We start from the raw sequence: 55813 nt of genomic DNA, 5'->3' as shown, positions 1-55813 counted from the left end.
TCACGCAGGCGCTTTCGGCCCACAAGCTGTTCCACAAGGATCAGAACTACGTGGTGGCGAATGACGAGGTGGTGCTGATCGACGAATTCACCGGCCGGATGATGAAGGGCCGCCGCCTTTCCGATGGCCTGCATCAGGCGATCGAGGCGAAGGAAAACGTCACGATCCAGCCCGAGAACGTCACTCTCGCCTCGGTGACCTTCCAGAACTATTTCCGCCTCTATTCGAAGCTTGCGGGCATGACCGGCACGGCTGTGACCGAAGCGGAGGAGTTCGGCGACATCTACAGCCTCGGCGTGGTGGAAGTGCCGACCAACCGCCCGATTGCGCGGAAAGACGAGCATGACCGCGTCTACCGCACCGCGCGCGAGAAATATGCCGCGGTGATCGAGGCGATCCAGGAGGCCAATGCCAAGGGCCAGCCGACGCTCGTGGGCACAACCTCGATCGAGAAATCGGAGATGCTCTCCGAGATGCTGAAGAAGGCGGGCATCGCGCATAACGTGCTCAACGCGCGCCAGCATGAGAAGGAAGCGCTGATCGTTGCCGAAGCGGGCAAACTCGGCGCCGTCACGATCGCCACTAACATGGCAGGCCGCGGCACCGATATTCAACTCGGCGGCAATATCGAGATGCAGGTGTTGCAAGAGCTTGCCGCGACGCCAGAGGCCAACCCCGATGCGGTGCGCGCCCGCATCGAGTCGGAGCATGCGAGCGAGAAGGAAAAGGTGCTGGCCGCGGGCGGCCTCTTCGTTCTGGGCACCGAGCGGCACGAAAGCCGCCGCATCGACAACCAGCTCCGCGGTCGCTCCGGCCGTCAGGGGGATCCGGGGCGCTCGCTGTTCTTCCTCTCGCTCGAAGACGATCTGATGCGGATCTTTGGCTCCGACAAGCTTGAGGGCGTGCTCTCGAAGCTCGGCATGAAGGAAGGCGAGGCGATCATCCACCCCTGGGTGAACAAATCGCTCGAACGCGCGCAGGCGAAAGTCGAGGGCCGCAACTTCGACATGCGCAAGCAGCTTCTGAAATTCGACGATGTGATGAACGACCAGCGCAAGGCGATCTTCAGCCAGCGCCGCGACATCATGGAAACCGACGAGATCGGCGAGATCGCGCGCGACATGCGCCTGCAGGTGATCGAGGATCTGATCGACGATTACGCGCCCCCCAAATCCTATGTCGATCAATGGGATATCGAGGGGATGCACGCGGGGATCGCGGAGCAGCTCGCGCTGGATCTGCCGATCACGCAATGGGCGGCGGAAGAAGGGGTGGATCAGGAAGTGCTGGGCGAGCGGATCATCGCGGCCTCCGACGCGCTGATGGAGCAGAAAACCGAGGGCTTCGGCGCCGAAACGATGCGGCTGATCGAGAAACAGATTCTGCTGCAGACGATCGACGCAAAATGGCGCGAGCATCTGGTGACGCTCGAACATCTGCGCTCGGTGGTGGGCTTCCGCGGCTATGCGCAGCGTGACCCGCTTTCCGAATACAAGACCGAGGCGTTCCAGCTTTTCGAGGCGATGCTCGACAGCCTGCGGTTCGAGGTGACGAAGCGGCTCGGCCAGATTCGTCCGATCAGCGAGGAGGAGCGGCAGGCGTTGCTCGCCGAGCAGGTTCGGCAGATGGCGCAGGCAGAGGCGGAAGTGGCTCCGACCCCGGCCGCCGCGTCGGCGGAGCCGCCGCAGGCTCTGGCCGCGGCGGTCCCGGGTTTTGACGAATCGGATCCTGCCACCTGGGGCAATCCGGCGCGCAACGACCCCTGCCCCTGCGGCTCGGGCGAGAAATTCAAACATTGCCACGGCCGTCTGGCCTGAGCGGGGACAGAGATCCAAGTTGTGAGGGCGGCGCAGGGCAACCTGCGCCGTTCTTCGTTTGACTGGAATGGTTGGGAATTCACGAATACGGCACGAATGGGGAAACAATGCCCCGGTTCGGCCCAACCCTCGCCCTGATTGCCCACCATTCTGGGGGCAGCGGAAAGGGGAATCGGCCATGAAAGCGCTCCACAAGATCATCATTGTCGGCACCACTTTCGTTCTGGCGGCGGCAACCGGGCATGTGATGCAGAATTCCGCGCGCTACGGGCTCGACGCGGCGCCACAACCATCGGTCGGGCCTGGTGTTCCGGCATTGCCGGAAACGCCCGCCGTGGCACGGACGCTCCCGCCCGGAGCCGCGGCGGAGGAACGCATTCCCGATTTGCCGATGCCGGCGGCGGGGCCGCGGCTCGACGCTCTGCTCGATCTGGCCCGGGGGCTGCCACCTGCGCAGGAACCCGCCAGTCCCGGTTTTTCGCAGGACGAGAAACCAAATGCCTGCGCGAGGCCCGCATTGCGTGCCGCACCCGCGGCCTCGGCCGGCGTGGAACTGAGCCTCAGCGCTCCCTGCATACCCGGTGCTTTGGTGACGATCCGCCACGAGGGCTTGCGGCTGCCGGTCCGGCTGTCGGAGACCGGACACTGGAGCGGCATCGTGCCCGCGATGACGACCAAGGCCCGCTTTGCGGTCGAACTGCCGAACGAGCCTGGTCCCGAGGCGACGCTCGCCGTGCCCGATCTCGCCACGGTGAACCGGGTGGCAATCCTGAGCATGGCATCCGACCGGATGACGTTGCACGGGCTTGAATACGGCTCCCAGCCGGGGGGGGCGGGCGATGTGTCCGCGCAGGTGCCGCGCGCGCCCGAGACGGCCTATGGCGGCTGGATGGCGGTATTCGAGGATCGGGAGTTTTCGATGCGAACCGAGATCTACACCGCGCCCGCTGGCATGTCGGACATTCGCATGACGCTTGAAACCGAAGTCACCCCGGGCAATTGCGGGCGCGATCTGGCGGCGGCGGGGAGCCGGGTTTTGCGCGGGCTGAGCGAGCCGGAGGCCTGGATCGACCTTTCGATGCCCGATTGCGATGATGTCACCGGGCTCGTGGTGATGCCGCTGCCGGATTTTCCGGTCGATGTGGCGGCGCGCTGAGGCTCAGAGCAGCCCCTCGGCGCGGAAGCTGAGCTCCCGCCCCTTGCCGATCACCAGATGGTCATGCAGCACCAGCCCGAGCGCTGTGGCGGCCTTGGAGATCTGGCCGGTCATGGCGATATCGGCGCTTGAGGGTGTCGGGTCGCCCGAGGGGTGATTGTGCACCAAAATGAGTGCGGAGGCGTCGAGTTCGAGCGCGCGCTTCACCACCTCGCGCGGATAGACCGGCACATGATCCACCGTGCCCCGCGCCTGTTCCTCATCGGCGATCAGCACATTCTTGCGGTCGAGGTAGAGCACCCGGAACTGCTCGGTGCTGCGATGCGCCATCGCCGCGTGACAATAGTCGATCAGCGCCTGCCACGAGGACAGCACCGGACGCTGCATCACCCGCGACCTGGCAAGCCGTTGCGCGGCGGCCTCGACGATCTTCAACTCTTGCACCACCGCATCTCCCACGCCGGGAACCTCGGTCAGCCGTGCGGCGGGGGCGGAGAGCACCTGCCCGAAAGTGCCGAACCCATCGAGCAGGCGGCGGGCGAGCGGTTTGACATCCTGCCGGGGCAGGGCGCGAAACAGGATCAGTTCCAAAAGTTCATAATCGGGCATGGCCGCGGCGCCGCCCTCCATGAAGCGCGCGCGCAGCCGCTTGCGGTGATCGGCGATATAGGAGGGGAGTTTTTCCGGGCCAAGCGCCACCACCGGCGCCTCGTCGAGGTCGCCGAAGAGCGGCAGCGACCGCTCGTCAGGGTTGGAGCCGCGCGGTGTCATCCGCACAGTCTGCGCGCGCATGGTAAATGAAAAGTTAACGGCGCCGGCGGCCGTCAACGAAAGGGCGCCCGAAGGCGCCCTGTCATCCTTTCATCCCGTCCCAGAAGCCCTTGACCTTCTTGAAGAAGGAGGCCCCCTCGGGATTGTTTTCGGCCTGAATGCGCTCGAATTCGGCGAGCAGTTCCTTTTGCCGGACGGTGAGGTTGACCGGCGTCTCCACCGCGAGCTCGATCACCATGTCGCCCTGCGCGCCGCCGCGCAAGGCGGGCATGCCCTTGCTGCGCAACCGCATCTGCCGGCCGGACTGGCTGCCCACCGGGATCTTCACTTTGGATCGGCCGCCGTCGATCGTCGGCACCTCGACCTCGCCACCAAGCGCAGCCAGCACCATGCTCACCGGCACGCGGCAAAAGAGGTTCACCCCCTCGCGCTGGAAGAGCGCGTGCTCGCGCACCTCGATGAAGATGTAAAGATCCCCCGCCGGGCCGCCGCGCAGCCCCGCCTCGCCTTCACCGGCCAGCCGGATCCGGGTGCCGGTTTCCACCCCCGCGGGGATGTTGACCGAGAGCGTGCGTTCCTTTTCGATCCGGCCCGCGCCGTGGCAGACCTTGCAGGGGTTTTTGACCACCTGACCTTGCCCGCCGCAGGTGGGACAGGTGCGCTCGACAGTGAAAAAGCCGTTTTGTGCCCGCACCTTGCCCAGCCCCGAACAGGTCGGGCAGGTTTGCGGCTCGGCCCCGCCCTCGGCGCCGGTGCCATTGCACGAGGTGCAGGGCGCCGAGCCCGGAACGGTGATCGTTTTCTGCGCGCCCTTGTAGGCCTCTTCGAGCGTCACGCGCATGTTGTAGCGCAGATCCGAGCCGCGGGTCGCGCGTGAGCGCCCGCCGCCGCCGGGGCCGCCGCGCCCGCCCATGAAATCGCCGAACAGGTCTTCGAACACATCCGAGAAGGCCGAGGCGAAATCGCCCTGACCGCCCGCCCCATAAGGCCCCCGCGGACCACCGCCCATGCCGCCCTCGAAGGCCGCATGGCCAAAGCGGTCATAGGCCGCCTTCTTGTCGGCGTCCTTCAGCACGTCATAGGCCTCGTTCGCTTCCTTGAACTGGGCCTCGGCGTTCGGGTTGTCCTTGTTGCGGTCGGGGTGAAGTTCTTTCGCCTTGGCGCGATAGGCCTTCTTGATCTCTTCGGCCGAGGCGCCCTTGGCGACGCCCAGAACCTCGTAGAAATCACGTTTTGCCATTGCAGAACCCCGCTGTGAGAACAAGGAAGCGAGCCCCGCTAGGGGGCCCGCTCCTCAGGTTCCGGCGCTTACTTGCGCTTGTTGTCACCCATGTCCTCGAAATCGGCATCGACGATGTCATCGTCCACCGAGCGCGGGCCATCTTCTTCCGGTTCCGCGCCACCTTCCGCCGCGGCCTGCGCCTTGTAGATCGCCTCGCCGAGCTTCATCGCCGCATCGGTCAGGTTCTGCACCGCGCCTTTGATCTTGCCGGGCTCGTCGGTTTTCAGCGCCTCTTCAAGCGCATTGCAGGCCAGTTCGATCATCTCGACGGTCGAACCGTCGACCTTGTCGCCATGCTCTTCGAGCGACTTGCGGGTCGAGTGCAGCAGGCTTTCGCCCTGGTTGCGGGTCTCCACCAGCTCCTTGCGGGTCTTGTCGGCTTCGGCATTCGCCTCGGCGTCCTTGATCATCTTCTCGATGTCGTCATCCGAGAGACCGCCCGAGGCCTGAATGGTGATCTGCTGCGATTTGCCGGTGCCCTTGTCCTTCGCCGAAACGGAGACGATGCCGTTCGCGTCGATGTCGAAGGTCACCTCGATCTGCGGCACGCCGCGCGGCGCCGGCGGGATGTTCTCGAGGTTGAACATGCCGAGCATCTTGTTGTCCGCGGCCATCTCGCGCTCGCCCTGGAATACCCGGATCGTCACCGCGTTCTGGTTGTCTTCGGCGGTCGAGAAGACTTGGCTTTTCTTCGTCGGGATCGTCGTGTTGCGGTCGATCAGCCGGGTGAAGACACCGCCCAGCGTCTCGATGCCGAGCGACAGCGGGGTGACGTCGAGCAGCACCACGTCTTTCACGTCGCCTTGCAGCACGCCCGCCTGAATGGCGGCGCCAAGCGCGACGACCTCATCCGGGTTCACGCCCTTGTGCGGCTCCTTGCCGAAGAACTTGGTCACTTCTTCGACCACGCGCGGCATCCGGGTCATCCCGCCCACGAGCACGACCTCGTCGATCTCGTCTTTCGAGACGCCGGCGTCTTTCAGCGCGGCGGCGCAGGGTTTGAGCGAGGCCTTGATCAGGTCTTCCACGAGGCTTTCGAGTTTCGCACGGGTGAGTTTCATCACCATATGCAGCGGCGTGCCCGATTTCGCATCCATCGAGATGAAGGGCTGGTTGATTTCGGTCTGGCTCGAGGACGACAGCTCGATTTTCGCTTTTTCAGCGGCTTCCTTCAGCCGTTGCAGCGCCATCTTGTCTTTCGTCAGATCGACGCCGTGCTCTTTTTTGAACTCGTCGGCGAGGTAATGGACGATGCGCATGTCGAAGTCTTCCCCGCCGAGGAAGGTATCCCCGTTGGTGGATTTCACTTCAAACAGGCCATCGTCGATCTCGAGGATCGTGATGTCGAAGGTGCCGCCGCCGAGGTCATAAACGGCGATGGTCTTGGTGTCCTTTTTGTCGAGCCCATAGGCCAGCGCGGCCGCGGTCGGCTCGTTGATGATGCGCAGCACTTCAAGGCCGGCGATCTTGCCCGCATCTTTGGTGGCTTGGCGTTGCGCGTCGTTGAAATAGGCGGGGACGGTGATCACGGCTTGCGTGACGGTCTCGCCCAGATAGCTCTCGGCGGTTTCCTTCATCTTTTGCAGGATCACGGCCGAGACCTGCGCGGGCGAATATTTCTCGCCATGCACTTCGACCCAGGCATCGCCATTGCCACCGTCAACGATGGAATAGGGGACGAGCTTCTTGTCTTTTTGCACTTCCGCATCGGTGGTGCGGCGGCCGATCAGCCGTTTGACGGCGAAGATCGTGTTGGTCGGGTTGGTCACCGCCTGGCGTTTGGCGGGCTGGCCCACCAGACGTTCGCTGTCCGTGTAAGCGACGATGGAGGGCGTCGTGCGCGCCCCTTCGGAGTTCTCGATCACGCGGGGCTGCGAGCCGTCCATGATGGCAACGCAGGAGTTCGTGGTCCCGAGGTCGATCCCGATGACTTTGGCCATTTCAATACCTCTTCTTTCGGCGACAGGTGAGGGCGGGTCCCATCAGGCCCCCGGCCCCAATCCCAAGGTTTCAGTTTGGCCCGGCCCGGGTGGCCCGTTCCGGCTTCAGGCGTATATAAGGAGGGGAAAATAGCCCTGCAAGAACCCTCGCTACGGGAGTTTGCGACAAATGACACAAATCGGCTGTGCATCTGCTACTCCCGCCCCGCAACGCCCGCAGCCGCAACAGATCCGCGGTTTTCGGTATTATCCGGGCTGGCTCACGCCCGCCGAACAGGCGGCACTGGTGGCGGATCTGCGCGCGGTGGTGGCCGCGGCGCCTCTCTTTTCGCCGATGACCCCCACCGGGAAGCCGATGTCGGTGCAGATGACCTCTGCGGGGCGGTTTGGCTGGGTCTCCGACCGGCGCGGTTACCGCTACAGCGAGACCCATCCGGGCGGCAGGGGCTGGCCCGCGATCCCCGAGAGCGTGCTGGCGATCTGGCGCGCCGTCTCCGGCTCTGCGCGTGAACCCGAGTGCTGCCTGATCAACCATTACAGCGCGGGCGCGCGGATGGGCCTGCATCAGGACCGTGACGAGGCGGATTTTGCCGCGCCCGTCGTCTCGATCTCGCTGGGCGATGACGGGCTCTTCCGCATCGGCAACGCGACGCGGGGCGGCAAGACGCAAAGCCTCTGGCTGCGCTCGGGCGATGTGCTCGTCATGGGGGGCGCGGCGCGGCTTCTGTATCACGGGATCGACCGGATCGCGCCGGGCACCTCGCTGCTGCTGGCCCAAGGCGGGCGCCTCAACGTGACGTTGCGGGTGGTCACCTGAACGGCGCTTGCAACCTTTGCGGGTAAAATAATGCGCCCAAACCCCCTGATTGCGGGGGGATCGTGAACTCAATGCTTTCCAAAAGCCCTGTTTTCCTGTATGCGCGCCCCCATCTGCGACGTGAGGCCCAAACCCCCGGGCACATGCGAAGGATAGGGGGCGGCGGCAATGGGGCCGCCATATGCCGGGAGACATGGGACGGGCCCATGCGTGCTCCCAGACAGGATACGCGATGTTCAACATTACGAAAAAATCCATCCAGTGGGGCGACGAAACGCTCACGCTGGAAACGGGCAAGGTTGCCCGTCAGGCCGATGGCTCGGTGATCGCCACTCTGGGCGAAACCTCGGTCATGGCCAACGTCACTTTCGCGAAAGAAGCGAAGCCGGGGCAGGATTTCTTCCCGCTGACCGTGCACTATCAGGAAAAATACTACGCCGCCGGCAAGATCCCCGGCGGGTTCTTCAAACGTGAAGCCCGTCCTTCGGAAAAGGAAACGCTGGTTTCGCGTCTGATCGACCGTCCCTGCCGCCCGCTCTTCGTGCCGGGCTTCAAGAACGAAGTGCTCGTCATGGCGACGGTGCTCTCGTGTGACCTCGTCAACGACCCCGACATCGTGGCGATGATCGCCGCCTCGGCGGCGCTCACGATCTCGGGCGTGCCCTTCATGGGCCCGATCGGCGCGGCGCGTGTGGGCTTTGTCGATGGCGGCTATGTGCTGAACCCGGCCATGGACGACATGACCAAGCTGCGCGACAACCCCGAGCAGCGCCTCGACCTTGTCATCGCCGGCACGAAAGACGCCGTGATGATGGTGGAATCGGAAGCCTATGAGCTCTCCGAAGAAGAGATGCTCGGCGCCGTCAAATTCGGCCATGAGCAGATGCAGCCGGTGATCGACCTGATCATCTCGCTCGCCGAAGACGCGGCGAAAGAGCCCTTCGACTTCAGCCCGCCCGATTACTCGGAACTTTACGCCAAGGTGAAAGCCGCAGGCGAGACCGAGATGCGCGCGGCCTTCGCGATCAAGGACAAGCAAGACCGCACCAATGCCATCGCGGCGACGGTCGAGCTGATCAAGTCCAAGATGACCGAGGAAGACCTGGCCGACATCAACTTCGGCTCGGCGATCAAAAAGCTCGAATCGGGCATCCTGCGCGGCGACATCATCAGCGGTGGCGCCCGGATCGACGGTCGCGACACCCGCACCGTGCGCCCGATCGTTTCGGAAGTGGGGATCTTGCCGCGCACGCATGGCTCGGCGCTGTTCACTCGCGGCGAGACGCAGGGCCTCGTGGTCACCACGCTCGGCACCGGCGATGACGAACAGATCATCGACGCGCTGAACGGCAACTTCCGCTCGAACTTCCTTTTGCACTACAACTTCCCGCCCTATTCGGTTGGCGAAGTGGGTCGTGTGGGCTCGCCCGGCCGTCGTGAAATCGGCCACGGCAAGCTTGCCTGGCGCGCGCTGCAAGCGGTTCTGCCCGCGGCGACCGACTTCCCCTACACGATCCGCGTTGTCTCGGAGATCACCGAATCGAACGGGTCGTCCTCGATGGCGACGGTCTGCGGCTCGTCGCTCTCGATGATGGATGCGGGCGTGCCGCTGAAAGCCCCGGTGGCTGGCGTGGCGATGGGCCTGATCCTCGAAGACGATGGCAAATGGGCCGTGCTGACCGACATCCTCGGCGACGAGGATCACCTCGGCGACATGGACTTCAAGGTTGCGGGCACCGAAAACGGCATCACCTCGCTGCAGATGGACATCAAGGTCGCGGGCATCACCCCGGCGATCATGGAGCAGGCGCTGGCGCAGGCGAAAGATGGCCGGATGCACATCCTCGGTGAAATGGCGAAAGCCCTTTCGGCGGGCCGGACCGAGTTCTCGGCCCATGCCCCGCGCATCGAGACGATGCAGATCCCGACCGACAAGATCCGCGAAGTGATCGGCTCGGGCGGCAAGGTGATCCGCGAGATCGTCGAGGTTTCGGGCGCCAAGGTCGACATCAACGACGACGGCATCATCAAGATCGCCTCGGCCAATGGCGACGCCATCAAGAAGGCCTATGACATGATCTATTCGATCGTGGCGGAGCCGGAAGAAGGCAAGGTCTACCGCGGCAAGGTCGTGAAGCTCGTCGATTTCGGCGCCTTCGTGAACTTCTTCGGCAAGCGCGACGGGCTGGTGCATGTGAGCCAGATCGCTGGCAAGCGCCTGAACCATCCGAACGAGGCGCTGAAAGAAGGTCAGGAAGTCTGGGTGAAACTGCTCGGCTTCGACGATCGCGGCAAGGTCCGGCTCGGCATGAAGATGGTCGATCAGGAAACCGGCGCCGAGATCGCGGTCGAGAAGAAGGAAGAGCCCGCCGAGGGTTGATCTCTTTTCGGATCGTCAAAAACCTGCAGCCCCCGCCCGTGCGGGGGCTGTTGCGTTCCGGCTCAGCGACCGTAGATGGTTTGCCGTGCGATCTCGTGGGCGTTCAGGCGGGACTGGCCGATATCGTCCCAGTCCCGGTTGCTCATGCTTTGCAGCTCGTCGAGCAGCGTCAGATATTTGCGGTGCAATTCCCAAGCCTCACGCCATTGCGCGATCTTGCGGGCGAAAGAGTCCATGCTCGGCAGGCGTGGCAGGGACAAGGTGGTTGCGAAGGTCATCGGAGCCTCATGAAGTTGAAGTTTTCCTCCCGATACCGCTAACGTAGCTTGTTTCCCGACCTTTCACCAACGCCGATGCGGAAAAGCCGCGATGCGAAACACGCATGACTGGTAAATTTTACTAACCACTTTGTCGGTTTCCGCGATGCCCGGGTCGGGCGTGAAGGCTTGTTTCCCGCGCGCGCCCCTGTCACCCTGCGACAAAAGGGAGAGCGCCATGATCGAGAAACGGGACTTTTACATTAATGGCCATTGGGTCGCACCGGCGATGCCGCGCGATCATTTCGTGATCGACCCGTCGACCGAGGAGCCCTGCGCGATCATCTCGCTTGGTGACGAGGCCGATACCGATGCGGCAGTGGCGGCGGCGCTGGCCGCGGGGCCGGGCTGGGTGGCGACGCCGCCCGCCGAACGGCTGGCCGCAGTCGAACGGCTCCTTGAGATCTACCTTGCCCGAAGCGAGGAGATGGCGCGGGCGATGAGCCTCGAGATGGGCGCGCCCATCGACTTTGCCCGCGAGTCTCAGGTCGGTGCCGGAAGCTGGCATATTGCGAATTTCATCAAGGCGGCAAAGGATTTCCAGTGGATCCATCCGCTCGGAGACGGCACGCCGGGCGCGATGATCGCTTATGAGCCGGTGGGCGTCGTCGGCCTGATCACGCCGTGGAACTGGCCGATGAATCAGGTGACGCTGAAAGTCGTTCCGGCGCTCCTTGCCGGTTGCACGATGGTGCTCAAGCCCTCCGAGGAAGCGCCGCTTTCTTCGCTCCTTTTCGCGGAGATGATGCATGAGGCGGGCGTGCCCGCGGGCGTTTTCAACCTGGTGAACGGCGATGGTGCGGGCGTGGGCACGCAGCTTTCCACCCATGACGAGGTGGAAATGATCTCTTTCACCGGTTCGACCCGTGCTGGCAAGGCGATCTCGAAAGCCGCGGCGGAAACGCTCAAGCGCGTCTGCCTGGAACTCGGCGGCAAGGGGGCGAACCTTGTGTTCGCCGATGCCGATGAGAAGGCGGTGGCGCGCGGGGTGCGGCACTGCCTGAACAATTCGGGGCAGAGCTGCAATGCGCCGACCCGGATGCTGGTCGAGCGCCCGCTTTACGAACGCGCGGTGGAGATTGCCGCCCGGGTCGCGGGTGAGACTCGTGTCGGCTCCGCGCACGAGCCGGGCCGCCATATCGGCCCGGTGGTGAACGCGGCGCAGTTCGAGAAGATCCAGGGCCTGATCGAAACCGGCATCAAGGAGGGCGCGCGGCTCGTGGCCGGGGGACTTGGCCGCCCCGAAGGGCTCAACAAAGGCTTCTTCGTGCGCCCGACGGTGTTTGCCGATTGCACCCCGGAGATGGCGGTGATGAACGAGGAAATCTTTGGCCCCGTGCTTTCGATCATGCCGTTCGACACCGAGGCGGAAGCGGTCGAGATTGCCAATGCCACGCCCTACGGGCTGACCAATTATGTGCAGTCGCAAGATGGCGCCCGCCGCAACCGGCTAGCGCGGATCTTGCGCTCGGGCATGGTGGAGATGAACGGAGAGAGCCGTGGCGCGGGCGCGCCTTTTGGGGGCGTGCGCGCCTCGGGGCGGGCGCGCGAAGGCGGGCGCTGGGGGATCGAGGAATTCTGCGAGGTGAAATCGATCTCCGGCTGGGCCGAGTAGGCCAAAAGCAAAACGCCTGCCCCGAGGGGCAGGCGTTCCGTCCGATCCGGATAAGATCAGCGGCGCAGGCCGAGGCGCTCGATCAGCGACTGGTAGCGGGCAACGTCTTTCTTTTTCAGATAGTCGAGGAGCTTGCGGCGCTGGGCCACCATCATCAGAAGGCCACGACGCGAGTGGTTGTCCTTCTTGTGCTCCTTGAAGTGCTCGGTCAGCGTCGCGATACGCGAGCTGAGGATCGCCACCTGGACTTCCGGCGAGCCGGTGTCGCCTTCTTTGGTGGCGTATTCCTTGATGAGGCGGTTCTTGTCTTCGACGGTGATCGACATCGGGGTCTCCTTGGTTAAGGGTTATGGCGCAGGCCGGGATGTCGTCCAGCAAGGCCCGTGGAGGCTCCGCCGAATCCGGCGGATGGCGGCGTTTAGCGGAATTGGCGGCAAAAAGAAAGGGCCGATGCGGCGGTCGGGTTCAGAGCGCGGCGAGTTCCGCGGGCGTGATCAGCAAAACGTCGTCGGTGGTAAGCGCGCCCGCGTCAATCACCTCTGCCAGCCGCACACCATTGAGCGTGATCCAGAGGTTGCCCTCGGTCTCGGAGGGTTCGAGCGTCAGCTCCGGCGCCGTGGCGCTTTCCGGGTCGTAGACGACGACGATCTGATCGAGGCTCTGATCGTAATCCGCGATCGTCGCCGGGGCCGCGGGGTCGATCCAGTCGCCCAGCACGAAGAGATCGTCTTCCTCGCCCCCGCTGGTCCAATCCCCCGATCCCGTCATCAGCTTATCTGCCCCCGCGCCGCCGTTGAGATAATCCGTTCCATCCGCATCCATGTTACCGATTTCGCCCGACGGCACCACTCCGTTGCGCAGATCGTCGCCCTTGCCGTAAGCCGCGCGTCGCGGTCGGGATCGCCGCCTGGCGTGCCGACGCATACGATCCCCCTGCGCCGCGAGAGGGAGAATCATGCGCGGCATCCCCGCTCGAACCCGGCGTTTTCAGCCCCCGGTCGGCGCAGACAGCGGGATAACCCGGGTGCTCGGCCGGGGTGGGCGCCGCATCGTCAAGTGTGGTTCCCGGGCGCCGCATCCCAGAGCAGGAGCGGTGCGGCATAGCCGAGATAGAGCGGATGGCGCGGGGCGCCCGCAGCCGTCAGGCCAAGACAATGCAGATCGCGCCCCGAGGCGCGCAAGAGCGCTTCGACATCGGCGCCGCGGCCCAGATGCGCGCCATGCGTGCCCCAGGCGCAGATGATCCGGTCTGCCGGAGCGCCCGCCCAGTCGAGGCTTTGCCGGATCGCGGCATCGTTTTCGGAGCCCACCGGGTCTGCCTGCGCGCGCATCTCCTTCGGGTCGGTGGCACGCCAGGCGAAGATATTGGTCACCCGGAAGGCGCCAAAGCCCAGCGCCCGGGCGCGGCGTTCGCAGCGCTCCACTGTCGGGTCGTTCTGCATCTCGGTCGCGGTCGACGGGTTGAGCATGATGAACAGCGCGCGCGGCAGGGATGCATCCCAGACCCGAGTGAGCAGATAGCGATAGTGCTCGCATTCGGAATAGACTGCGATCGAGGGCGCATCGCCCTTGATATGGGCGCGGGTGATCACGCCTCACCCCGGTTGAAGACGCGGTCGGGGTGGACTTCGCCGCCCATGTAGCGACCAACCGCGATGGCGAGGCCGCGATGGCTCACCCAGACCTCGGTGCCAAAATCGATGCCCGAACAGATCACCTGCCCCGGATTGCCGTGCGACAGCCGCACCGCGCCCTCAAGGGTTGCCTTCACCTCCGGCAGATCGTCGAGCCCCATCTCGAGCGGCAGGAGTTTTTCCTCAAGCTCCGGGGTACGGGCAAGCGCGTCGATCTCTTCAAGGCGCAACCCCTTTTCTGCCTCGAACGGGCCCGACCAGATCCGGCGCAGCCAGGCAACATGGCCAAGGCAGCCAAGCGCGCGGCCCAGATCGCGGGCAATCGCGCGCACATAGCCGCCCTTGCCGCAAACCATTTCCAGCTCGACCGTATCGGCATCGGGACGCGCGATCACCTCAAGGCTCTCGACCCAGAGCGGGCGCGCGGCAAGATCCATCTCTACCCCCTCGCGGGCAAGGTCATAGGCGCGCTCGCCCTCGACCTTCACCGCCGAAACCTGTGGCGGCACTTGCAGGATGTCTCCGCGAAAAGCGCCAAGCGCGGCCTCGATCTCGCCGTCCGTCGGGCGTTTGCCGGAGGTTTCGAGCACCGCGCCCTCGGCATCATCCGTTGCGGTCGCGGCCCCAAAGCGCACGAGAAAACGGTAGCATTTCATCGCATCGGTGATGAAGGGAACGGTCTTCGTCGCCTCGCCGAGCGCAATCGCCAGCACCCCGGTTGCTGCGGGATCGAGCGTGCCGGCATGGCCCGCCTTTTTCGCGTCGAGTGCCCAGCGGACCTTGCCGACGACCGCCGTGGAGGTTACGCCCGCCGGTTTGTCAACGACGATCCAGCCGGAAATATCGCGTCCCTTCTTGCGGCCCATGAGATGCTCCCTTTTCGCAGGCCCGCCTGCTAGCGCCTTGTGGGGCGCGGGTCAATCGTGCGCGACAAGCCCGACAATCGGCCCCATCGGCAGCCCGAAATCGGCCCGCCCCTGCGCGGGCACGGTGAGCCGAGAAATCGAGCCGTCAAGATAGAGCGCATTGGGAGTGTGCAGCACATCGCGGAAGAAGCGCGCGAAAGTGTGGAAATTCACCGCCCGGTCGGAGATCACGAACGAGGCTTTTTGCCCGTCGGCCGAGACACCGACACCGTTGCGGATGTAGCTGCTGTCACTCTCGGGCAAGAAACGGGGATGCAGCGCGCCGTCGATCACCAGCATCGGTCCCGATTGCGTGGCGTAACGGCAGGCGAGCGGATGGGCGGCAAAAGTGCGGCTTTCGATCACCGCGAAACGGTCGGAGACGCAAAAAACACCATTCGGCACCATCCCGAAGTTCCCCGGCCCCTCCTTGGTGACGATGCCGTGCAACTCCTCCCCATTCTCGACATAAAGCCCCGCCGGTGTCCGGTCGGGGGAATACATGCCCGCATTCATCGCGAAAACGAGCCGCTCGCCCGCGCCGAGAGTGGCCTTCACCCGCTCGAAAGTGCCGATGATCGCGCCGCTGCCATCCTTCAGCCAGAGCCGCAGATCCTGCCCGGCCTGTACCGTGCAGACGGAGAAGGGGGTGTCTTCGAAAGTGATGGTCTCGCAGGGCGCGCCCGCCAGCGCTACCCGCGGCACGATGAGCGCAAGCGCCGCAAAAAGCCTAGCCCAGATCGGCTTCATCGTCGTCATCGTCCCGCGCGGCAATGTCGCGCTGCACGGTTTCATCCGAGAAGATCCGCCGCGTCTCGTCGAGCCGGTCGAAGGTCTCGTCAAGGCGGAACCGCAGATCGGGGGCATATTTCAGCGTCATCGCCTTGGCGACATGGTGGCGCAGCTCGCCCGAATGGCGGCGCAGCGCGGCCAGCATCGCCTCGCCGCTTTCGCCGCCGAGCGTGCCGCCCAAGGGCGCCACGAAAACGGTCGCCACTTTCAGATCGGGGGAGGGGCGCACTTCGCCCACCGTGATCGAGATCCGGTTGAGGTCGGGGTCATGCACCTCGCCGCGCATCAGCACGTCGGATAGCGTGCGGCGAATGAGTTCGCCGACGCGGAGTTGCCGTTGCGAGGGGCCCTCGCCAGAAGAGAAGCGGTTCTTTGCCATGCTTCGCACATAGAGCCTTCGTCCCTTTCCCGCAACGGCTTTGCCAATCACGCCTGCGCGGGCTAAGGAAAGCAAAACCGATGGAGGGTGCGATGAGCGATGTGCCGGGCGTGGTAATCACCGGAATTTCGGGCCGGATGGGGCAGATGCTGGCCCATACCGTGGCGGGCTCCGGCAAGGCGCGGCTGGTGGGGGCGGTCGAGCGCGCCGGGCACTCATGGGTCGGTCAGGATCTGGGCGTGGCGATGGGCGGCGCGGCCACTGGCGTGATCGTCACCGATGATCCGCTTGAGGCTTTTGCCAAAGCGCAGGCAGTGATCGACTTCACCGCGCCCGCCGCCACGCTCGAATTTGCCAAGCTCGCGGCGCAGGCGCGTGCGGTGCATGTGATCGGCACGACCGGGTTCGAGCCCGAGCAGATTGCCGCGCTGGAGCCCGCGTCGCGCCATTCGGTGCAGATCCGCGCGGGCAACATGAGCCTCGGCGTCAACCTGCTCACCAAGCTCGTGCAAACCGTGGCGCAGGCACTCGATGCCGACTGGGATATCGAAGTGGTCGAGGCGCATCACAATCGCAAGGTCGATGCGCCTTCCGGCACCGCGCTGATGCTGGGCAAGGCCGCCGCCGAAGGGCGCGGCATCGCGCTTGAGGGGCATAGCGAATCGGGCCGCCAAGGCATCACCGGGGCGCGGGCAGAGGGCGCGATCGGCTTTTCCTCGATCCGCGGCGGCGACATCGTGGGCGAGCATGACGTGATCTTTGCCACGGCCGGCGAGCGCCTCGTTCTGCGCCACATCGCAACGGACCGGGCCATTTTCGCGCGCGGCGCGCTCAAAGCCGCGCTCTGGGGGCTCGATCAGAAACCCGGCCAATATGACATGATCGACGTGCTCGGCCTTTAAGGCCGGGCCTGCCTTTCATCTTGCCTGAAATATCCCACGGGGGTCCGGGGGTGTGAAACCCCCGGCGCGCGTCACGGGCGCCGCGCTCAGAAATCGATCGCGATGCCCTTCTTCTCCCAGTCGCCATAGCGCACGGGTTCGGGCCCGTCGCGGCCGCCAAGCTCGGGTGGCAGCTCAAGCGCCTTGGCAGCCTTGCGCCGTTCCTCGGCCTCGGCGAGCGCACGGATTGCGGCAGGCGGCAGGTCTTTGCGGGTCTCCTCGCGCATCTCAGGCTCCGGCTTTGCGTTTCGGGTCGAGCCTGTTATAGGCCGCGCCAACCCTCCAAACAAGCAAGGACGCTCCCATGACCAGCATCGACCCGGCCCGGCGGGCGGCAGCGGCGCTTCTTGTCGGCGTGCTGGAAGAGCGGCTGACGCTTGCCGAACAGGCGGGCGAGATCGCGCTTCTGCCCCCCGCAGAGCGGGCGCGGGCGCAACGGCTGGCGCTTGCCACCCTGCGCGCGCTCCCGCGCGCCGATGCGATGCTGAAGCCCCATCTGCGCAAGCGCCCCCCGCCCGATCTGCAAGCGCTGTTGCGCCTTGGCACGGTGGAGATCTGCGCGCTCGGCCATGCGCCGCATGGCGTGGTCGATGCGCTCGTCACGCTCACTCATTCGGGCGGGCCGCGCGCCGAGGGCTTTGCCGGGCTGGTGAATGCAGTGCTGCGCAAGGTTGCAGCCGATGTGCCGCGCTGGGCGCGGCTCGACCCGCCTGCGCTTCCGGGCTGGCTGCGCGGGCGGTTGATGTCGGCCTATGGCAAGGCGGCGGTGATGCGGATGGAGGCGGCGCATCTGGCGGGCGCGCCGGTCGATCTCAGCGTGAAATCCGACCCTGTGGACTGGGCGGAAAAACTTGGTGCCACGCTTCTGCCCACAGGGTCTTTGCGCCTTGCCGAGGCCGGGCAGATCACCGAGCTTCCGGGCTATGAGAGCGGCGACTGGTGGGTGCAGGATGCCGCCGCGGCGCTGCCCGCAAAGCTCCTTGCGCCGCGCCCCGGGGCGCGCGTGCTCGATCTCTGCGCCGCGCCGGGCGGCAAGACGCTGCAACTCGCCGCGATGGGGGCCGAAGTCACGGCGCTCGACATCTCCGCCCCCCGGCTCGACCGGTTGCACGAAAACCTCGCCCGCTGCGGGCTGGGCGCCAGAACCATCGTCGCCGATGCGCTCGACTGGGAACCCGAAGCGCCCTTCGATGCGATCCTGCTCGATGCACCCTGTTCGGCCACGGGGACGATCCGCCGCCATCCCGACCTGCCCTTTATCAAGGATGCCAAGGGGATCAAGGATCTCGTCGCGTTGCAGGCGCAGCTTCTCGACCGTGCGCTCGGCTGGCTCAGGCCCGGCGGGCGGCTCGTCTATGCCACCTGCTCGCTTTTGCCCGAGGAGGGCGAGGCGCAGATCGCCGCGGCGTTGCATCGTCACGGCGGGCTGCAGGTCTTTCCGGTGGCTCAGGAGGGCATCGCCCGCGACTGGATCACGCCCGGGGGGGCGCTTCGGCTGCGGCCCGATTTCTGGCCGGAGCTGGGGGGCATGGACGGGTTCTTTCTCGCCACGCTCGCGCCCGCGTCCTGAGCCGTGCCAATCAGGCGATGACAGGGAAACGGGCCCGGATTATGGTGCGGGCAAGCTCTGCACGAAGCAGCATGGCGAAGGGGCAATGACAGGCAGGGACATATCTTCGCGCAAGGGGCGGTTTGGCGCCTCCCTCGACCGGCTTGCCGCGCTTCGAGCGGCGCGCGCCCGCCCCGCCACCGGATTCGTTCACCAGCCCGAGCCGCGCACGATCGGGTCTTTCGCGCGGGGTCGGCAGCTGATTGCGGGCAATTTCCTCTTCGCGGGCTTTCTTGTCGAGGGCAAGGATCTCGCGATCTGGGATCTCGCCATGCCCGATCCGAGCTTCGAGGAAGCCCTGCACGGTTGCACCTGGCTTGATGATCTCGCCGCGGTGGGCGACCGTCCCGCGCGCGAGCGCGCCCAAGCCTGGATCTTCGACTGGGTGAAGCGATTCGGCTCCGGGCGTGGCCCGGGCTGGAGCCCTGATCTGACCGGACGGCGGCTGATCCGGATGATCAATCACGCGCTTTTCCTGCTGTCGGGGCGCGACAAGGCTCAGGCGGAAGCGTTCTTCCGCGTGCTGGGCGGGCAGACGCTGTTTCTCGCCCGCCGCTGGCGCTCTGCAAGCCCCGGCCTGCCGCGGTTCGAGGCGCTGACCGGGCTCGTTTATGCGAGCCTCGCGCTCACCGGAATGGAGCGCCATGCCGGGCCTGCCGCGGAAGCTCTCGCCGCCGAATGCGCTGCGCAGATCGATGCCGATGGTGGCATCCCGACGCGCAACCCGGAGGAATTGCTCGAAGTTTTTTCGCTCCTGATCTGGGCGGTCGAGGCGATCGAAGGGGCGGGCCGCAAACCGCTTCCCGCGCATCTCGCGGCGATCTCCCGCATCGCCCCCACACTGCGCGCGCTGCGCCATGCCGACGGCGGGCTCGCGCGCTTCCATGGTGGCGGACGCGGGCTGCCCGGACGGCTCGATGCGGCGCTTGCCGCCTCGGGCGCGCGGGCCGGACCGCCGCAGGGGCTGGTGATGGGCTTTGGCCGCCTTCATGCCGGGCGCTCGACGCTGATCATTGACGCCGCTGCCCCGCCTGCGGGGCCCGCCTCCGCCAATGCCCATGCCTCGACGCTTGCCTTTGAGTTAACCTCCGGGCGCTGGCCGCTGATCGTGAGTTGCGGCTCAGGCGCGATGTTCGGCCCGGATTGGCACCGCGCGGGCCGGGCCACGCCGAGCCACTCCACCTTGGCGATCGAGGGCTATTCCTCCTCCCGTCTCGGCCCGGTGACCCGGCGCGGCGCGGCAATGCGTACCTGGCTTGAGGAAACCCCCTCCGAGGTCTGGATGCGCGCCGAATCCGACCCCGCGCGGCATGCGCTCTTCGGCCATGACGGCTATCTGGCCACGCATGGCCTGACCCATATCCGCGAGCTTGAGCTTGCGCCGGACGGCAACGGGCTCAAAGGCACCGACAGCCTCGGCGCGATGACCTCGTCCGACAAGGCGCGGCTCGAGACGGTGCTTGCGGCGGGCGGCTATCGCGGCATTGCCTATACGATCCGCTTCCACCTTCACCCCGATGTCGATGCTGCGCTCGACATGGGCGGCTGGGCGGTGTCGATGGTGCTCAAATCGGGAGAGATCTGGGTGTTCCGCTTTGACGGACCGGTCGAGCTGAGCCTCGACCCCTCGGTCTATCTCGAAAAGGGTCGCCTGCGACCCCGTGCCACGCAACAGATCGTGCTTTCGGGCCACCTGCATGACCCGATCAGCCAAATTGGCTGGACCTTGGCCAAGGCACAGGATACCCCCGGCGCCAATCGCGACCCCGTGCCGCCCCCACCCGACAGATGATCGAAGGACCGCCACCGTGACCCGACCCGTTCCCCTTACCCGCGCCCTGATTTCGGTTTCCGACAAGACCGGGCTTGTCGATTTTGCCCGGGCGCTGGCCGCGCGGGGGGTGGAGTTGCTCTCGACCGGGGGCACCGCAAAAGCGCTCCGCGAGGCGGGGCTGAGCGTGCGCGACGTGGCCGAGGTGACGGGCTTCCCCGAGATGATGGATGGCCGCGTGAAGACGCTGCACCCGAAAGTGCATGGTGGGCTGCTCGCCCTGCGCGACAACACCGAACACCTGACCGCGATGGAGGTGCATGGAATCGAGGTGATCGACCTCCTTGTCGTCAACCTCTACCCGTTCGAGGCCACTGTCGCGAAAGGCGCGGCCTATGACGATTGCATCGAGAATATCGACATCGGCGGCCCGGCGATGATCCGCGCCGCGTCGAAAAACCACGAATTCGTCGCCACCGTGGTCGATGTGGAAGATTACGCCGCGGTGCTGGAGGAGCTCGACCGCAACGACGGCGCCACCACGCTCGCCTTCCGCCGCAAGCTCGCGCAGATCGCCTATGCCCGCACCGCCGCTTACGATGCTGCCGTCTCAACCTGGATGGCGGGCGCAATTGGCGAAGAAACGCCGCGTCGGCGCGCCTTTGCCGGCACGCTCGCGCAAAGCCTGCGCTATGGCGAGAACCCGCATCAATCGGCGGCCTTCTACCTTGATGGCTCGAATCGCCCCGGCGTTGCCACCGCGACCCAGCATCAGGGCAAGGAGCTGAGCTACAACAACATCAACGATACCGATGCCGCCTTCGAACTGGTGGCGGAATTCGGCACCGGGGCGCCCGCCTGCGCGATCATCAAGCACGCCAACCCCTGCGGCGTGGCGACCGGCGCGAGCCTGACCGAGGCCTATATCCGGGCCTTTGACTGTGACCGCACCTCGGCCTTCGGCGGCATCATCGCGCTGAACCAACTCCTTGATGCCGAAACTGCGGAAGAGATCGTGAAGATCTTCACCGAGGTCGTGATCGCCCCCGCGGCGACGGATGAGGCGAAAGCCGTCTTTGCCGCGAAAAAAAACCTGCGGCTGTTGACCACCGGCGCCCTGCCGGACCCGAAAGCGGCGATCACCACTTTCCGGCAAGTGGCGGGCGGCTTCCTCGTGCAGGGCAAGGACAATGGCGCCATTACGCTCGATGACCTGAAAGTCGTCACCAAGCGCGCCCCCTCCGAACAGGAGCTGAAAGACCTGCTCTTTGCGTGGAAAGTGGCGAAACACGTCAAGTCGAACGCGATCATCTACGTCAAGGACGGCGCCACCGTCGGCGTGGGCGCAGGCCAGATGAGCCGCGTGGACAGCACCCGGATTGCCGCGCGCAAATCCGAGGACATGGCCGAGGCGATGGGCCTTTCCGCGCCGCTCACCAAGGGCTCCGTGGTGGCCTCGGACGCGTTCTTCCCGTTTGCGGACGGGCTGATCACCGCCGCGGAGGCGGGGGCGACGGCTCTCATCCAGCCGGGCGGCTCGATGCGCGATCAGGATGTGATCGACGCGGCGGACGAACGCGGCCTTGCCATGGTGTTCACCGGCATGCGCCATTTCCGGCACTGAGCCCTGATGCGCACGACCGCCTGGACCGCAGCCCTCGTCCTGATGCTCGATCAGGCGTCGAAATATATCGTCGTGCACGGGATGGGGCTCGACCGGGCGGGGGCGATCGACCTGCTGCCGCCCTGGCTCAACCTGCGCATGGCATGGAATCAGGGCATCAACTTTGGCCTGTTCTCGGGCGAGGATGCGATCACGCGCTGGGGGCTCGTGGCGCTCGCGCTCGGGATCGCGCTCTGGGTCTGGCTCTGGATCGGGCGGGGGCGGCATGACGCGCGGGTGACGGTTTCCGCGGGGCTTCTGATCGGCGGTGCACTCGGCAATGTGATCGACCGCATCGCCTATGGGGCCGTCGCCGATTTTCTGAACATGTCGCTGCCGATCTGGCAGAACCCTTATTCCTTCAACATCGCGGATATCGCGATCTTCCTCGGGGCGGCGGGGCTCGTGCTCTTCACCGGAGAAGCGGATACGAAACGCCGCCGCTGAGCTGCCTTTGGGGCGTGACGTGGATGCGACGATAGGCTAAGACGGGCATGAAACTGCAACGGGGTGGCTCATGCGATCGGTGACGGACAAGCTCGGGATTGCGCTGGTATTGGCGCTGGCCTTGGCTGGCTGTGGCCGTTCCGACAAGGCGCCGCAACTGATGCATCTGCGCTCCGATACTCCCGGGCCGGATGAATTCGGCATCCTGCCGACGAAACCGCTTGAGATGCCCGAGGATCTGGCCGCGTTGCCCGCGCCGACGCCGGGCGGCAGCAATCTCACCGATCCGACGCCCGCGGCCGATGCCATTGCGGCGCTGGGCGGCAACCCCGACCGGCTGAACACTGCGGGCGTGCCGGCTGGCGATGGTGCGCTCGTCTCGCGTGCCGGGCGATTTGGCACCGAGACCGGCATCCGCACCGCGCTGGCCGACGAGGATCTCGAGTACCGCCGCAAGAACAACGGCAAGTTCCTTGAGCGGCTCTTTGGCGTGAACACCTATCTGAAGGCCTATGGGCCGATGGCGCTCGATCAGGAAGCGGAGATCGAGCGCTGGCGCCGGGCCGGGCTGCGCACCCCGGCGGCCCCGCCCTCGGGCGCGGCGCAGAAATTGCTGCCCAAGACCGAATGACCCGCCGTCACGGCACTTCAAACCTGCGTCAAGCGTAACGGCGGTGGTTTGACTGCCCTCAGGGTGCCGCTAATCTGACCTGATCGAGGGAGGAGACCCCATGCGCGCAACGCTTGCCGCCGTTGTCATTGCCGCTTCGGCCCCATTCGCCGGGGGGGCCGCCGCCACACCGGTGAGTCATTTCACGCTGCAAAACGGGCTTGAGGCAGTGGTGATCGAGGATCACCGCGCCCCGGTGGTGGTGCAGATGGTCTGGTACAAGGCGGGCTCCGCCGACGAGATCCGCGGCAAGTCGGGCATCGCGCATTACCTCGAACATCTGATGTTCAAGGGCACCGATACGATGGCGGCGGGAGAACTCTCGAAGACGGTGGCGGCGAATGGCGGCTCGGACAATGCCTTCACCTCCTATGATTATACCGCCTATTACCAGCGCATTGCCGCCGACCGGCTGGAGTTGGTGATGAAAATGGAAGCCGACCGGATGCGGCATCTGAAAATCTCTCCCGACGACTGGCAAACCGAGCGCGACGTGATCCTTGAGGAACGGGCGCAGCGTACCGACAGCGATCCGGGCGCGCTTCTGGGCGAGCAGATGCGGGCGGCGCAATATCTCAACAGCCCCTATGGCACGCCGGTGATCGGCTGGCGGCAGGAGATGGAAGAGCTCACCCGCGACGATGCGATCGCCTGGTACAAGCGTTATTACGCACCCAACAATGCGGTGCTCGTGGTGGCGGGCGATGTGACGCTGGAGGAGGTCAAGGCTCTCGCCGAGAGCTATTATGGCCCGCTCGCCCCCTCCGAAGGCATCCCCCCCCGGATCCGCCCGCAGGAACCGCCCCAGCTTGCCGAACGGCGCCTCGTGTTCCACGATCCGCGCATCGCCCAGCCCTATCTCATGCGCACCTATCTTGCCCCCGAGCGCAACCCGGACGACCAGAAATCTGCCGCGGCGCTGACGATTCTCGCCGAGATCCTCGGCGGCAATTCCGCCACTTCGGTGCTCGGGCGCAAGCTTCTTTTCGAGACCGGCGATGCGATCCATGCCTCGGCGGGCTATGACGGCATGTCGATCGACAAGACCACATTCTCGCTCGCGGTGATGCCCGCGAAAGATGTGAGCCTGCCCGAGGTCGAAGTCGCGCTCGACAAGGCGCTGAGCGACTTTCTGGCTGCCGGGGTCGACCCGGCGCAATTCGAGCGGATCCGCACCCGGATCCGCGCCGACCAGATTTATGAGCGGGACAATACCCAGGCGCTGGCGCAGCGCTATGGAGAGGCCCTCGCTTCAGGGTTTTCGATCGAGGATGTGCAGCGCTGGCCCGAGGTGCTGATGCAAGTGACCCCCGAGGATGTGATGGCCGCGGCGCGCGCCGTGCTCGCGCCCGACCATGCGGTGACCGTCTATGCCGAGCCGCAAGCCTTGACCGGGGCAAAGCCGGTCGCTGCCGAGGCTGCCGCGGCGGCCTTGCCCGCACTGGGCGGGGAGGTGACGCAATGAGCCTGATGCACCAGATCCGGATTGCCTGCCTCGGATTCGCCCTCGCCCTTGCCGCCTTGCCCGCGCAGGCGCTCGACATCGAGGAAGTCACGTCGCCCGGCGGCATCACTGCCTGGCTCGTCGAAGCGCATGACATCCCCTTCACGGCGCTCGAAATCCGCTTTCGCGGCGGCGCGAGCCTTGATGCGCCGGGCAAACGCGGTGCCATCAACCTGATGACGGCAACGCTCGAGGAGGGCTCCGCCGAGCTTGACAGTCAGGGCTTTGCCGCCGCGCAGGAGGGGCTGGCAGCAAGCTTCCGCTTCGATGTCGATGACGATGCGCTCTCTGTCTCGGCGCGGATGCTGACGGAAAACCGCGACAAGGGGGTGGCGCTGTTGCGCGGCGCGCTGGTCGAGCCGCATTTCGACCAGGCCTCGATGGACCGGGTGCGCGGGCAAGTGCTCTCGATCATCGCCTCGGATGAACAGGATCCCAACGCCCTTGCGGGCAAGGCTTTGCGCCATCTCGCCTATGGCGATCACCCCTATGGCTCTTCGCTCAATGGCACCATGCAAAGCGTGCAGGGTCTCACCCGCGAAGATCTCTTCGAGGCGAAAGCCCGGGTGATGGCGAAAGACCGGCTGGTGGTCTCTGCGGTGGGGGATATCACGCCCGCCGAACTCGGCCCGATGCTTGATGCGCTTTTGGGCGATCTGCCCGCGACCGGGGCCGAGATGCCGCCGCGCGCGGAGCTGAAGCTGACCGGCGGCACCACAGTCGTGCCCTTTGATACGCCGCAATCCGTGGTCGCTTTCGCCGAGGCGGGGCTGGCCATGGATGACCCGGATTTCTTCGCCGCCTATGTGCTCAACCAGATCCTTGGCGCGGGCGGCTTTTCCTCGCGGCTGATGGAGGAGGTGCGCGAGAAACGTGGCCTAACCTATGGCATTTACACTTACCTCGTGCCGAAGGATCTTTCGGAGACGTGGCAGGGGAGCTTTGCCTCCGCGAATGAAAAGGTTGCCGAGGCGATCGAGATCGTGAAGGCGGAATGGGCGAAAGCGGCGACGGGCGAGGTGACCGACAAGGAATTGGCGGATGCCAAGACCTATCTGACCGGGGCCTATCCGTTGCGCTTCGACGGCAATGGCAATATCGCCGATATCCTCGCCGGGATGCAGCTCAACCACATGCCGGTCGATTATATCAACAGCCGCAATGCCAAGGTGGATGCGGTGACCAAGGAAGACATCGCCCGCGTGGCAGCGCGGCTGCTCAAGCCCGAGGATCTGCGCTTTGTCGTGGTGGGGCAGCCTGCCGGGCTGAAGTAACGCCCGAATCTCTTGGGGCGCCCCCCGGGCTGTGCTATCCCTAGTGGAATGAACGCAGACCCCCGCAATATAAGCGCGAACGAGCGCCCCGTGATCCGGCAACTGGATGAAGCCGCGGCAAACCGCATTGCCGCGGGCGAGGTGGTGGAACGCCCCGCCTCAGCGGTAAAAGAGCTTGTCGAGAACGCGCTCGATGCGGGCGCGCGGCGGATCGACGTGGCCTATGCCGATGCGGGCAAGACCCTCATTCGCATCACCGACGATGGCTGCGGCATGACCGCCGAAGACTTGCCGCTCGCACTTTCGCGCCATGCGACCTCGAAAATCGACGGCAGTGATTTGCTCAATATTCGCAGCTTCGGCTTTCGGGGCGAGGCGCTGCCGAGCCTTGGCGCGGTGGGTCGACTCACGCTCACCTCGCGTGCCGAAGGCTTCGATGCCGCGCAGATCACCGTTGCGGGCGGGCAGCTTGGCCCGGTCAAACCGGCAGCGCTGACCCGTGGCACGGTCGTTGAGCTGCGCGATCTTTTTTACGCCACCCCGGCGCGGCTCAAGTTTCTGCGCTCCGACCGCGCCGAGGCGCAGGCGATTGCCGATGTGGTCAAGCGCCTCGCGATGGCCGCGCCCTATGTGAGCTTCACGCTGCGCGATGTGAGCGCGGAGAGCCGCGAGCTTTTCCGCGCCGATGCCGAACAGGGCGAGCTTTTCGATGCGCTCGCCGCGCGCCTTGGCCGGGTGCTCGGCCGCGCGTTTTCGGATAATGCCGTGCGGCTTAATGCCGAGCGCGAGGGGCTGCGGCTCACCGGCTATGCGGCGCTGCCCACCTATTCGCGCGGGGCTGCCATCGAGCAGTTCCTCTTCGTCAATCACCGCCCGGTGCGTGACAAGATGCTGCTGGGTGCGCTGCGCGCCGCCTATATGGATTTTCTCTCCCGCGACCGGCATCCGGCAGCGGTGCTGTTTCTCGATTGCGAGCCCGAGCGGGTCGACGTGAACGTGCACCCCGCCAAGGCCGAGGTGCGGTTCCGCGAGGCGGGCGTGCCGCGCGGGCTCATCGTCACCGGCATCCGCCATGCGCTGGCCGAGGCCGGCCACCGCGCCTCCTCCACCGTCGCCACGGCAACGCTGGGCGCGATGCAGCCCGAACCCGCGGGACCGCCGCGCCTCTATCAGATGGACCGGCCCAGCTATGGAGCGATCCGCAGCGCTTACGCCGCGCAGATGCCGCTCTCAAGCTTTGACGAGGCGCCGCAGCCCTTCACCGGCGCGCCTGCCGAGCCCTTCACCCCCAGCGCACGGGTCGAGCCCGTTCCGGAGGCCACGCCCGAACTCACCCGCCGTCCCTTGGGCGCGGCGCGTGCGCAACTGCATGAAAATTACATCGTCGCCCAGACCGAGACCGGGATGGTGCTTGTCGACCAGCATGCCGCGCATGAGCGCCTTGTCTATGAGCGGCTGAAAAAGCAGATGGCAGAAAAGGGCGTGGCGGCGCAGGCGCTGCTCATTCCCGAGATCGTCGAATTTTCCCCCTCCGATGCGGCGCGGCTCCTTGAGGCGGCGGCGGATCTTGAGCGCCTCGGCCTCACCATCGAGCCCTTTGGGGGCGCTGCCATTGCCGTGCGCGAGACCCCGGCGATTCTGGGCGAGATTGATGCGGGCGCGCTCTTGCGCGATGTGCTTGATGAGCTTTCCGATCTGGGGGAAAGCCTGAAGCTTCAGGCGCGCATCGAGGCGGTGCTTTCCCGCATGGCCTGCCACGGCTCGATCCGCTCCGGGCGGCAGATGCGCGTGGAAGAGATGAACGCGCTTTTGCGCGAGATGGAGGCGACGCCGCATTCGGGCCAGTGCAACCACGGGCGGCCCACCTATGTGGAACTGAAGCTCTCCGATATCGAGCGGCTGTTCGGGCGCACATGATCGAGATCGGCACGCATCTGATCGACCTTCACGACCCGCTCGTGCAGGGGGCGCTCGCGGTCGCGGCTCTGGTGCTTTTGCTGCTCCTTGCGGTGCTGCGCAGCGCCGCAAGGGCGTCTCGCGCGATGGACCCGCTCACCGGCAACCTGATCGCGCTGACGCAAAGGGTTCAGGCGCTCTCGGACGGCCAGCACCAGCTTGCGGGCGGGCTTCATCATGTGAGCGAGGCGCAGGCGGCGGCGCAAACCAAAATGCTCGCGCTGATGGAGGCGCGGCTCGCCGAGGTGAACCGCGCCATGAGCGAGAGCCTGCATGGTTCAGCCACCCGCACCGCGCGCAGCCTTGGCGCGCTGCAGGAGCGGCTTGAGGCGATTGACAAGGCGCAGGCGAATATCGAGAAGCTCTCGGGCAATGTGCTGGGGCTGCAGGATATTTTGTCCAACAAACAGACCCGCGGCGCGTTTGGCGAGATCCAGCTTCATGACATCGTGAGAAAGGCGCTGCCCTCTGATGCCTTTACCATGCAGGCCACGCTGTCAAACGGGCGGCGCGCCGATTGCCTCATTCATCTGCCCAACCCGCCCGGCCCGATTGTGGTGGACAGCAAATTCCCGCTTGAGGCCTATGAGGCGCTGCGGCGCGCCGAAAACGAGAGCCAGAAGATCGAGGCGCAAAGGATGATGCGGATCGCGGTGCGCAGCCATATCCGCGCCATTGCCGACCGCTACATTCTTGAGGGTGAAACCGCCGATGGCGCGCTGATGTTCCTGCCCTCCGAGGCGGTCTATGCGGAACTTCATGCAAATTTCCCCGAACTTGTACGCGAGGGCTTTGCTGCGAAGGTCTGGATCGTTTCGCCCACCACCTGCATGGCAACGCTGCACACGATGCGCGCGGTGCTCAAAGACGCGCGGATGCGCGCGCAGGCGGGGGCGATCCGGCGCGAACTCGCCGCGCTTTATGCCGATGTCGAGCGGCTGGGGGGGCGTGTGTCCAACCTTGACCGGCATTTTGCCATGGCGGCAAAGGACATCGAAGAGATCCGCATATCCGCCGAAAAGGCCGGAAAGCGCGCGCATCGGCTCGACAATTTCGACTTCGAGGAGCTGGCCTCCGGGGAAGGGCTCACGCCTGCCAATGTCGTGCCGCTGGAGCGCTGAATAGGCTTGCACACGAACACGTGAGCGGCGACACTGACACCGGAGGAGAGCCATAATGTTGCCGATCAGCCCGTCGAAAATTGCCCATATCATCATCCGCGCCCGCAAGTACGACGCCGATTTTCCGGGCGCCGGGCAGGGGCGCGAGCTGCGCGCTTTCATCGAAAATCTCAACGAAGACGAGCAGGCGGCGCTGACCGCGGTGATGTGGATCGGCCGCGAAACCTTTGATTCATCGGAATTCGAGGAAGCCTATGCCACGGCCAAAGCCGAGGCGACGGCGCCGACCGCGGATTACCTCCTTGGCGTGCCGATGCTGGCCGATTACCTCGAAGACGGGCTCAATGCGCTTGGCATCAGCTTTGAGGAAGCCGAGGAAGACATCAACCCTTCAGTGTGAGATCGACGGGGGTCGGGGGGCGCTGCCCCCCTGCTGCAATGCCGCCCCCCGGATGTTTTTGCCAGTCGGCGGCAAAGCCGTTTGGTGGCCCGGATCAGGCCACCAGCCGGTAGCCGCCCGATTCGGTGATCAGGAGCCGCGCGTTCGAGGGATCGGGCTCGATCTTCTGGCGCAGCCGGTAGATATGGGTCTCGAGCGTGTGGGTGGTCACCCCCGCATTATAGCCCCAGACCTCATGCAAGAGCACATCGCGCGCCACCACGCCATCCTGCGCCCGGTAGAGGAACTTCAGGATGTTGGTCTCTTTTTCGGTCAGCCGGATCTTGCGCTCTTTCGCGTCGATCAGCATCTTCATCGCCGGTTTGAACGTATACGGGCCAAGCTGGAACACCGCATCTTCCGATTGTTCATGCGTGCGCAACTGGGCGCGGACGCGGGCGAGCAGCACCGGAAACTTGAACGGCTTGGTGATGTAATCATTCGCGCCCGAATCGAGGCCGAGAATGGTGTCGGCATCGGTGTCGTGCCCGGTCAGCATGATCACCGGGCATTTCACGCCCTGCTTGCGCAGCTTCTTGCACAGCTCGCGCCCATCGGTATCGGGCAGGCCCACATCGAGCATGACGATGTCGTAAAGTGCGGCTTTCGCTTTCTCGACGCCATCGGCGCCGGAGACGGCCTCATAGACCTCGAATTCCTCGGTCGCGGCCAGTTGTTCGGCCAGCGCCTCGCGCAGGTCGTCGTCGTCATCCACCAGAAGGATCTTTTTCAATCCGGCCATTTGTGCCTCCTGCTTCGGTTTGGGCGTTTTCGTGAAGCTGGAGGCGGATCACGCCTGCGGCAAGGGGCGTGAAATCTTTCTCACGCAAGGGTGACGCAGGGCGGGGAAGTGTTTCAATTTGTTACGGGCCTCGCTATCTCTGGAGCCATGAAAACGCCCCTCGCCCTTGGTCCGAGCCCCGCCGAACGTCTCAACCGCGCCCGCGCCGATCTGCGGATGGGGTTGCCTGTCGTGGTCTCCGGCCAGCTCGCCGTGGCGGTCGAGACGCTCTCGGTGGAGCGATTGGCGGCGCTGCGCGGGCTGGGCCCGCTCACGCTCGCGCTCACCGCCTGGCGGGCGGAAACGCTGAAGGCCCGCGTCTATGACAATGATCTCGCCCGCGTGGTGGTGCCCGAGGAGGCCGATCTTGGCTGGCTGCGCGCGCTGGCCGACCCGGCCGGCGATCTGATGACGCCGATGAAAGGGCCGCTTTCCACGCGGCGCGACGGTGAGGCCACCCCCGCCCGTGCCGCGCTCCAGCTTGCCAAAAGCGCGCAGCTTCTGCCCGCGGCACTGCTCGCGCCCCTGCCCAAGACCCTGCCCGAGGGGCTCACCCATCTCGATGCTGAAGAAATCTTGCGGCTGATCTCGGCGGAGACCGCCTTTGCGCCCGTTTCGGCTGCCCGCGTGCCGATGCGTGCGGCAGAGAAGGGGCGGCTGCACATCTTCCGCCCCGACAATGGCAGCGAGGAGCATTACGCGATCGAGATCGGATCGCCCGACCGCGCCGCGCCGGTGCTCGCCCGGCTGCATTCGGCCTGTTTCACCGGCGATGTGCTCGGCTCGCTCAAATGCGATTGCGGGCCCCAGCTTGATGCGGCGCTCCACCAGATGGGCGCGGAGGGGGCGGGGGTGCTTTTGTACCTCAATCAGGAGGGGCGCGGCATCGGGCTGGCCAACAAGATGCGCGCCTATGCGCTGCAAGATCAGGGGTTCGATACGGTCGAGGCGAACCATCGGCTCGGCTTCGAGGATGACGAGCGCGATTTTCGCATCGGTGCGGCGATTCTGAAAAAACTCGGCTTTTCCGCGGTGCGGCTCCTTACCAACAACCCCGCCAAGGTGCGGATGCTCCAATCGCATGGCATCACTGTAGCGGAGCGGGTGCCGCTCAAGGTTGGGAAGAGCGCGCATAATGCCGCCTATCTCGCCACCAAGGCGGCGAAATCGGGGCATCTGCTGTAACCGGGCGCGCGGCAGCGCCTAGCCCTGCGCGTTGTACTCCCGCGCGCCGAAAATGGCCGAACCCACCCGCACATGGGTTGCGCCCGCGGCAATCGCGGCCTCGAAATCCGAACTCATCCCCATCGAGAGGCCGGAGAGTCCGTTGCGCGCCGCCATATCGGCCAGCGCGGCAAAATGGGGGGCGGGGTCTTCCGCCTCGGGGGGGATGCACATCAGCCCGCGCAGCGGCAGATCCATCGCCCGCACCTCGGCAATGAACCGGTCCACCGCTGCAGGCAGCAGACCCGCCTTCTGCGGCTCGGCGCCAGTATTCACCTGCACGAAAAGCTCCGGGCTGGCGCCGCGCATCTGCGCGAGATTGGCCAGTTTGGTGGCGAGCGAGGGCCGGTCGAGCGTGTGGATCGCGTCAAACAGCTCCACCGCCTGCCTGGCCTTGTTGGTTTGCAAGGGTCCGATCATGTGCACGCGCGCGCCAGGATACTCCGCCCGCCAGTCCGGCCATTTGCCTGCCGTTTCCTGCACGTAATTCTCGCCAAAGAGCCGTTGCCCGGCCTCAAGCACCGCCACCACCCGTTCGGGCGGCTGCACCTTCGACACGGCGATCAGCGCAACCGAACCGGGCGCGCGCCCGGCGGCCGCTTCAGCGGCGCTGACCCGCGCCGTGATCTCTGCCAGTCCCATATCGTTCCTCCGTCAGATCCGGGCCAATCCAGCACGGCAGGGCAAAAAAGAAAAGAGCGGGCCAAGGCCCGCTCTTTCCATTCCGGTTCCGAAAGATCAGAACGCGAATTTCACGCCGGCTTCGGCGAAGGTTTCTTCGTCGTAGTCGCGGTGCACAGCGCCGAGCAGCTTGACGCCGCCGCCGAGGTCGTAGGACGCGCCGATACCGAAGGAGGTGTCGCTCTTCGGAGCAGCGGTGTCGTAGTTGTCGATTTGCGCAACGTAGGCGGTCACACCCATGGCGCCGACGGTGTAGGTGCCGTAGATCGAGGTGGTGCTGCCGAGGTCGACGAGAGCCGATTCACCTTCGTTGATGTAGGTCAGGCCGGCCGAGAAGGCGTCGTTGAACGCGTATTTGCCGCCCAGGTACCACACGTCGTTGCCGTCGATGCCAGCGCCGTTCCAGGTCGCGCCAGCGGCAACGGTGATCGGGCCACCTTCGTAGGAGGCAACGAACGAGGTTTCGGTTTTGTCATTGGCAACCGAGCCAGCGACGACGCCATTGAGGTCGTAGTGGTCCGGGTTGATGAACGACGCTTCGAGGGTCACGCCGGAGATCGTGTATTTGCCATAGACGCCGACTTTGTTGCCGTTGCCAGCTTTCGACTCATAGGCGAAGAAGTCCGAACGCGAGTCACCGAAGCCGGTGTCGGTCAGGCCGATTTCGGTCGCGTAGAAGAGACCAGCGGTGTCTTCGTCGAGCGCGGTGGTGATGTTGCCGACTTGAGCGTAGAAGCCTTCATACGACACGAAGAACTGGGCGCGGTTGCCAGCGACCATCGTGTTGCTGTCGTCGTATTGCATGCGCATTTTCGCACCGAATTCCACGCCCATGTCGGAGGTGGTCGAGGCGACGATGTTCAGACGCAGGCGTTGCTCAACCCAGGTGCTGGCGGCGCCGCCCATCGGGTTCACGTCGGCGGAGGTGTAGCCCAGGCCGAAACGGCCGTAGCCCGAGATCGAGATGTCAGCGGCCGCGGCGCCGGCGGTCAGCACGAGCGCGGTCGACGCGATAAGAAGCTTTTTCATTGTTTCCCTCATTTCGCTTTAAGGTCAGCCCCAACTCAGGGGAATCCGAGTTGGGTATGAAGGCTTTTTCTCTCGCCCCGCCTGACATTGCAACGAAAACGGGACCGGCGCGGGCAAAGGCGATCTTCGTGGTGCAGCTTTGCCACAGTGCCCGGAAGGGGTCTTTGCGGCCCGGGGCGGGGGTGGCCGGGCCGGGTGCGCCGCGGGCGGGGAAAAATCTTGTCGCCCCGCGGGGCATCGGCTAGAGACAGGAAAAGCCAAGAGCTCAGCCGACGGGAGCAGTCGATCCGATGAAAAAAGCAACACTACTGCGCACCGCGGCGGTGCTGGGCCTCGCGCTGACGGTGGCGGGCTGCGGCGGCATTTCGAATGGCAAGCTGTTTTCCTGGGGCACCCCGGCCAAACCGATCACCGACCCGGATGACCCGTCCTACACCGGTACGACCAAGGAATCGCGCGGCTCGCGCCTTGGAGACCTGTTCTCGAACGAAGATGATCCGAATGTCCGGCTCGAGGTGAACCGCTATCTCTGGAACGCTTCGCTCGAAGTGCTCGACTTCCTGCCGATCGAGACGGTCGACCCGTTCTCCGGGCTGATCGTGACCGGTTACGGCACGCCGCCGGGCGGCGGGCGCGCCTATCGCGCAACGATTCACGTCAGCGACCCGGCACTCGATGCGCGCTCGCTCAAGGTGTCGCTCGAAAGCCGCGGCGGCACGGTGTCGAGCGAGACGGTGCGGGCCGTGGAGGATGCGATCCTCACCCGCGCGCGGCAGCTTCGGATCCGCGACTCGGGGCTCTGATCTCCTCAGCCGCTCACAACGCTTGCGAAAGCCCCGCTCAGGCGGGGTTTTTTGTCGCCCGGGTGGCTCGTCTCTGGACCTTTGGGGCGGCTGCGGTATAGCAGGGCGCAAGATTTCCGCCAGATTGAAGGACGAGGGGCCGCGATGTCGCGTTACGAGCCGAGCCAGAGCGAGACGAAATGGCAAGCCGCCTGGGATGCAGAAGGCGTGTTCACGGCGCGCCGCGACCCGGCCCGGCCGAAATATTACGTGCTCGAGATGTTCCCCTACCCCTCGGGGCGGATCCACATGGGCCATGTGCGCAACTACACGATGGGCGATGTGGTGGCGCGCTACAAGATGTCGTGCGGGTTTTCGGTGCTGCACCCGATGGGCTGGGACGCCTTCGGCATGCCCGCCGAAAACGCGGCGATGGAGCGCGGCGGCCACCCGAAAGACTGGACTTACGGCAATATCGCCGACATGCGCGCGCAGATGAAGCCTCTGGGCCTTTCCATCGACTGGAGCCGCGAGTTTGCCACCTGCGACCCGGAATATTACGGCCAGCAACAGGCGATGTTCCTCGACATGCTGGAAGCCGGGCTCGTCTACCGCAAGAACGCCGTGGTGAACTGGGACCCGGTCGACATGACGGTGCTGGCGAACGAGCAGGTGGAGAACGGGCGCGGCTGGCGTTCGGGCGCGCTCGTGGAGCGCAAGGAACTCACGCAGTGGTTCTTCAAGATCTCCGATTTCGCGGGCGAGCTGCTCTCGGCGCTCGACGGGCTGAAGGACTGGCCCGAGAAGGTGCGAGTGATGCAGGCGAACTGGATCGGCCAGTCGCGCGGGCTGCAGTTCTCCTTTGAGACCGTTGCGGCCCCCGCAGGCTTCGAGAAAATCGACTGCTACACCACCCGCCCCGATACGCTGATGGGCGCGAGCTTCGTGGGGATTTCGCCCGACCATCCGCTGGCCAAGCTGCTTGAGTCGCAAGACCCGGAGATGGCCGCGTTTCTGGCCAAATGCCGCCAGGGCGGCACCACCGAGGAAGCGATTGAAACGGCCGAGAAGATCGGGCGTGATACCGGCCTCCGCGTGAAGCACCCGCTCGACCCGGATTGGGAGCTTCCGGTCTGGATCGCGAACTTCATCTTGATGGATTACGGCACCGGCGCGATTTTCGGCTGCCCCGCGCATGACCAGCGCGACTTTGAATTTGCCTCCAAATACGGCCTGCCGATCAACCCGGTGTTTGTGGCCGAGGGCGCCGATGAGGCCCCGCTCACCGAGGCCTTCGTGCCGATGAAATCGGAAACCGTGCGCTATATCCGCGGTTTCGCGGGCGAGACGGTGCAGACCGGCGAAGCGGGCGTGGCCTCGGCCATCGCCTTTGCGGAAGACAAGGGCTTTGGTCAGGGCGTCACCAAATACCGGCTGCGCGACTGGGGCCTGTCGCGCCAGCGCTACTGGGGCTGCCCGATTCCGGTGGTGCATTGCGCCGCCTGCGGCGTGGTGCCCGAGAAAAAGGAAAACCTCCCCGTCCGGCTGCCCGATGACGTGGCCTTCGACAAGCCCGGCAACCCGCTCGACCGCCACCCCACATGGCGCGACTGCGCCTGCCCGAGCTGCGGTGGCGCGGCCAAGCGCGAGACCGACACGATGGATACGTTCGTTGATTCGTCGTGGTATTACGCGCGCTTCACCGCGCCCCATGCGAGCACGCCCACGGTGGCGGAAGATGCCGATTACTGGATGAACGTCGATCAATATATCGGCGGCATCGAGCATGCGATTCTGCACCTGCTCTATTCGCGCTTCTTTGCCCGCGCGATGCAGAAAACCGGCCACCTGCCTGCGAAAGCGATCGAACCCTTCAACGCGCTTTTCACGCAGGGCATGGTCACGCATGAGATCTACATGGGCAGCGTTGCCACGGACAACGTGACTGACCCGATGTTCGACAATGGAGAACTCATTCACAGAAACCGCTCGTCCTCGCGGGCCAAATACTATCTTCCCGAGGAGGTCGTGCGGTTCGAATACTCTGGGAAAACTCGGGCTCTGCGGCGGGTTTTCGTAGAGGAAAAAGGGATCGACTTCGGAGACATCTCAGCGCTCAATCAAGCTTGGGAAGACCAGTATTTCCATCACCCCCTCACCGTGAAGGATGAGGAAGACAACAATCTTGAGGTCATCCCCTCGGCGAAAATGTCGAAATCGAAGAAGAACGTGGTCGATCCGATGAATATCATCGCCGATTTCGGCGCCGATACGGCGCGGTTCTTCGTGATGTCGGACAGCCCGCCCGAGCGCGATGTGGAATGGACGGCGGCAGGTGCCGAAGCCACCTCCAAGTTCCTCGCGCGGGTCTGGCGGATTGCCAATGAAATCGCCGAAGGGGCAGGCGGCGCGGGTGGCGCGGAAGATGCCGCGCTTCTGAAAGCCACCCACAAGGCGATTGACGAGGTCACCCGCTCGATCGAGGGCTTTGCCTTCAACAAGGCCGTGGCGGCGCTTTATACGCTCACCAACGCGATGCAGAAATCGGCGGCCTCCAACGCGGTCAAACGCGAGGCGATGGCTTTGATGGCGCAGCTGATGGGGCCGATGGTGCCGCATCTGGCGGAAGACATCTGGGCCGCGCTGGGGGGTGAGGGCTTTGTGGTGCAAGCGGCGTGGCCGAAGGCGGACCCGGCGCTTTTGGTGGAAGATTCGGTGACCCTGCCCATTCAGATCAATGGCAAGCGGCGGGGCGAAGTTACCGTGCCAAAGGACATGCCCGCTTCCGAGGTTGAAAAGATCGTGCTGGCCGACGATGCTGTGCAAAAGGCGCTGGCCGGTGGCCAGCCGAAAAAGCTCATCGTCGTGCCGGGGCGCATCGTCAATGTGGTCATCTGATCGCCGGAACTTCCTGATGCTTGGCAGCGCTCTGGCGCTGGCAGGCTGTGGCTTCACGCCCGCCTATGGGCCCGCGGGAGGCGGCGGCAAGCTTCTGGGCGGGGTTGCCCCCGATGCGCCGCAAACGCGTGACGACTTCGCCTTCGTGCGGCGCATCGCCGAACGGCTCAACCCGCCCGGCACCGTGCGCTACCGGCTTGCCTACAAGATCACCACCGACAGGCTTGGACAGGCGATCACCCCCGATGGCGCCACCACCCGTTATTCGCTGACCGGCCGCGCCGAGTATCGGCTTCATGATGCGGGCAGCGATGCGGTGCTGCTGGCGGGCACCGTGGCGAGTTTCACCTCCTGGTCCGCCTCGGGCACGGTCGTCGCGACCTCTGCTGCCGAGGAAGATGCGCACCGCCGCCTGATGCGGATGCTGGCTGACCAGACCATCACCCGGCTTCTGGCGGGGGCAGGAACACTGCCGCAATGAAGCTCGCCGGTGCGCAGGCGGTCCGCTATTTCGCCAAGCCAGATCCGGCGCGGCTCGGGCTTTTGATCTTTGGCGCCGATGCGATGCGGGTGGCACTGCGCCGTCAGGAAGTGATCGCGGCCCTGATCGGCCCCGAGGGCGAGGGCGAGATGCGCCTCACCCGCCTTTCGGGCGGGGACTTGCGCCGCTCCCCCGGCCTTGTGCTTGATGCGATCAAGGAGATCGGCTTTTTTCCCGGCCCGCGCGTGGTCTTTGTAGAAGAGGCGACCGATGGCACCGCGCCCGCCTTTGCCGCGGCGGTGAAGGCCTGGGCGCCGGGCGATGCGCAGATCATCGCCACGGCAGGCGCGCTCACCGCGAAATCGGCGCTGCGCAAGGTGTTTGAGGGACATGCCAACGCCTATGCGATCGGCATCTACGACGACCCGCCGAGCCGCGAGGAAATCGAGGACATTTTGAAAAAGGCGGGCCTCGCCCATGTGCCTGCCGAAACGATGACCGATATTCTCGCGCTGTCGCGCGCGCTTGATCCGGGCGATTTCCGCCAGACGATCGAAAAGATCGCGCTTTACAAGCATGGCGATGCGACCCCGCTCACGCCCCATGAGGTAACGCTTTGCGCCCCTGCCACGGTCGAGGCGGAGGTTGATGCCGCGCTTGACCTTGTGGCCGAGGGGCGGGTGCCGGAATTCGCGCAGATGATGCGGCGGATCGAAGGGCAGGGGGTGGCGCCGGTGACGCTGGCGATCATGGCGACGCGCCATTTCCGCACGCTGCATATGGCGGCGTCAGATCCGGCAGGCCCGGGCTCCGGCATCGCGAAAATGCGCCCGCCGGTGTTCGGGCCGCGACGTGAACGCTTGCAGGGGCAAGCGCAGAAATGGGGCATGTTCCGGCTCGACGAGGCGCTCAAGGTGCTGATCGAGGCGGATCTCACCTTGCGTTCCTCCTCGCGCGCGCCGCAGATGGCGGTGATCGAGCGTGCGCTGATGCGGCTCGCCAGCATCGCGGCAAAACACTGATGACTCAAGCTCTTGTAATTGGCGCAGGCCCGGCGGGGCTGATGGCGGCGGAGCGGCTCGCGCGCGCGGGCGCGCGGGTGATGATCGCCGAGGCAAAGCCGACGCCCGCGCGCAAGTTCCTGATGGCCGGGAAATCGGGGCTGAACCTGACGAAGGACGAATCACCCGAGGCGTTCCTGAACGCCTACCAGCCGGATTGGATCCGCCCGCATGTGGCAGGTTTCGGCCCCGAGGTGGTGATGCGCTTTGCCCGTGGCCTTGGTGTGACCCTGTTCACCGGCTCGACCGGGCGCGTCTTCCCCGCAGAGATGAAAGCCTCGCCGATGCTGCGCGCCTGGCTCGCGCGGCTCGAGGGGCTCGGCGTCACGCTGCACACCCGCTGGCGCTGGCAGGGCTTTGAGGGGGGCGCTTTCCGCTTTGACGCGCCCGACGGCCGGCAGATCATCACCCCCGAAGTCGCGGTGCTCGCGCTTGGCGGTGCAAGCTGGCCGCGGCTTGGATCGGATGCGGCCTGGCTGCCCTGGCTCGCCGGGAAGGGTGTTGAGATCACACCGTTCCGCCCCGCCAATATGGGGCTGTGCGTGGACTGGTCGGCGCATATGGCGCCCCATCTCGGCCAACCGGTGAAGGGCACGGCGCTGATCGTTCCCGGACAGGGGAGCCGAGGCGAATTCGTGCTCTCGTCCCGCGGCATCGAGGGAGGCGGCGTCTATGCCATTGCCGCGGCCGTTCGCGACGGTGCGCCACTGCACCTCGATCTGCTGCCCGATCTGGACAGCGAGTCGATCGCCCATCGGATCGGTCGCACACCCGCGCGCGAGAGCCTGCCGAACCGGTTGCGCAAGGCGCTCAAGCTTGACCCGGTGAAGCTCGCGTTGCTGAACGAATGGGGGCGGCCGCTGCCCACTGACCCGCTCGCCCTTGCCCGCAAGATCAAGGGGCTCCCTGTTGCCCATCAGGGGCCCCGCCCTCTCGCCGAGGCGATCTCTTCGGCGGGCGGTATCGCGGCGGCCGCGCTCACCGAAGGGCTGGAGCTGAAAGCCCTCCCCGGGGTTTTCGTCGCGGGCGAGATGCTCGATTGGGAGGCGCCGACCGGCGGCTACCTGCTCACCGGCTGCCTTGCCACCGGGGCCGCCGCGGGGGCCGCCGCCGCCGCGCGATTGTTCCCGGCACAATCAGCCGATTGACGCAGGTCACGCCGCATGGCGAACTGGCCCTTCGCGCCAGGGAGACGCCAATGACCGAGAGCCGCCTCATTTCCCCCGTCCTGATCGGCGGGGCCATCATCCTGATGCTCGGATTTGCGATCCGCGCCTCGTTCGGGGTGTTCCAGATCCCGATTGCCGCCGAATTCGGCTGGCCGCGGGCCGAGTTCAGCCTTGCCATTGCGATCCAGAACCTCGCCTGGGGAATCGGCCAGCCGATCTTCGGCGCGCTGGCCGAGCGCTTCGGCGACCGTCGGGCAATCGTGCTCGGTGCCCTGATGTATGCTTTGGGCCTCGTGCTCTCGGCCTTCGCCACCGCGCCCTGGCAACATGACCTGCTCGAGATCCTGGTGGGCTTCGGCATCGCGGGTACCGGCTTTGGCGTGATCCTGGCCGTGGTGGGGCGCGCGGCCTCGGATGCGAACCGCTCGCTCGCGCTTGGCATCGCCACCGCGGCAGGCTCGGCGGGGCAGGTGTTCGGCGCGCCTCTGGCCGAGGCGCTGCTCGCCCAGTTCCCCTGGCAGACGGTGTTCCTGATCTTTGCGGGCGTGATCCTTTGCGCGCTGTTCGCGCTGCCGATGCTGCGCGGCCCGGCGCGCCCCGCCCCCTCCGCGAGCGACGAAAGCATGGGCGACGTGGTCGCCCGAGCGTTGCGCGACCCGTCGTTTCTCCTGATCTTCATGGGGTTTTTCTCCTGCGGCTATCAGCTCGCCTTCATCACCGCGCATTTCCCCGCGATGGTGACCGAGATGTGCGGCGCGGTGCCGCCGGGCTCGATGCTCGCCGCGCTCGGCATCGAGACGCAATCGGCGCTGGGTGCGGCGGCGATCTCGCTCATCGGCCTTGCCAATATCGGGGGGACGATTTTCGCTGGCTGGGCCGGGCGGCGCTGGAGCAAGAAATACCTGCTCGCCACGATCTATCTTCTGCGCACCATCGCCGCCGCGGCTTTCATCCTCGCGCCGATCACGCCGGGCTCAGTGCTTGTGTTTTCGCTGGTGATGGGGGCGCTCTGGCTGGCCACGGTGCCGCTCACCTCGGGGCTTGTGGCGGATCTTTATGGGCTGCGCTATATGGGCACGCTTTATGGCGTTGTGTTCTTCTCGCACCAGCTTGGCGCCTTTCTTGGCGTCTGGCTCGGCGGGCGGCTTTACGACATCGCGGGCAATTACACGCTCGTGTGGTGGGTCGGCGTCGGTGTCGGCGCCTTCTCGGCGCTCGTGCACCTGCCGGTGCGCGAGCGGCCAATGAGCGCTCAGCCCGCCTGAGTCTCGGTTTTCAGGATCGCTTCCAGACCGGCGCGGTAATCGGGGTAGAGGAGTTTGACCCCAAGCTCCGCCTTGATCCGGTCGTTCCGTACCCGCTTGTTCTCGGCATAAAAGCTCGCCGCCATCGGCGTCATCTGCGCCGGATCGAAGCGTTCCTCGGGCGGGCGCGGCAGGCCGAGCAGTTCGGCGGCATAGGCCAGCACATCCTCGGGCGGCGAGGGCGCGTCGTCGCAAACATTGTAGATCCGCCCCGGGCTCGGATCGGCGATCGAGGCGGCGAGCACCTGCGCGATGTCGTCGACATGGATGCGGGAGAACACCTGCCCGGGCTTGACGATCAACCGCGCCGTGCCAGCGCGCACCTTGGCGAAGGGGCCGCGGCCCGGCCCGTAGATCCCCGCGAGCCGGAACACATGGAGCGGCAGGCCGAGGTGCTGCCAATCCGCCTCGGCCGCCACCCGCGTCCGGCCCCGCTCGGTCGAGGGAGTGAGCGGGGTCTCCTCATCGACCCAGCCGCCGCCATGATCCCCATAGACGCCGACGGTGGAAAGATAGCCCACCCATGCCAGATGCTGCGATGCAGCAATGGCGTCTTTCTGCGCAGCGAGAACCGGGTCGCCGATACGATCCGGCGCTACGGAGGTCAGCAGATGCGTCGCCTCCTCAAGCGGCAGCGGACCGCCTGTCCAGACCATCGCTTCCAGCCCTTCGCTGCGCAGCAATTCTGCTTTTTCAACGCTGCGCGTGGTGGCGATGACGCGCCAGCCCTGCGCCAAAAGCAGGCGCCCTAGCGCGCGGGCCGAATATCCATGACCGATCGAGAGCAGCGTTTTCATCTCGTTCCCCTTATGCATTCCCCTAGTCATCACCTCGTCACTTGCGAAGCGCAAGAAGCAGTGGCACCCTGTGGCATGGAACAGATGAAACCACTGAAATCATGGCCTGAAGCCGCGCCGCGTCTGGTGGCGGTTGCCGCTGGCCGCGCCCCCGCCGAGATGGTGATCCGGCAAGGCAAATGGGTCAATGTGCAAAGCCGCGAGGTGCTCGAGGGCTTTGACATCGCGATTGCCGAAGGGCGCTTCGCCGCCATTGCGCCGGATCTTTCGGCCTCAATTGGCCCCGAGACCGTGGTGATCGAGGCCGCGGGCCGCTACATGCTGCCGGGGCTGTGCGATGCGCATATGCATATCGAATCCGGCATGCTCACGCCTGCCGAATTTGCCGCCGCGGTGATCCCGCATGGCACGACCACAATGTTCACCGACCCGCATGAGATCGCCAATGTGCTCGGCCTTGCGGGCGTGCGGATGATGCATGACGAGGCGCAGTTGCAGCCCGTCAATATCTTCACGCAGATGCCCTCCTGCGCGCCCTCCGCGCCGGGGCTCGAGACCACGGGGTTCGAGATCACCCCCGAGGATGTGGCCGAGGCGATGGCCTGGCCCGGCATCATCGGGCTCGGCGAGATGATGAACTTTCCGGGCGTGATCAACGCCGATGCCAAGATGCTCGCCGAGATTGCTGCCGTGCAGAATGCGAGCAAGACCGTGGGCGGGCATTATGCCTCGCCCGATCTTGGCGCACCTTTCCGCGCCTATGCGGCGGGCGGGCCGGCGGATGACCATGAGGGCACCTGCGAGGCCGATGCGGTGGCGCGTGTGCGGCAGGGGATGCGGGCGATGCTGCGGCTCGGCTCGGCCTGGTATGACGTGGAAAGCCAGATCACCGCGGTGACCGAAAAGGGGCTCGATCCGCGCAATTTCATCCTGTGCACCGATGATTGCCATTCCGGCACGCTGGTGCACGAGGGGCATATGAACCGCGCCTATCGTCATGCGGTTGCCTGCGGCTGTGATCCGCTGATTGCCTTGCAGATGTGCACGGTGAACACGGCGGCGCATTTTGGGCTCGAACGCGAGCTTGGCTCGATCGCGCCGGGGCGGCGGGCAGATGTGATCCTGACCTCCGACCTTGCCGCGCTTCCGGTCGAGATTGTCGTCGCGCGCGGTCAGGTGGTGGCCGAGGCGGGCGTGCTGAAAGTGCCTTGCCCCCATTATGACTGGCCCGCGCATGCGCGCGAGACCGTTCATCTGGGCAAGCATCTGACGGCGGAGGATTTTGCCATCCATGCGCCCGAGGGCGCGAATACCGTTACCGCCAAGGTGATCGGCGTGGTGGAGAATCAGGCGCCGACGAAGGCGTTGGTGCGGGAGCTTTCTGTCGCCGATGGCCTCGCCCAGCCCGATGAAGCGCAAGACGTGGCGCAGATCGCGCTGGTCGAGCGGCACCGCGGCACGGGGCAGGTGGTCAATGGCTTCGTCTCGGGCTTTGGCTACAAGGGCCGGATGGCGATCGGCTCCACCGTCGCCCATGACAGCCACCACATGATCGTGGTGGGCACTGACCGCGAGAGCATGGCGGCAGTGGCGAACCGCCTGGGGGAAATGGGTGGCGGGATCTCCGTCTTCAAGGATGGGGCCGAGATCGCCGCCGTGCCACTCCCCATCGCCGGGCTGATGTCGGACGACCCGGCGGCCGAGGTGGCCGCACGGGCCGCAAACATGGTCGCGGCGATGGCAGACTGTGGATGCGCGCTCAACAACGCCTATATGCAACATTCGTTGCTGGCGCTGGTCGTGATCCCGGAGATCCGCATCTCCGATCTCGGCCTTGTCGACGTGACCAAATTCCAACTGACCGAGCTTTTCGAATGACCGATCCGCTGACGATCCAGACCTCTCCGCACACCGACCCGGAATATTTCACCGATGCCGCCGCGGCCGTGGCCCGGCTTGAGGCGCTTTATGCCGAGGCGACGGGGTTCCTGCTCGAAAAGTTCAATGCCGTGCTGGAAACGGGCGCCGCTTCGGCGCGGTATCGCGCCTTTTACCCGGAGGTGCGGCTCACGGTCGGCTCGCACAAAAAGGGGGACAGCCGCCTCAGCTTTGGCCATGTCTCCGAGCCGGGCACCTATTCGGCCACGATCACGCGCCCCGATCTGTTCCGCAACTATCTGACGCAGCAGATTGGCCTTTTGATGCGCAACCATGATGCACCGGTGCGCATCGGCCCCTCGACAACGCCCATTCCGGTGCATTTTGCCGTGGCAGGTCAACCCGGCGTGATGGTGCCGCAGGAAGGCGCTTTGGGCATTTCGCTCCGCGACGTGTTCGACGTGCCCGCGCTCGCCTCGATGAACGACGACATCGTCAACGGCACGGCGGGGCTTCATGCCGACGGCTCAGGCCATCTGGCCCCCTTCACCGCGCAAAGGGTGGATTACTCGCTGGCCCGGCTCGCTCATTACACGGCCACCCAGCCCGAGCATTTCCAAAACCACGTCCTCTTCACCAACTACCAGTTCTATGTCGATGAATTCGAGGTGGTGGCGCGGCGGATGCTCGCCGACCCGGCGCAGGGCTACACGAGCTTCGTGGCGCCGGGCAACCACGAGATCACCGCGCCCGATGCACCGATCCCCGCGCTCGCCAAGTTGCCGCAGATGCCGACCTATCATCTCAAGCGGCCCGACGGGAACGGGATCACGCTCGTCAACATTGGCGTCGGCCCCTCCAATGCGAAAACGGCAACCGATCATATTGCCGTTCTGCGTCCCCATGCGTGGTTGATGGTGGGGCATTGCGCGGGGCTGCGCAATTCGCAAAGCCTTGGCGATTTCGTGCTCGCGCATGCCTACCTGCGCGAGGATCACGTGCTCGATGACGACCTGCCGATCTGGGTGCCGATCCCGGCCTTGGCGGAGGTGCAGGTGGCGCTGCAAGAGGCGGTGGCAGAGATCACCCGGCTTGAGGGCTATGAGCTCAAGCGGATCATGCGCACCGGCACCGTGGCGACGATCGACAACCGCAACTGGGAGTTGCGCGACCAATCCGGCCCGGTGCAAAGGCTCAGCCAGAGCCGCGCCATCGCGCTTGACATGGAAAGCGCCACCATTGCGGCGAACGGGTTCCGCTTCCGGGTGCCCTACGGCACGCTGCTTTGCGTCTCGGACAAGCCGCTTCATGGCGAGCTGAAGCTCCCCGGCATGGCAACGGAGTTCTACCGCACGCAGGTGGCCAACCACTTGCTGATCGGCGTGCGGGCGATGGAAAAGTTGCGCGACATGCCGCTGGAGCGAATCCACAGCCGGAAGCTGCGCTCCTTCGAAGAGACCGCCTTCCTGTGACCCCTCGTCCGCGCCGGGGCGAAAAACCGCCAGAGTCCCCGAAAAGGCTTGCCTTGTTGAAAAAAACCGTGTGTTAGAGAGCGCACCAAGCCGTTCAAAACGGTCAGATCAGCCCCGTCATAAGGGGCTTATGAGAGGATATCCCATGTCGAAACCGATGACCAAGACCCAGCTGGTGGCCGCACTCGCCGATGCCATGGGCTCGGACAAGAAAACCGCCACCGCTGCGCTCGATGCCATCGCTGACGTCGTGACGAAGGAAGTGGCGGCTGGCGGCTCCGTGACGCTGCCGGGGATTGGCAAGGTCTCCTGCAAGGCCCGCCCGGAGCGCATGGTGCGCAACCCGGCCACCGGCGACACGATGATGAAACCGGCCGACAAACAAGTGAAGGTCACGATCGCGAAAGCGCTCAAGGACAGCGTCAACGTCTGATCCTTCGCCTCGCACCGGGGCCTACAGGGTTCGGGCCGTCCTGCACCGGCAGGGCGGCCTTTTTGTTGGCCCGCACGATCCGAATGCTGAAAACCTGTATCGCATACAGGTTATTTCTTGCTCGAGGCGGCAAATCCGGTTCGACTGTTCGAAATCGCCCTGAAGGACAAGGAATACATGGATATTCGCGCCATTCTGATGGGGCTCGCCTTTGCGCTGATGTGGTCCTCCGCTTTCACCTCGGCGCGGATGATCGTGGCCGAGGCGCCGCCTTTGCTGGCGCTTTCGGCGCGGTTTCTGGTCTCTGGCGCGGTGGGCGTCGGCCTTGCATTGGCGCTGGGGCAAAGCTGGCGGCTGAGCCCGGCGCAATGGCGCGCCACGCTGATTTTCGGGCTGTGCCAGAACGCGCTCTATCTCGGGCTCAATTTCGTGGCGATGCAATGGGTGCAGGCCTCGGTCGCCTCGATCATCGCCTCGACGATGCCGCTCATGGTGGCGCTAATGGGTCGCGTGGTCTTTGGCGACACCATCCGCCCGCTCGGTCTTGCCGGGCTTTTTGCGGGCGTGGTGGGGGTGGCCATCATCATGGGGGCGCGGCTCTCGGGCGGCGTCGATCCGACGGGCCTTGCGCTGTGCCTCATCGCCGCCTTCGCGCTTTCTGTCGCCACGCTGAGCGTTCGCGGCGCGGCTTCAAAGGGCAATGTGCTGATGATCGTGGGGCTGCAGATGTTTGTCGGCGCGATCTCGCTCGCGCTGGTTTCCGCGCTCACCGAACCATGGCACGTGGTGCCCACCACCCGCCTCACCCTTGCCTTCCTCTATACCACGCTCATTCCCGGCCTGCTCGCCACCTGGGTCTGGTTCCGGCTCGTGGCGCGGATCGGCGCGGTCAAGGCCGCGACCTTTCACTTTCTCAACCCGTTCTTCGGGGTGGCGATTGCCGCGCTGGTGCTGGGCGAACGGCTCGGTTGGCTTGACCTCGCGGGCGTCGCGGTGATCGCCGCGGGCATCCTTGCCGTGCAGCTCTCGAAACAACCGCCAAAGCTCGGCGCTTAACCGCCCCGCAAAGCCTCAAGCAGCTTCTGCGTCACCCAGCCATCCGCCGGGATCCCATGCGCGCGTTGCCAGGCGGCGACGGCGGCAATCGTATTGGGGCCAATCAGCCCATCATGGCCCTGCGTGTCATAGCCCGCAGCGGTGAGGCGTTCCTGCACCTCGATCTTTTCCGCCTCGGTGAGCGCGCGGCCCTCGCGTGGCCAGGGGGTGCGGAAGGGCCCGCCGCCCCTGAGCCGGTCGGAGAGGTGGCCCACGCCGATCACATAGGCATCGGCATTGTTGTAGCGCGAGATCGCGCGGAAATTGCCGAAAATCATCAGGGCCGGGCCGTTTGCCCCCGCGGGCAGCAGGATGGACGCGGCGCCGTAATTGGGCACCGGGCCGCCCGCGGCCGCGCGCACGCCAAGCGCCGCCCAGTCGGCGGGCGATTTCGTGATGCTCTTGCCGGCAAGTCCAAGGTTGAACCCCGCGGGCAAGGTGACTTCCACCCCCCAGGGCTGGCCCTTGGACCAGCCCGAGCGCGCAAGATAGGCGGCGGTCGAGGCCAGCGCATCGGCGGGGTTGTCCGACCAGATGTCGCGCTTGCCATCACCGTCGAAATCGACCGCAAAGGCAAGGTAGGAGGTCGGGATGAACTGCGTATGCCCCATCGCGCCCGCCCAGGAGCCGGTCATATGCGCGGCATCGACATCGCCCGACTGGATGATTTTCAGCGCCCCGATCAGCTGCCCTTCGAAAAAGGCGCCGCGGCGGCCGTCATGGGCAAGCGTGGCCAGCGCCGGGATCAGGAGCACATCGCCGCGATGCGAGCCGTAGCGCGATTCCATCCCCCAGACCGCGACCACGACCTCTTTCTCGACGCCGTAGCGCGCTTCGATCTCGCGCAAGAGCCGGTCATGCGTGGCGAGCATCCGCCGCCCGTCGGCGATGCGCTCATCGGAGGCGGCGCTGTCGAGATAATCCCAGATCGGCTTGGAGAATTCGGCCTGAAACCGGTCCCGCTCGATCACTTTCGGGTTGTAGGGAACGTGGCGCATCGTGCGGTCCCAGGTCGCCTCGGTGATGCCCGCCGCCATCGCGCGCGGCCTGAAATCGGCGATCCAGTCGTCGAGCCCCTTTTGCGTGGCCGCGTCAACAGGGGGGATGGCTTCGCTCATCTCGGCTCCGGGGCCGCCGGTCAGCGGCCCGCCGCAGGCGGCGAGCGCCGAAGCGGCGAGAAAGGTGATCAGAAGAGGTTTGATTGCGCGTTTCATGACCTGCCCGACTGTTCGTTGTTTTGCCACAGTCTAGCATGGCCTGGCCCCCGCGCAAACCGCGCCAGGCCGGGCAGGCGGGGCGTTGCTAGCCCTTCTCGTCGTAAAAGGGTGTCATCTGCGCGACGATCACGGAGTTTTCAGCCAGAGCGCGGTCCATCAACGCCTTTTCCTCGTCGCCGATTTCGTCGCCCGCCTTTTCGCGCTCCTCAAGCGTGCCGTAGCCGGTCACATCGAGCGGCGCGAGCTCGGCCTGTTTCAAAATCGCCACGGTCTCGCGCACGGCCTCCGCCTCGTCGACGCCGGAAGCATAGCACAAAAGCCCCGCCCCGGTTGCGCCCTTGGGCAGCCCGTCATTGGCGCAGCGCCCCACCTCGACAAGGAGGGTGTAAACCTTCTGCGGCCGCTTCGGCTTTTCCGGCCCGTCCGGGGTCTCGCTCATGCCTGCCTCCGCATCGGCCGGCGCGACGAACGCAGCGCCGTCAGCGCAAGCCAGAGAAACACGACGATATAGGCGACAAAAGCAGCCCCCGGGATCCATTCCCCGGGCCCGGCCGCAGCCGCCATCGCCGACATCTTGCCGATCCCCCAGACCTGAAAGGCGGCGATCATCACCAGATCGGCCACCATCAAGAGCCCGCGCACATTATGCGGCAGCTCTGTCCCGTTCACCGCATCGCGGATCTTTCCCACCAGCGACAGGATCATGGCTCAGTCCCGCAACAGCTCGTTGATGCCGGTTTTCGAGCGGGTCTGCGCATCGACCCGTTTCACGATCACCGCGCAGTAAAGGTTGATGCCGCCCTTGGTGGGCATCGACCCCGCCACCACCACCGAATAGGGCGGCACTTCGCCATACATCACTTCGCCGGTTTCACGATCGACGATCTTCGTCGATTTGCCGATGAAGACGCCCATGCCGAGCACCGAGCCCTCGCGCACAATGCAGCCCTCGACCACTTCGGAACGCGCGCCGATGAAGCAATTGTCCTCGATGATCGTCGGACCGGCCTGCATCGGCTCGAGCACGCCGCCAATGCCAACGCCACCCGAAAGGTGGACATGTTTGCCGATCTGCGCGCAGCTCCCCACCGTGGCCCAGGTGTCGACCATCGTGCCTTCGTCGACATAGGCGCCGAGGTTGACGAAGGAGGGCATCAGCACCGCGCCCTTCGCGATATAGGCCGAGCGGCGCACGATGCAGTGCGGCACGGCGCGGAAACCCGCGGCTTTCCATTCCGCCTCGCCCCAGCCCTTGAATTTGCTGTCGACCTTGTCCCACCAGCTGCTGTCTTGCGGCCCGCCGGGCTGCATTTCCATGTCTTTCAGCCGGAAGCCCAGGAGCACCGCCTTTTTCGCCCACTGGTTCACATGCCAGTTGCCGTCGGCCTGCTTTTCGGCCACCCGCAGCACGCCCTTGTCGAGCGCTTCGAGCGTGGCCTCGATTGCCTCGCGGGCTTCGCCCTTGGATTGCGGCGTAATGGTATCGCGCGCCTCCCAGGCGGCTTCGATCGCAGCTTCGAGCACAGCATTCGACATCGGCAGAGGCTCCTCTCTGAGGTTCTTTCAGGTGGCATTCAGGGTTTTCCCCCTATAGTTGGGGAAAGCCCTTCGCGCAATGAGCCCGAGCATGAAAGACGACAGCCGTTCCCATCCGTTCCGCGACAGCATCCAGGATGCGCGCGCCGCCCGCGATTTGCCGGATACACCGCAGGCCCGTGCTCCCGCCTACCGGCTGGCCTATGCGGATGAAGGTTTCATGATGCGTGAGGAGCTGCGCCCGGTGCGGTTGCAGCTCGAACTTCTCAAGCCGCAACTGATCATGGACGAGCGCGGGGTGGAGAGCACTGTGGTGATGTTCGGCGGTGCGCGCATCCCCGACCCTGCACATAAGGACACGGCCAAGACCCCGGCGCTGGCGGAGCTGAGCCGCTATTACGACGAGGCGCTCAGTTTCGCGCGGATGATGACCGAGCGCTCGATGGCGGCTTACGGGCGCGAATATGTCATCTGCACCGGCGGCGGGCCGGGGGTGATGGAGGCGGGCAACCGCGGCGCGCATGAGGCGGGGGGCCAGTCGATCGGGCTCAATATCGTGCTGCCGCACGAGCAGGCGCCAAATGCCTATGTGACGCCCGATCTGTGCTTCAACTTCCACTACTTTGCCATTCGCAAGATGCATTTCCTGATGCGCGCAAAGGCAGTCTGCGTGTTCCCGGGTGGCTTTGGCACGCTTGATGAAATGTTCGAAACGCTGACCCTCATTCAGACCCGGCGGATGAAGCGGATTCCGCTGATCCTCTTCGGGGTCGATTTCTGGAAAAATGTGGTCAACTGGGAGATGCTGGCCGAGGCTGGCACGATCGCGCGCGAGGATCTGGAGTTGGTGAGTTTTGTCGAGACGGCCGAGGACGCGGTGGAGATCATCGCCAACTGGACGAATGGCCATGCGTGAGGCGCGGAAGGCGGGCCTGCGCGCCGGGATGGTGATCCTCGCCTTCGCAGCGGTGGCGGTGGCGGGCGTGGCTTTACGCCCGCTCCTGCCGATCGACGAGACCCGCTACATCGACGTGGCGCGCGAGATGCGGCTTGAGGGCAGCTGGTTCCTGCCGCTGAAAAACTTCGAGCTTTACACCGACAAGCCGCCGCTTCTCTTCTGGCTGATCAATCTTGTCTGGACGCTGGCAGGCGAGGTGAGCGGCTTTGCGGGCCGCCTTGTCGGGCCGTTCTTTGCGCTTTTGACGCTTGCGGGCACATGGGCGCTTGGGCGCCGGCTCTGGGACAACGCAACCGGGGCGATGGCGGCGGTGGTGTTGGCCGGCCTCACCGTCTTCGCCGCCTTTGGCGGGGCGCTGATGTTCGACACGCTTCTGGCTTGCGCCACGCTCGCCGGGCTCTGGGCGCTCGTTTCTGCGATGAAGGCACCCGGGGTGAACCGGCGCGCCTGGGGCGGCTTTGGCCTTGCGCTTGCCTTTGGCGTGCTCGCCAAGGGGCCGGTGATCCTCTTTCACCTCGCGCCCGCGCTGTTGGCCGCGCCGCTCTGGGCCGACCCTGCCGCCCGCCCTTCGGCGCGCGAGGCGCTGCGCGGGGCGGGCCTTGCGCTCGCTGTGGCGCTCTGTGTGATCGCGCTCTGGGTTTTGCCCGCGGCGATCACCGGCGGCGCAGAATACCGCCACATGATCTTGTGGGAGCAAACGGCGGGGCGCGCCGTGGCGAGCTTTGCCCATGCGCGGCCCTTCTGGTGGGTTGTCGCCATGCTGCCGGTGCTGCTCTTCCCGTGGATCTGGTCGCCCGGCCTTTGGCGCGGTGCGGTGCGGCTGCGGTTTTCCGATCGCGCGCTGCGGCTGATGGCGGTGCAGGCGGGGGCGGGGCTTTTCCTCTTCTCGCTGATTTCGGGCAAGCAACTGCATTACCTCGTGCCCGAACTCCCTGCCTTCGCGCTGATCGCGGCCCGCGCACTCCTTGCGTCGGGCGGTGCCGACCGGCGCGGCGGCTGGGCAGAGGCGCCGGTTCTGGGGCTTTTGCTGCTGGCGGGCCTTGTGCCCCTCGCGGTGGCGCTCGGCGCGGGCGATGCGCGCACGGCGGAGCTTCTGCACCCGCTGGTCGCCCCCATCTGGTTTTTGCTCTTTTGCGTGCTATTGGCCGCGCTCGTCTGGGCGTTGCCACGCGCAGCGGGGCTTTCCGTGGCGGGGCTGGGGCTTATGCTCGGCGGGCTTGGCTTGATCGCGACCACGGGCCTTGGCACATCTTACGACAGCGCGCCGATTGCGCGCGAGATGGCCGCGCATGAGGCGGCGGGCCTTGCCTCGGTGACCGGGCGCTACAATTCCGAATTCGGCTTCGAGGGGCGGCTGACCCGCAAGGTCGATGTGCTCACCGCCGAAGAGGCGCCCCAATGGCTGGCCGCGCATCCGGGCGGGCTCCTCGTCGCGGAATGCCGCGATGTGCCCACGCTTGAGAAAACCGCGGCCGAGGTGCGGTTCTTCTATGGTCACGATTGGTGCCTGTGGCGGGCGGAGTGAGGCGTCAGAGCCCGGTTTCCGCGGCGATCTGCGCCGCGGATTTGCGCGCCCGTTCGGTGGCGGATTTCAGCTGCCCGCAGGCGGCCATGATGTCCTCGCCCCGCGGCGTGCGGATCGGCGCGGCATAGCCTGCCTTGTAGACGATATCGGCAAAGGCCTCGATCCGCTCCCAGTCGCTGCGCTGATAGGGCGAGCCGGGCCATTCGTTGAACGGAATGAGGTTGATTTTTGCCGGAATGCCGCGGATCAGCTTCACCAGCCGGCGCGCATCCTCATCGCTGTCATTCACGCCCTTGAGCATCACATATTCAAACGTGATCCGCTCGGAGTTTGACAGCCGCGGATAGTCGCGCAGCGTGTCAAGCAGCGTGGCGATGTTCCAGCGCTTGTTGATCGGCACGAGCTTGTCGCGCACCGCATCCGTCGTGGCATGGAAGGAGACGGCGAGCAGGCAGCCGATCTCCTCGGCGGCGCGGGCAATCTCGGGCACCACGCCCGAGGTGGAGAGCGTGATCCGGCGGCGCGAGAGCGTCAGCCCCTCGCCGTCCATCACCACTTTCATCGCATTGCGCACGTTCTCGAAGTTGTAGAGCGGCTCGCCCATGCCCATCAGCACGACGTTGGAAATGAGCCGTGTCTCGTCTTTCGGCGCGCCGGGTTGGGGCCATTCGCCCAGATCATCGCGCGCCACCATCACCTGACCGACGATCTCGCCCGCAGTAAGGTTGCGCACCAGCTTTTGCGTGCCGGTGTGGCAGAACGAACAGGTGAGCGTGCAGCCGACCTGGCTTGAGATGCACAGCGTGCCGCGGTTTTCCTCGGGGATATAGACCGCCTCGACCTCATGGCCGCCCGCGATGCGCAGAAGGTATTTGCGCGTGCCATCCATCGACACCTGACAGGTCACCACTTCAGGCAGCGCAATCTCGAAATGCGCCTCGAGCAGCGCGCGATAATCCTTGGCAAGGTTCGTCATCGCCGCAAACTCGCGCACGCCCCAATGGTAGATCCATTGCCAGACCTGCCCGACCCGCATCTTTGCCTGCCGCTCGGGCGTGCCCGCGGCAATGAGTGCGTCGCGCAGCTCCTCGCGGGTGAGCCCCACGAGGTTGATCTTGCCGCCCTCGGGCAGCTTGCGCGGCAGGGTCAGCACGTCTTGCGTGATGGGGGTGGGCAGGTCGGTCATGGCGCGTCCGGGGTTGGGAAGCCGTGCATATAGGGGATTCGCGCGCCAAACGGTAGCATAAATGCAAAAGCCCCGGCGAACCGGGGCTCAGGTGATCGTTGGCGCGATTACTTGCAGCGCTTGGCGGCCTCATCCATCGCCGCGGTAAAGCCCATCAGCGAGAACGTGTCCGCGGTATAGGTGCCGCGCGCCGAATGGCCCGAGAGCGTCACATCCGCGCCCGCCTTCATCGCGGCGATGATCTTGGCATCCTCGCCCGGCGCGGCCCAGGCACCTTCGCCATCGGTGAAGAGGTTGAACGACTGCCCGGTCGAGACCTTCAGCTCTACCGTCGAGCCTTTCTCGAACGGATAGCCGCCCATGAACATCACCTCGGGCGCCTTTTCAGGGCGATGGGTGACGAAAAGAAGGATCTCGGAGCGGCGCACCTGCACCGGCTTGCCATCCTTGGTGTTCACCGTCTTCTTCGGCGGCACCACGCCCCAGCATTCCTTGGGGCTGTTCTCGACGAAAACGCTCCAGTCGGTTTCCGCCGCCACCCGGTTCGAGCTTTCCTGCGCTTGCGCGGCAGGGGAAAGTGCCAGCGCCGCGGCAAGAATTGCAGCGACGCTCGTAAGGTTCGTCTTCATGGAACAGCCTCCAGCCGTCTGATGCCTCTGTCCGCCCGTGGGCTTTTGCCCTTTTTCCCTCTGGCGGAACCTATTTCAACTCGATACGCGAGAGATAACGCAAAAGTGCCGGTCGGGAAAAGCCCCTCCGGCGGGTTTCCGCGCATCCGGAGGGGCAAATGACGGCGCAGGCGATGATCGAACTCTGGCGCGGCGGGTTGCTTGAGAGCGTGCATGCCGGTCATGCGGTGGTCTGGGGGCCGGGTGGGCCGGAATGGGTCTGGGGGGACGGGCAGGCGGTGATCTTCCCGCGCTCCTCGTGCAAGATGATTCAGGCGCTGCCGCTGGTAGAGAGCGGTGCGGCGGATGCGGCGGGGCTGAGCCCGCGCCAGCTCGCGCTCTCCTGTGCCAGCCATTCGGGCGCAAAACTCCATGCCGAGGCGGTGACGGAGTGGCTTTCTGCGCTGGGGCTGGGCGAGCCCGATCTGCGCTGCGGCGCGCATGTGCCGCGCGACCCGGAGGCGTTTCGCCATTTCACCTGCACCGAAGAGAAGCCCTGCCAGATCCATAACAATTGTTCGGGCAAGCATTCCGGCTTCCTTACGCTCAACAAGCATCTGAAAGCCGGGCCGGACTATGTCGAGATCGACCATCCGGTGCAGCTTGCGGTGCGCGCGGCGTTTGAAGACGTGACCGGGGCCGAGGTGGCGGGCTGGGGCATCGACGGTTGCTCGGCGCCGAATTTTGCCTGCAGCGTCGGGGCGCTTGCCCGCGCGATGCAGTTTTTCGCGGCCGCAAACCCCGAGGGGACGATCCGCGAGGCGGCGGCCGCGCGGCTTGCCGCCGCGATGCGCGTCTTCCCCGAGATGGTCGCGGGGGAGGGGCGCGCCTGCACCAAGCTGATGCGCGCCACGGGCGGCAAGGTCGCGGTGAAGACCGGCGCCGAAGGCGTGTTCGTTGCCATTCTGCCTGAACAAAAACGCGGCATCGCGCTGAAGATTTCGGATGGCGCCACCCGCGCCTCGGAAGCGGCGATCACCGCGGTTCTCGTGCATCTGGGCGCGCTCGCGCCCGATCATCCGGTGGTGGCGGAGCTCTTGCCGCCGGTGCAACGCAACTGGCGGGGCCTTGCCACAGGCGGCATGCGCCGCGCCGCGGGGTTTTGCTAGAGCATCTGCCAGATCAGCCGCAGCGCGAGCGCCGTCGAGGTGAGCACGAGGAGCGGCTTGATCAGCTTTGCGCCCTTGCGCATCGCGAGCCTTGCGCCAAGGCTGGCCCCCGCGATCTGCGCGAGCCCCATCGCGAGGCCCATCACCCACCAGGGCGCGCCGGTCGCGGCAAAGGCGACGAGCCCGCCGAGGTTCGAGGCGAAGTTCAAAAGCTTCGTATGCGCCGTGGCCTTGAGCACGCCATAGCCCGCCAGCATGACAAAGCCGATCATGTAAAAGGCGCCCGCGCCGGGGCCGATCAACCCGTCATAAAAGCCGATGAAGGGCACCACGAAAGCAGTGAAGGCGGCGGGCCTGATCCGTTCGGCCCGGTCGGTGTCATCGAGCCCCTTGCGCAGGGCAAAGAAGGCAGCGATCGCGATCAGCACGAAGGGGAGGATGCGGCGAAGGGCTTCCGTTGGCAGCACCGAGACGAGAAAGGCGCCCCCGAGCCCGGCAATAAAGGCCAGCGAGGCCGCGCCGATCTGGCGGCGCAGGTTCACCTGCCCCTTGGCAGCATAGGTGAGCGCCGCCGTGGCCGCGCCAAAAACGCCTTGCACCTTGTTGGTGGAAAGCGCCTGCAAAGGCGTTGCCCCCGCGAGCAACAGCACCGGCAGGGTGATCAGCCCGCCCCCCCCGGCAATCGAATCGACGAAGCCCGCGGCAAACCCCGCGACAATGAGCATCGCGGCAAGATCGAGCGAGACTTCGAACATGGCACCTCCGGCAAAGCGCCCCTTCATCTGCCGCGCGCGGGGCGAAGTAAAGCGGCTTGTGAGGGGGCGGGGCCGCGGTTAGGGTCGCGCCCGAGGAGCCCGCATGACCTACCAAAACCTTGCCCGCTTTGTTGCCCCGGCCGCCCCCCGCTCCGAGATCTGGCGCAGCCTGCTCGGCATCGTGCTAATTGTCGCCGTCTATGCCGGCGCGCTTGTCGGCGGGCTGGCGCTGGTGGACATGCTGGCGGGCGAGTTTGAGCTTGCGATGGTGATGGCGTCGATGGCGCGTGCGGGCACGCCCGAGGGGCTGGCGCTGGTGCTGTGCAGCTTTGTGCCCCTCGCGCTTGGCACGCTTATGATCACCCGCTTTCTGCATCGCCGCCCGGCCACGAGCCTGCTTGGCCCCGGCGCGGGACGCGATTTCGCCCGGGTTTTCCCGTCGCTTCTGGGCCTTGCGCTGCTGCTTGTGCCGCTCTCTTTCCTCGACCCGCATCTGGGGAAATCGACGCCGCTGCCGGTGCTGCTGCGCTGGCTGCCCATCGCGCTGCCGCTCCTCTTCGTGCAGATCGCCTCC

The 55813-nt window shown here is 65.5% G+C and carries 53 protein-coding genes (2 of these 53 running past the window's edge); 31 read left to right on the top strand and 22 right to left on the bottom strand.

Translation table 11 applies throughout. The annotated features are described in order from the left end of the window. Window positions 1–1817: the 3' portion of a preprotein translocase subunit SecA gene (secA, locus tag CRO22_RS03950; RefSeq protein ID WP_097068767.1), read on the top strand. It extends 898 nt beyond the left edge of the window; 1817 of the gene's 2715 nt are visible here — the last part of the coding sequence; the start codon falls outside the window, past its left edge; it ends in the stop codon at window positions 1815–1817. Window positions 1818–1995: 178 nt separating this feature from the next. Further along, entirely contained in the window at window positions 1996–2973 is a 978-nt protein-coding gene (locus CRO22_RS03945) for a hypothetical protein (RefSeq protein WP_097068766.1), read from the top strand. A 3-nt stretch (window positions 2974–2976) separates the two neighbouring features. Here CRO22_RS03945 and radC read toward each other — a convergent pair whose 3' ends face one another. From radC to dnaK, 3 genes are all read right to left on the bottom strand, one after another. Beyond that, window positions 2977–3744, bottom strand: coding sequence for a RadC family protein (gene radC, locus CRO22_RS03940; protein ID WP_097068765.1), 768 nt, complete (start codon window positions 3742–3744; stop codon window positions 2977–2979). 82 nt (window positions 3745–3826) lie between these two features. Continuing rightward, complete coding sequence (gene dnaJ / locus CRO22_RS03935) at window positions 3827–4984, bottom strand: molecular chaperone DnaJ (protein WP_097068764.1); 1158 nt, start codon at window positions 4982–4984, stop codon at window positions 3827–3829. 68 nt (window positions 4985–5052) lie between these two features. Further along, window positions 5053–6966 carry a molecular chaperone DnaK gene (gene dnaK, locus CRO22_RS03930; protein ID WP_097068763.1) on the bottom strand — a complete coding sequence of 638 codons (1914 nt, stop codon included), beginning with the start codon at window positions 6964–6966 and terminating at the stop codon, window positions 5053–5055. 169 nt (window positions 6967–7135) lie between these two features. On the opposite strand from dnaK, the gene CRO22_RS03925 reads away from it, so the two are divergent. Beyond that, complete coding sequence (locus CRO22_RS03925; protein WP_097068762.1) at window positions 7136–7783, top strand: alpha-ketoglutarate-dependent dioxygenase AlkB family protein; 648 nt, start codon at window positions 7136–7138, stop codon at window positions 7781–7783. 232 nt (window positions 7784–8015) lie between these two features. Next, window positions 8016–10163 (top strand): polyribonucleotide nucleotidyltransferase, encoded by a 2148-nt coding sequence (pnp, locus tag CRO22_RS03920; protein WP_097068761.1) that lies wholly within the window; start codon window positions 8016–8018, stop codon window positions 10161–10163. 62 nt (window positions 10164–10225) lie between these two features. Here the strand turns inward: pnp and CRO22_RS03915 are convergent, their stop codons facing one another. Beyond that, window positions 10226–10441, bottom strand: a complete 216-nt coding sequence (locus CRO22_RS03915; protein ID WP_097068760.1) for a hypothetical protein — start codon at window positions 10439–10441, stop codon at window positions 10226–10228. 217 nt (window positions 10442–10658) lie between these two features. Between CRO22_RS03915 and CRO22_RS03910 the strand changes: the two genes are divergently transcribed. Then, on the top strand, window positions 10659–12095 hold the full coding sequence (locus CRO22_RS03910; protein WP_097068759.1) for an aldehyde dehydrogenase family protein: 1437 nt from the start codon (window positions 10659–10661) through the stop codon (window positions 12093–12095). Window positions 12096–12151: 56 nt separating this feature from the next. On the opposite strand, the gene rpsO is transcribed toward CRO22_RS03910, so the two are convergent. The 6 genes from rpsO to rbfA form a co-directional block, all read right to left on the bottom strand. Further along, entirely contained in the window at window positions 12152–12421 is a 270-nt protein-coding gene (gene rpsO, locus CRO22_RS03905; protein ID WP_097068758.1) for a 30S ribosomal protein S15, read from the bottom strand. Window positions 12422–12560: 139 nt separating this feature from the next. Then, window positions 12561–13019, bottom strand: a complete 459-nt coding sequence (locus tag CRO22_RS03900) for a hypothetical protein (protein ID WP_141399408.1) — start codon at window positions 13017–13019, stop codon at window positions 12561–12563. Between the two features lie 128 nt (window positions 13020–13147). After that, on the bottom strand, window positions 13148–13687 hold the full coding sequence (locus CRO22_RS03895; RefSeq protein ID WP_097068756.1) for a DUF1643 domain-containing protein: 540 nt from the start codon (window positions 13685–13687) through the stop codon (window positions 13148–13150). Beyond that, complete coding sequence (truB, locus tag CRO22_RS03890; RefSeq protein WP_097068755.1) at window positions 13684–14595, bottom strand: tRNA pseudouridine(55) synthase TruB; 912 nt, start codon at window positions 14593–14595, stop codon at window positions 13684–13686. The genes CRO22_RS03895 and truB overlap by 4 nt, the downstream gene beginning before the upstream one ends. Window positions 14596–14646: 51 nt before the next feature. Further along, complete coding sequence (locus CRO22_RS03885; RefSeq protein ID WP_097068754.1) at window positions 14647–15393, bottom strand: phosphodiester glycosidase family protein; 747 nt, start codon at window positions 15391–15393, stop codon at window positions 14647–14649. Further along, window positions 15365–15805 carry a 30S ribosome-binding factor RbfA gene (gene rbfA / locus CRO22_RS03880; protein WP_176518531.1) on the bottom strand — a complete coding sequence of 147 codons (441 nt, stop codon included), beginning with the start codon at window positions 15803–15805 and terminating at the stop codon, window positions 15365–15367. The genes CRO22_RS03885 and rbfA overlap by 29 nt, the downstream gene beginning before the upstream one ends. A 92-nt stretch (window positions 15806–15897) precedes the next feature. Here rbfA and dapB point away from each other — a divergent pair, with 92 nt between their 5' ends. Beyond that, window positions 15898–16707, top strand: coding sequence for a 4-hydroxy-tetrahydrodipicolinate reductase (dapB, locus tag CRO22_RS03875; protein ID WP_097068888.1), 810 nt, complete (start codon window positions 15898–15900; stop codon window positions 16705–16707). An 86-nt stretch (window positions 16708–16793) separates the two neighbouring features. On the opposite strand, the gene CRO22_RS03870 is transcribed toward dapB, so the two are convergent. Then, entirely contained in the window at window positions 16794–16973 is a 180-nt protein-coding gene (locus CRO22_RS03870) for a DUF1674 domain-containing protein (protein ID WP_097068752.1), read from the bottom strand. Between the two features lie 77 nt (window positions 16974–17050). On the opposite strand from CRO22_RS03870, the gene CRO22_RS03865 reads away from it, so the two are divergent. The 10 genes from CRO22_RS03865 to CRO22_RS03820 all read left to right on the top strand — a co-directional run bounded on the left by CRO22_RS03865 (window position 17051) and on the right by CRO22_RS03820 (window position 29161). After that, on the top strand, window positions 17051–18316 hold the full coding sequence (locus CRO22_RS03865; protein ID WP_097068751.1) for an RsmB/NOP family class I SAM-dependent RNA methyltransferase: 1266 nt from the start codon (window positions 17051–17053) through the stop codon (window positions 18314–18316). A gap of 85 nt (window positions 18317–18401) precedes the next feature. Beyond that, entirely contained in the window at window positions 18402–20147 is a 1746-nt protein-coding gene (locus CRO22_RS03860; protein ID WP_097068750.1) for a heparinase II/III family protein, read from the top strand. 16 nt (window positions 20148–20163) lie between these two features. Next, complete coding sequence (gene purH / locus CRO22_RS03855; protein ID WP_097068749.1) at window positions 20164–21750, top strand: bifunctional phosphoribosylaminoimidazolecarboxamide formyltransferase/IMP cyclohydrolase; 1587 nt, start codon at window positions 20164–20166, stop codon at window positions 21748–21750. 6 nt (window positions 21751–21756) lie between these two features. Next, complete coding sequence (lspA, locus tag CRO22_RS03850) at window positions 21757–22236, top strand: signal peptidase II (protein ID WP_097068748.1); 480 nt, start codon at window positions 21757–21759, stop codon at window positions 22234–22236. Between the two features lie 70 nt (window positions 22237–22306). Then, entirely contained in the window at window positions 22307–22867 is a 561-nt protein-coding gene (locus tag CRO22_RS03845; protein ID WP_097068747.1) for a DUF3035 domain-containing protein, read from the top strand. A gap of 100 nt (window positions 22868–22967) precedes the next feature. Next, window positions 22968–24371 (top strand): M16 family metallopeptidase, encoded by a 1404-nt coding sequence (locus CRO22_RS03840; RefSeq protein ID WP_097068746.1) that lies wholly within the window; start codon window positions 22968–22970, stop codon window positions 24369–24371. Beyond that, window positions 24368–25684, top strand: a complete 1317-nt coding sequence (locus CRO22_RS03835; protein WP_394341475.1) for a M16 family metallopeptidase — start codon at window positions 24368–24370, stop codon at window positions 25682–25684. Before CRO22_RS03840 ends, CRO22_RS03835 begins: the two co-directional genes overlap by 4 nt. 48 nt (window positions 25685–25732) lie before the next feature. Further along, window positions 25733–27601: a DNA mismatch repair endonuclease MutL gene (gene mutL / locus CRO22_RS03830; RefSeq protein WP_097068745.1), complete on the top strand. Its 1869-nt coding sequence runs from the start codon at window positions 25733–25735 to the stop codon at window positions 27599–27601. Then, window positions 27598–28761 carry a DNA recombination protein RmuC gene (locus CRO22_RS03825; protein WP_097068744.1) on the top strand — a complete coding sequence of 388 codons (1164 nt, stop codon included), beginning with the start codon at window positions 27598–27600 and terminating at the stop codon, window positions 28759–28761. The genes mutL and CRO22_RS03825 overlap by 4 nt, the downstream gene beginning before the upstream one ends. Window positions 28762–28816: 55 nt before the next feature. Further along, the gene (locus CRO22_RS03820) at window positions 28817–29161 is read left to right on the top strand and encodes a DUF3775 domain-containing protein (RefSeq protein WP_097068743.1); all 345 of its coding nucleotides are present in this window, start codon (window positions 28817–28819) and stop codon (window positions 29159–29161) included. A gap of 94 nt (window positions 29162–29255) precedes the next feature. On the opposite strand, the gene CRO22_RS03815 is transcribed toward CRO22_RS03820, so the two are convergent. Next, window positions 29256–29942, bottom strand: a complete 687-nt coding sequence (locus CRO22_RS03815) for a response regulator transcription factor (RefSeq protein ID WP_097068742.1) — start codon at window positions 29940–29942, stop codon at window positions 29256–29258. Window positions 29943–30089: 147 nt separating this feature from the next. Between CRO22_RS03815 and ribA the strand changes: the two genes are divergently transcribed. Next, window positions 30090–31166: a GTP cyclohydrolase II gene (gene ribA / locus CRO22_RS03810; protein WP_097068741.1), complete on the top strand. Its 1077-nt coding sequence runs from the start codon at window positions 30090–30092 to the stop codon at window positions 31164–31166. Window positions 31167–31184: 18 nt separating this feature from the next. Here ribA and CRO22_RS03805 read toward each other — a convergent pair whose 3' ends face one another. Both CRO22_RS03805 and CRO22_RS03800 read right to left on the bottom strand, forming a co-directional pair. Then, window positions 31185–31847: a YggS family pyridoxal phosphate-dependent enzyme gene (locus CRO22_RS03805; protein WP_097068740.1), complete on the bottom strand. Its 663-nt coding sequence runs from the start codon at window positions 31845–31847 to the stop codon at window positions 31185–31187. Between the two features lie 96 nt (window positions 31848–31943). Then, window positions 31944–32915 carry a porin gene (locus CRO22_RS03800; protein ID WP_176518530.1) on the bottom strand — a complete coding sequence of 324 codons (972 nt, stop codon included), beginning with the start codon at window positions 32913–32915 and terminating at the stop codon, window positions 31944–31946. A 290-nt stretch (window positions 32916–33205) separates the two neighbouring features. Here CRO22_RS03800 and CRO22_RS03790 point away from each other — a divergent pair, with 290 nt between their 5' ends. From CRO22_RS03790 to CRO22_RS03765, 6 genes are all read left to right on the top strand, one after another. Beyond that, window positions 33206–33718, top strand: a complete 513-nt coding sequence (locus CRO22_RS03790; RefSeq protein WP_097068737.1) for a DUF3576 domain-containing protein — start codon at window positions 33206–33208, stop codon at window positions 33716–33718. A gap of 144 nt (window positions 33719–33862) precedes the next feature. After that, on the top strand, window positions 33863–36595 hold the full coding sequence (leuS, locus tag CRO22_RS03785) for a leucine--tRNA ligase (protein WP_097068736.1): 2733 nt from the start codon (window positions 33863–33865) through the stop codon (window positions 36593–36595). Window positions 36596–36611: 16 nt separating this feature from the next. Then, entirely contained in the window at window positions 36612–37076 is a 465-nt protein-coding gene (gene lptE, locus CRO22_RS03780; RefSeq protein WP_394341474.1) for an LPS assembly lipoprotein LptE, read from the top strand. After that, a complete protein-coding gene (gene holA, locus CRO22_RS03775) occupies window positions 37073–38098 on the top strand; it encodes a DNA polymerase III subunit delta (RefSeq protein ID WP_097068734.1) in 1026 nt (341 codons plus the stop codon). Before lptE ends, holA begins: the two co-directional genes overlap by 4 nt. Next, complete coding sequence (locus CRO22_RS03770) at window positions 38098–39285, top strand: TIGR03862 family flavoprotein (RefSeq protein ID WP_097068733.1); 1188 nt, start codon at window positions 38098–38100, stop codon at window positions 39283–39285. Before holA ends, CRO22_RS03770 begins: the two co-directional genes overlap by 1 nt. A gap of 50 nt (window positions 39286–39335) precedes the next feature. Further along, window positions 39336–40571 carry an MFS transporter gene (locus tag CRO22_RS03765; RefSeq protein WP_097068732.1) on the top strand — a complete coding sequence of 412 codons (1236 nt, stop codon included), beginning with the start codon at window positions 39336–39338 and terminating at the stop codon, window positions 40569–40571. On the opposite strand, the gene CRO22_RS03760 is transcribed toward CRO22_RS03765, so the two are convergent. Next, entirely contained in the window at window positions 40559–41407 is an 849-nt protein-coding gene (locus CRO22_RS03760; protein WP_097068886.1) for an SDR family oxidoreductase, read from the bottom strand. The genes CRO22_RS03765 and CRO22_RS03760 overlap by 13 nt on opposite strands. A 75-nt stretch (window positions 41408–41482) precedes the next feature. Between CRO22_RS03760 and ade the strand changes: the two genes are divergently transcribed. The 4 genes from ade to CRO22_RS03740 all read left to right on the top strand — a co-directional run bounded on the left by ade (window position 41483) and on the right by CRO22_RS03740 (window position 46246). Next, on the top strand, window positions 41483–43285 hold the full coding sequence (gene ade / locus CRO22_RS03755; protein WP_176518529.1) for an adenine deaminase: 1803 nt from the start codon (window positions 41483–41485) through the stop codon (window positions 43283–43285). Further along, window positions 43282–44757, top strand: coding sequence for an AMP nucleosidase (locus tag CRO22_RS03750; RefSeq protein WP_097068731.1), 1476 nt, complete (start codon window positions 43282–43284; stop codon window positions 44755–44757). Before ade ends, CRO22_RS03750 begins: the two co-directional genes overlap by 4 nt. Window positions 44758–44902: 145 nt before the next feature. Beyond that, window positions 44903–45190, top strand: coding sequence for an HU family DNA-binding protein (locus CRO22_RS03745; protein WP_097068730.1), 288 nt, complete (start codon window positions 44903–44905; stop codon window positions 45188–45190). Between the two features lie 177 nt (window positions 45191–45367). Next, window positions 45368–46246 carry a DMT family transporter gene (locus CRO22_RS03740; protein WP_097068729.1) on the top strand — a complete coding sequence of 293 codons (879 nt, stop codon included), beginning with the start codon at window positions 45368–45370 and terminating at the stop codon, window positions 46244–46246. Here CRO22_RS03740 and CRO22_RS03735 read toward each other — a convergent pair. The 4 genes from CRO22_RS03735 to dapD form a co-directional block, all read right to left on the bottom strand. Continuing rightward, window positions 46243–47499 (bottom strand): lytic murein transglycosylase, encoded by a 1257-nt coding sequence (locus CRO22_RS03735; protein ID WP_097068728.1) that lies wholly within the window; start codon window positions 47497–47499, stop codon window positions 46243–46245. The two genes, CRO22_RS03740 and CRO22_RS03735, sit on opposite strands and share 4 nt — an antisense overlap. Before the next feature lie 88 nt (window positions 47500–47587). Continuing rightward, complete coding sequence (locus CRO22_RS03730) at window positions 47588–47941, bottom strand: hypothetical protein (protein ID WP_097068727.1); 354 nt, start codon at window positions 47939–47941, stop codon at window positions 47588–47590. Beyond that, window positions 47938–48207, bottom strand: coding sequence for a hypothetical protein (locus tag CRO22_RS03725; RefSeq protein ID WP_097068726.1), 270 nt, complete (start codon window positions 48205–48207; stop codon window positions 47938–47940). Before CRO22_RS03725 ends, CRO22_RS03730 begins: the two co-directional genes overlap by 4 nt. A 3-nt stretch (window positions 48208–48210) precedes the next feature. Next, window positions 48211–49038, bottom strand: coding sequence for a 2,3,4,5-tetrahydropyridine-2,6-dicarboxylate N-succinyltransferase (dapD, locus tag CRO22_RS03720; protein ID WP_097068725.1), 828 nt, complete (start codon window positions 49036–49038; stop codon window positions 48211–48213). A gap of 91 nt (window positions 49039–49129) precedes the next feature. On the opposite strand from dapD, the gene CRO22_RS03715 reads away from it, so the two are divergent. Both CRO22_RS03715 and CRO22_RS03710 read left to right on the top strand, forming a co-directional pair. Continuing rightward, a complete protein-coding gene (locus CRO22_RS03715) occupies window positions 49130–49954 on the top strand; it encodes an LOG family protein (RefSeq protein ID WP_097068724.1) in 825 nt (274 codons plus the stop codon). After that, window positions 49947–51521, top strand: a complete 1575-nt coding sequence (locus CRO22_RS03710; protein ID WP_176518528.1) for an ArnT family glycosyltransferase — start codon at window positions 49947–49949, stop codon at window positions 51519–51521. Before CRO22_RS03715 ends, CRO22_RS03710 begins: the two co-directional genes overlap by 8 nt. Window positions 51522–51525: 4 nt before the next feature. Here the strand turns inward: CRO22_RS03710 and rlmN are convergent, their stop codons facing one another. Both rlmN and CRO22_RS03700 read right to left on the bottom strand, forming a co-directional pair. After that, the gene (gene rlmN, locus CRO22_RS03705; RefSeq protein ID WP_097068722.1) at window positions 51526–52707 is read right to left on the bottom strand and encodes a 23S rRNA (adenine(2503)-C(2))-methyltransferase RlmN; all 1182 of its coding nucleotides are present in this window, start codon (window positions 52705–52707) and stop codon (window positions 51526–51528) included. A 107-nt stretch (window positions 52708–52814) separates the two neighbouring features. Continuing rightward, window positions 52815–53336 carry an invasion associated locus B family protein gene (locus CRO22_RS03700; RefSeq protein WP_097068721.1) on the bottom strand — a complete coding sequence of 174 codons (522 nt, stop codon included), beginning with the start codon at window positions 53334–53336 and terminating at the stop codon, window positions 52815–52817. 158 nt (window positions 53337–53494) lie between these two features. On the opposite strand from CRO22_RS03700, the gene CRO22_RS03695 reads away from it, so the two are divergent. Continuing rightward, entirely contained in the window at window positions 53495–54484 is a 990-nt protein-coding gene (locus CRO22_RS03695) for an asparaginase (protein ID WP_097068720.1), read from the top strand. Here the strand turns inward: CRO22_RS03695 and CRO22_RS03690 are convergent. Next, a complete protein-coding gene (locus CRO22_RS03690) occupies window positions 54481–55239 on the bottom strand; it encodes a TSUP family transporter (protein ID WP_097068719.1) in 759 nt (252 codons plus the stop codon). The two genes, CRO22_RS03695 and CRO22_RS03690, sit on opposite strands and share 4 nt — an antisense overlap. Before the next feature lie 103 nt (window positions 55240–55342). Here CRO22_RS03690 and CRO22_RS03685 point away from each other — a divergent pair, with 103 nt between their 5' ends. Further along, window positions 55343–55813 carry the 5' portion of a CPBP family intramembrane glutamic endopeptidase gene (locus tag CRO22_RS03685; protein WP_097068718.1) on the top strand. Its footprint extends 408 nt past the window's final position, so the window shows 471 of its 879 coding nt (coding positions 1–471); it begins with the start codon at window positions 55343–55345; its stop codon lies beyond the right edge, outside the window.

The organism is Rhodobacter maris, assembly GCF_900217815.1.
Classification (GTDB): domain Bacteria; phylum Pseudomonadota; class Alphaproteobacteria; order Rhodobacterales; family Rhodobacteraceae; genus Rhodobacter; species Rhodobacter maris.
Note: the sequence above shows the minus strand (reverse complement) of the source record. Positions and strands in the feature narration are given on the sequence as shown.

What these genes read in the sequence shown, in the direction of transcription:
- CRO22_RS03745 (WP_097068730.1), top strand. Translation starts at nt 44,903, where the DNA reads ATGTCGAAACCGATGACCAAGACCCAGCTGGTGGCCGCACTCGCCGAT.
- CRO22_RS03710 (WP_176518528.1), top strand. Translation starts at nt 49,947, where the DNA reads ATGCGTGAGGCGCGGAAGGCGGGCCTGCGCGCCGGGATGGTGATCCTC.
- CRO22_RS03695 (WP_097068720.1), top strand. Translation starts at nt 53,495, where the DNA reads ATGACGGCGCAGGCGATGATCGAACTCTGGCGCGGCGGGTTGCTTGAG.
- CRO22_RS03845 (WP_097068747.1), top strand. Translation starts at nt 22,307, where the DNA reads ATGCGATCGGTGACGGACAAGCTCGGGATTGCGCTGGTATTGGCGCTG.
- CRO22_RS03870 (WP_097068752.1), bottom strand. Translation starts at nt 16,973, where the DNA reads ATGCGCGAGGAGACCCGCAAAGACCTGCCGCCTGCCGCAATCCGTGCG.
- CRO22_RS03840 (WP_097068746.1), top strand. Translation starts at nt 22,968, where the DNA reads ATGCGCGCAACGCTTGCCGCCGTTGTCATTGCCGCTTCGGCCCCATTC.
- CRO22_RS03700 (WP_097068721.1), bottom strand. Translation starts at nt 53,336, where the DNA reads ATGAAGACGAACCTTACGAGCGTCGCTGCAATTCTTGCCGCGGCGCTG.
- rlmN (WP_097068722.1), bottom strand. Translation starts at nt 52,707, where the DNA reads ATGACCGACCTGCCCACCCCCATCACGCAAGACGTGCTGACCCTGCCG.
- CRO22_RS03825 (WP_097068744.1), top strand. Translation starts at nt 27,598, where the DNA reads ATGATCGAGATCGGCACGCATCTGATCGACCTTCACGACCCGCTCGTG.
- truB (WP_097068755.1), bottom strand. Translation starts at nt 14,595, where the DNA reads ATGGGCCGCAAGAAGGGACGCGATATTTCCGGCTGGATCGTCGTTGAC.
- CRO22_RS03925 (WP_097068762.1), top strand. Translation starts at nt 7,136, where the DNA reads ATGACACAAATCGGCTGTGCATCTGCTACTCCCGCCCCGCAACGCCCG.
- CRO22_RS03730 (WP_097068727.1), bottom strand. Translation starts at nt 47,941, where the DNA reads ATGAGCGAGACCCCGGACGGGCCGGAAAAGCCGAAGCGGCCGCAGAAG.
- radC (WP_097068765.1), bottom strand. Translation starts at nt 3,744, where the DNA reads ATGACACCGCGCGGCTCCAACCCTGACGAGCGGTCGCTGCCGCTCTTC.
- holA (WP_097068734.1), top strand. Translation starts at nt 37,073, where the DNA reads ATGAAGCTCGCCGGTGCGCAGGCGGTCCGCTATTTCGCCAAGCCAGAT.
- CRO22_RS03800 (WP_176518530.1), bottom strand. Translation starts at nt 32,915, where the DNA reads ATGAAAAAGCTTCTTATCGCGTCGACCGCGCTCGTGCTGACCGCCGGC.
- ade (WP_176518529.1), top strand. Translation starts at nt 41,483, where the DNA reads ATGGAACAGATGAAACCACTGAAATCATGGCCTGAAGCCGCGCCGCGT.
- CRO22_RS03815 (WP_097068742.1), bottom strand. Translation starts at nt 29,942, where the DNA reads ATGGCCGGATTGAAAAAGATCCTTCTGGTGGATGACGACGACGACCTG.
- CRO22_RS03740 (WP_097068729.1), top strand. Translation starts at nt 45,368, where the DNA reads ATGGATATTCGCGCCATTCTGATGGGGCTCGCCTTTGCGCTGATGTGG.
- mutL (WP_097068745.1), top strand. Translation starts at nt 25,733, where the DNA reads ATGAACGCAGACCCCCGCAATATAAGCGCGAACGAGCGCCCCGTGATC.
- dnaK (WP_097068763.1), bottom strand. Translation starts at nt 6,966, where the DNA reads ATGGCCAAAGTCATCGGGATCGACCTCGGGACCACGAACTCCTGCGTT.
- CRO22_RS03715 (WP_097068724.1), top strand. Translation starts at nt 49,130, where the DNA reads ATGAAAGACGACAGCCGTTCCCATCCGTTCCGCGACAGCATCCAGGAT.
- rpsO (WP_097068758.1), bottom strand. Translation starts at nt 12,421, where the DNA reads ATGTCGATCACCGTCGAAGACAAGAACCGCCTCATCAAGGAATACGCC.
- CRO22_RS03820 (WP_097068743.1), top strand. Translation starts at nt 28,817, where the DNA reads ATGTTGCCGATCAGCCCGTCGAAAATTGCCCATATCATCATCCGCGCC.
- CRO22_RS03865 (WP_097068751.1), top strand. Translation starts at nt 17,051, where the DNA reads ATGACCAGCATCGACCCGGCCCGGCGGGCGGCAGCGGCGCTTCTTGTC.
- ribA (WP_097068741.1), top strand. Translation starts at nt 30,090, where the DNA reads ATGAAAACGCCCCTCGCCCTTGGTCCGAGCCCCGCCGAACGTCTCAAC.
- CRO22_RS03910 (WP_097068759.1), top strand. Translation starts at nt 10,659, where the DNA reads ATGATCGAGAAACGGGACTTTTACATTAATGGCCATTGGGTCGCACCG.
- pnp (WP_097068761.1), top strand. Translation starts at nt 8,016, where the DNA reads ATGTTCAACATTACGAAAAAATCCATCCAGTGGGGCGACGAAACGCTC.
- CRO22_RS03805 (WP_097068740.1), bottom strand. Translation starts at nt 31,847, where the DNA reads ATGGGACTGGCAGAGATCACGGCGCGGGTCAGCGCCGCTGAAGCGGCC.
- CRO22_RS03750 (WP_097068731.1), top strand. Translation starts at nt 43,282, where the DNA reads ATGACCGATCCGCTGACGATCCAGACCTCTCCGCACACCGACCCGGAA.
- CRO22_RS03945 (WP_097068766.1), top strand. Translation starts at nt 1,996, where the DNA reads ATGAAAGCGCTCCACAAGATCATCATTGTCGGCACCACTTTCGTTCTG.
- lptE (WP_394341474.1), top strand. Translation starts at nt 36,612, where the DNA reads ATGCTTGGCAGCGCTCTGGCGCTGGCAGGCTGTGGCTTCACGCCCGCC.
- CRO22_RS03690 (WP_097068719.1), bottom strand. Translation starts at nt 55,239, where the DNA reads ATGTTCGAAGTCTCGCTCGATCTTGCCGCGATGCTCATTGTCGCGGGG.
- CRO22_RS03835 (WP_394341475.1), top strand. Translation starts at nt 24,368, where the DNA reads ATGAGCCTGATGCACCAGATCCGGATTGCCTGCCTCGGATTCGCCCTC.
- CRO22_RS03735 (WP_097068728.1), bottom strand. Translation starts at nt 47,499, where the DNA reads ATGAAACGCGCAATCAAACCTCTTCTGATCACCTTTCTCGCCGCTTCG.
- CRO22_RS03900 (WP_141399408.1), bottom strand. Translation starts at nt 13,019, where the DNA reads ATGCGTCGGCACGCCAGGCGGCGATCCCGACCGCGACGCGCGGCTTAC.
- CRO22_RS03885 (WP_097068754.1), bottom strand. Translation starts at nt 15,393, where the DNA reads ATGACGACGATGAAGCCGATCTGGGCTAGGCTTTTTGCGGCGCTTGCG.
- CRO22_RS03760 (WP_097068886.1), bottom strand. Translation starts at nt 41,407, where the DNA reads ATGAAAACGCTGCTCTCGATCGGTCATGGATATTCGGCCCGCGCGCTA.
- CRO22_RS03765 (WP_097068732.1), top strand. Translation starts at nt 39,336, where the DNA reads ATGACCGAGAGCCGCCTCATTTCCCCCGTCCTGATCGGCGGGGCCATC.
- CRO22_RS03860 (WP_097068750.1), top strand. Translation starts at nt 18,402, where the DNA reads ATGACAGGCAGGGACATATCTTCGCGCAAGGGGCGGTTTGGCGCCTCC.
- CRO22_RS03770 (WP_097068733.1), top strand. Translation starts at nt 38,098, where the DNA reads ATGACTCAAGCTCTTGTAATTGGCGCAGGCCCGGCGGGGCTGATGGCG.
- dapD (WP_097068725.1), bottom strand. Translation starts at nt 49,038, where the DNA reads ATGTCGAATGCTGTGCTCGAAGCTGCGATCGAAGCCGCCTGGGAGGCG.
- CRO22_RS03915 (WP_097068760.1), bottom strand. Translation starts at nt 10,441, where the DNA reads ATGACCTTCGCAACCACCTTGTCCCTGCCACGCCTGCCGAGCATGGAC.
- dapB (WP_097068888.1), top strand. Translation starts at nt 15,898, where the DNA reads ATGAGCGATGTGCCGGGCGTGGTAATCACCGGAATTTCGGGCCGGATG.
- CRO22_RS03725 (WP_097068726.1), bottom strand. Translation starts at nt 48,207, where the DNA reads ATGATCCTGTCGCTGGTGGGAAAGATCCGCGATGCGGTGAACGGGACA.
- rbfA (WP_176518531.1), bottom strand. Translation starts at nt 15,805, where the DNA reads ATGGCAAAGAACCGCTTCTCTTCTGGCGAGGGCCCCTCGCAACGGCAA.
- lspA (WP_097068748.1), top strand. Translation starts at nt 21,757, where the DNA reads ATGCGCACGACCGCCTGGACCGCAGCCCTCGTCCTGATGCTCGATCAG.
- dnaJ (WP_097068764.1), bottom strand. Translation starts at nt 4,984, where the DNA reads ATGGCAAAACGTGATTTCTACGAGGTTCTGGGCGTCGCCAAGGGCGCC.
- leuS (WP_097068736.1), top strand. Translation starts at nt 33,863, where the DNA reads ATGTCGCGTTACGAGCCGAGCCAGAGCGAGACGAAATGGCAAGCCGCC.
- CRO22_RS03790 (WP_097068737.1), top strand. Translation starts at nt 33,206, where the DNA reads ATGAAAAAAGCAACACTACTGCGCACCGCGGCGGTGCTGGGCCTCGCG.